We start from the raw sequence: 57,671 nt of genomic DNA on the forward strand, positions 1-57,671 counted from the left end.
AACTGGCGAGGGAGCAGAGGAAATGGTGGAAGATTTTCCAAATATAGGCAAAGCAATCATCCATGAACATGAAGAATTAGCAGAGAAATTTGCTTTAGTACTTTACGTAACCGGAGGTTTTGCTTTAATTTCATTAATAGCCTCTGTAAAAAAGTTCCGACCGGCCAAAATATTTTCATTTATTACGCTTGTTTTAGCATTGGTAGGTGGAATTATGGCTATAAATGTTGGGACTTCGGGAGGAGAAATTCGTCATACTGAAATTAGAGAAAATAATGCTGTTTCGGCTCCGGTGAATGGGAATCCATCTGCTGAAAAAATATATGATAAAGAAGACAAATAATATTCATTTAACAAAAATTAGTATTAATGTTAAAATAAAAATTGCTTTGTAAATAATTTATCTCTTATATTTGCAAAAGAATTAAAATAAATTATCCAAAAATGTTTACAAATCAATTGCATCATCATCATTTTCATTATTGCTCTCAAGCGATGTGTTAATGATATGTGTGTAAATCATCATATTCTAAAAACCCGTTTGAGTACATCAAACGGGTTTTTTATTACCCATCATTTGTACTCAATCAAAATATTTTAAACAAAAAAAAAAACAAAACAAAATGAGTACATTAAAAATTGCAATTCAAAAATCAGGACGTTTAAACGAAGACAGCATTCAAATTCTAAAAGATGCTGGTATTTCAATAGATAACGGTATCGACCAATTAAAAGCCGAAGCGTCAAATTTTCCTTTAGAGGTTTTATATTTAAGAAATTCAGATATTCCTCAATATTTGATAGATGGAGTTGTAGATATTGCGATTGTTGGCGATAATTTATTAGTTGAAAAAGGAAACAGTATTGAAGTAATTCAAAAATTAGGTTTTTCAAAATGTAAAGTTTCCGTTGCTGTACCAAAAGCATTTAATTACAAATCCGTTCAAGATTTAGACGGTATGCGTATTGCAACTTCTTATCCTAAAACAGTGCTAGATTTTTTTAGTTCTAAAGGGGTGACAGTCGATATACACCAGATATCAGGTTCGGTTGAAATTGCTCCAAATATAGGTTTGGCCGATGCGATTGTTGACATTGTTTCGAGCGGGAGTACTTTGTTTAAAAATAATCTAAAAGAAGTTGAAGTTATATTTAAAAGTGAAGCGGTTTTGGCTGTTTCTCCGAAAGTAAGTCCTGAATCCCAAAAAATAATTGATACGTTAAAATTCAGAATCGAATCCGTTTTAAGAGCACGAAAATCGAAGTATATCCTGATGAATGTTCCAAATGACAAAATTGATGCTGTTGGAAAAATTCTTCCGGTATTAAGAAGTTTAACCGTTTTGCCTTTGGCACAAGAGGGATGGAGTAGCGTTCACTCTGTTATCGACAAGGACAGTTTTTGGGATGTAATTGATCAATTGAAAGAAGCTGGAGCTGAAGGGATTTTAATTTGTCCAATTGAGAAAATGGTACTTTAAGAATTTTAAATTATAAGTTATGAATTATGAGTTTAAAAACGTAATAATTCTATTATTTAATCTTTGAATAAAATTATAAATGAATAAAATATACAATCCAAAACCAGAAACGTGGTCCTCAATTTTAGAGCGACCTACCAAAACTGTGGATGACATTGAAGCCACTGTAAAAGAAATTTTTAATGAAGTTCAAAAGAAAGGAGACACAGCTGTCGCGAAATATACGTCACTTTTTGATGGTGCCAAAATCGATTCTATTGAAGTTACTAAAGCTGAAATTGACCAAGCAATCGCATCAATTTCTACCGACTTAAAAGAAGCGATTGCTCTCGCAAAATCAAATATTAAAAAATTCCATATTGCTCAAAAAACGGAAAGAGTAACTGTAGAAACAATCGAAGGAGTAAAGTGCTGGCAGGAAAAAAGACCAATTCAAAAGATAGGATTGTATATTCCGGGAGGAACTGCACCTTTATTTTCCACAGTTTTGATGTTGGCTGTTCCTGCGGAAATTGCTGGATGTAATGAAATTGTTTTGTGTTCGCCACCGGATAAAAACGGAAATATAAATCCAGCTATTTTGTATGCTGCAAATTTATGTGGTGTGACTAAAATATTAAAAGTAGGAGGAATTCAGGCTATTGCCGGAATGACTTTTGGGACAGAAACAATTCCGAAAGTGTATAAAATTTTTGGACCGGGAAATCAATTTGTGACCGTGGCTAAACAATTAGCAACACAATTTGGCGTAGCAATCGATATGCCGGCAGGTCCATCAGAATTATTAATTATTGCTGACGATACTGCAATTCCGGCGTTTGTAGCTTCGGATTTATTGTCACAGGCTGAACATGGAGCAGACAGTCAGGTAATTTTAGTTTCTACTTCCAAAAAATTAATTGATGCTGTCGAGGCTGAAATCCAAATCCAAATGGAAACATTGCCAAGAAAAGCCATTGCTGAAAAAGCGATTGCCAATTCTAAATTAATTTTTGTCGAAAATGATAAAATTGCTTTGGATTTAATCAACGAATACGGACCGGAACACTTTATTATTTGTTCAGAATTTGATGATTTTTACAGCAATGGTGTTCAAAATGCGGGTTCTGTATTCATAGGAAATTATACCCCTGAAAGTGCCGGTGATTATGCTTCAGGAACGAATCATACTCTGCCTACAAACGGTTACGCCAAGAATTATAGCGGCGTAAATTTGGATAGTTTTACGAAAACGATGACTTTTCAAAAAATAACTGAAAAAGGAATACAAAATATAGGTAAAGCTATTGAAATCATGGCAGAAGCGGAAGGACTGCAAGCACACAAAAATGCAGTTACATTACGATTAAAAGCGATTCAAGATGGAAAATAATTTCGATATAAATAATTTAGTCAGAGAAAACGTTAAACGAATGAAACCGTATTCTACGGCTCGTGATGAATTTAAGGATTTCGACATTGCAGATATGATTTTTCTGGATGCCAATGAAAATCCGTTTGAAAATGGTGTAAACCGTTATCCGGATCCGCAACAAATAAGTGTAAAAGAGGTTTTGGTAAAACAAAAATCTGTTAAAACGGATCAAATTTTATTAGGGAACGGAAGCGATGAAGTGTTGGATTTGTTATTTCGGGCTTTTTGTGAACCAAAAAAAGATAATGTAATTACTTTGCCACCAACTTACGGAATGTATGGCGTTTTGGCTAATATCAATGCAGTTGAAAATCGAGAAGTTTTGCTTTCGGATGATTTCCAACCTCAAATTGAAAAAATTATAGAAGCTGTCGATGAACAAACTAAAATTATCTTCTTGTGTTCGCCAAATAATCCAAGCGGGAATTCCTTTTCGGATGAAAGTGTCGCATATCTTTTGCAAAACTTCAAAGGTCTGGTTGTAATTGATGAAGCTTATATTGATTTTTCGAAGAAAGATAGCTGGAGTAATGAATTAGATGAATATCCAAACTTAATTATCACCCAAACATTATCAAAAGCGTATGGTCTGGCCGGCATTAGATTGGGAGTTTGTTATGCGTCTGCGGAAATAATTTCGGTCTTAAACAAAATAAAACCACCGTATAATGTCAATGAACTGACTCAAAAAAGAGCAATCGAACGATTAGGTGATACAGAAAAAATAAAAGCTGAGATTGAATCAATAATAGCACAACGAGAAAAATTACTTAAGGAATTACTTGATGTGAACTTTGTCGAAAAAATTTATCCTACAGAAGCCAATTTTATTTTGGTAAAAGTGGATGATGCTAACAAAAGGTATGATGAATTGATTGCGAAAGGTATTGTAATTCGGAACCGTACAACCCAACCGCTATGTGACAATTGTTTGCGTTTTACTGTTGGAACTGCACAAGAAAACATGAAATTAATAGTAGCTTTGAAAGAAATGAATTAACCTGAACTGATATAAAATGAAAAAATTAATTTTTACCTTCATTGTTACTTTGTTTTTTGCTTCGCTTGCTTCTGCGCAGGACACTACCAACGTTGCAACTGGCAAAATTTATTTTTTGCGTTCTACAGATTTTCAGGGTTCAGCAGTTGCTTTTAAAACTTTTGTAAATGGTGCTTTTGTGTGCAAATTGAATAATAAAAATTACTCCGTACATGAAGTTGCTGTAGGAAAGCATAATTATTTTGTTAAAGGTGGCAGAAAGAAGCCAGGCGAAAGTGCTGAAAAATTTGTAATTTAAGTTGAGCCAGGTAAAATAACTTATGTGCAACTTGTATTTGAAACCGGGATATTGATAAACAATGTATACTGTGAAGAAGTAACTGAAAATACAGCTAAACATAAGATGGTCGAGATGACCGAGGATAGCAAATGTTTTCAATATTTAAAATAGAGAGTGGTTGCTTAGCGTGAGGGATAGCAGTGGAGCTCTTTTTAGAGCAGAGGAACGAGGCTGTAAAAAAGCGGGAACGTATAGCCCGACCCACAGGGACACGCCCAAAAAGATTTGATTATTCATACAAGAACAAAATAATAGACAAATAGCTAATTTAAAATAGCATAGCGCATCGTAATTAAATGAAGAAAATACTTTTTATAGACCGTGACGGAACAATGGTTTTGGAACCAAATGATTATCAGTTAGACAGTTTCGAAAAATTAGAATTTTATCCAAACGCCTTTCAATATTTAGCTAAAATAGCTCAAGAATTGGATTTCGAATTGGTAATGGTTACCAATCAAGATGGTTTGGGAACGGATTCTCATCCCGAAATCAACTTTTGGCCAGTTCATAATTTTATTATGAAATCGTTTGAAAATGAAGGAGTTGTTTTCAAAGAAGTGTTTATTGACAAAACTTTTCCATACCAAAATGCACCGACTCGCAAACCTGCAACTGGAATGTTGACACAATATATTGACAATCCGGAATATGATTTAGCAAATTCATTCGTAATTGGAGACAGAATAACAGATGTTGAATTAGCAAAAAACTTAGGTTCAAAAGCGATTTTTATTGATACAAATGAAGCTTTGGGAGGAGATGAGATTTCTTCAAAAAGAGGAGAATTGGACTTCGTTATTGCTTTGCAAACTACCGATTGGAAAGTAATTTATGAGTTTTTGAAATTAGAGGAACGTTCCGCCTCCATCGAAAGGAAAACGAACGAAACGGATATTTATATCAAGTTAAACCTTGACGGAACCGGAAAAAGTAAAATTGAAACCGGCATTGCTTTCTTTGACCACATGCTTGACCAAATCGCACGTCACGGACAAATGGACTTAGAAGTTCTTGTAAAAGGAGATTTAGAAGTCGATGAACATCATACGATTGAAGATACAGCAATTGCATTGGGCGAAGTTTTTGCAAAAGCATTGGGAAATAAATTAGGAATAGAACGTTACGGTTTTTGTTTGCCAATGGACGACTGTTTAGCACAAGTGGCAATTGATTTTGGAGGCAGAAACTGGCTGGTTTGGGAAACCGAATTCAAACGGGAGATGGTTGGTAAAATGCCTACGGAAATGTTTTATCATTTCTTCAAATCATTCTCGGATGGCGCCAAAGCCAACATTAATATCAAAGCAGAAGGTACAAATGAGCATCACAAGATTGAAGCCATCTTTAAAGCTTTTGCAAAAGCGATAAAAGTGGCAGTAAAACGTGACACGGAAAAGATGATTTTGCCTTCGACAAAAGGAATGCTTTAAAAAATTATGAATTATAAATTATGAATTATTGGGCGTTACGTCTAAAATAAAACTTGATTTATTAATGGTTGAAAAAGATGAAAATTGTAATCATAAATTACGGAGTAGGAAATATTCAAAGCATAAAATTTGCTATTGAAAGATTAGGTTTTGAGGCTGTCTTGAGTAATGATTGGAAAGAAATTAAGGCTGCGGACCGGGTGATATTTCCCGGTGTTGGCGAAGCTAGTTTTGCGATGAAAATGCTTATTGACAGTGGTCTTGATGTATTAATCCCAACTTTAAAACAACCCGTTTTAGGGATTTGTCTGGGCATGCAATTGATGTGCAACAAATCGGAGGAAGGAAACACAACGGGTTTAGGTATTTTTGATGTTGATGTGATTAAATTTACGCCAAAAGTAAAAGTACCTCAAATGGGCTGGAATCAAATTTACAACTTGAAATCACTTTTATTCAAAGAAATTAATGAAAACGAACACATGTATTTAGTACATAGTTTTTATGTGCCAATTTGTCTCGAAGCCATTGCAACAACTAATTATGAAGTTGAGTATGCATCAGCTCTTCAAAAAAATAATTTCTACGGAACACAATTTCACCCAGAGAAAAGTGGTGACGTTGGAGAACAAATTTTGGGTAATTTTTTAAAATTATAAATTAGGTTATGTCTTTATGACTTTTGACTTTTACACTTTAAGACTTAAATAAATGAGAATAATACCTGCAATAGATATCATAGACGGAAAATGTGTTCGCTTGTCAAAAGGCGATTACAATACCAAAATTATATACAATGAAAATCCGCTTGAAGTGGCCAAATCATTTGAAGCACACGGAATCGAATATTTGCACTTGGTTGATTTAGATGGAGCGAAGTCAAGCCAAATTGTCAATTATAAGATATTGGAACAAATTGCTTCTCAAACCAAACTGAAAATTGATTTTGGTGGTGGATTAAAATCGGATTCCGACATAAAAATCGCTTTTGAAAGTGGTGCGAATCAAATTACTGGTGGAAGCATTGCCGTTAAAAATAGAGAACTATTCGAAAAATGGATTGCGCAATATGGTTCGGATAAAATTATTTTGGGGGCAGATGCTAATAATGAAAAGGTAGCAGTTTCTGGTTGGTTAGAAGATTCGAATGAAGATTTAATTCCGTTTATACAAGAGTATCAAAATAAAGGAATTGAATATGTTATTTGTACGGATATCGCCAAAGACGGTATGCTTGAAGGACCTTCTTTTGAATTATACGATAAAATTTTGGGGGAATCCAACGGCATAAAATTGATTGCTTCAGGAGGAATCTCAACTTTTGATGAATTGCCAAGGCTAGCCGAATTAGGTTGTGAAGGAACAATAATCGGAAAAGCAATTTATGAAGGACGAATTTCGTTGAAACAATTGGAACAGTTTATAATTAGTAAATAGTCAAATTCAGAGCATAAATTATGATAACTTGTTACGTAAAATATATTATTGACCCTTTTCAATTGGATATTTTTGAAGAGTATGGTAAAAGATGGATTAAATTAGTTAACCGTTTTGGTGGACAGCATCATGGTTATTTTTTGCCGTCTGAAGGAGCAAATAACGTTGCATTTGCAATGTTTTCGTTTGCTAGTTTATCCGAATATGAAAATTACAGAAGACTAATTTTAGAAGATCAAGAATGTATCGAAACGTTCAAAATTGCAGAAGATTCAAGATGTATTTTAAGTTATGAACGAACTTTTTTGCGCCCAGTATTTGAATAATAAGACTTTTAACAACAAACAGATATGCTTACAAAAAGAATTATACCCTGTCTTGATATAAAAAACGGAAGAACCGTAAAAGGTGTTAATTTTGTGGACTTACGTGACGCAGGAGATCCGGTAGAATTAGCCAAAATATATTCGGATGAAGGCGCGGACGAATTAGTCTTTCTGGATATTTCTGCAACAGAAGAAAGAAGAAAAACCTTGATTGAATTAGTACGGAAGGTTGCTTCAACGATTAATATTCCTTTTACCGTTGGTGGTGGAATTTCTTCTATTTTGGATGTAGAAATATTGCTTCAAAACGGAGCTGATAAGGTTTCCATCAATTCATCAGCGGTTAAAAATCCGCAATTGATTAATGATTTGGCACAGAAATTTGGAAGCCAGTGTATTGTTGTCGCTATTGATGCCAAACAGATAGATGGAGAATGGATTGTGCATTTAATGGGAGGGAAAATACCAACTGAATTGAATTTATTTGATTGGGCCAAAGAAGTGGAGCAAAGAGGCGCAGGCGAAATTCTGTTTACCTCAATGGACAATGACGGAACTAAAAATGGCTTTGCAAATGAAGCTTTGGCCAAACTTTCTAAATTGGTTAATATTCCAATAATTGCTTCTGGTGGCGCAGGAAACATTCAACATTTTAAAGACACTTTTCTGGTCGGAAAAGCCGATGCAGCATTGGCGGCAAGCGTATTTCATTTTAAAGAAATTGAAATCAAAACATTAAAAAAAGCGCTTAAAAACAATAATATCGAAGTACGAATTTAATTTTTTTTTGACTTTAATACATTAGACTAAAAATATGAACATAGATTTCTCAAAAAATACTGACGGATTAATTCCTGCTATCATTCAAGACAGTGAAACCAAAACGGTTTTGATGTTGGGTTTCATGAATGCTGAAGCATACCAAAAAACAGTTGACACTCAAAAAGTAACATTTTACAGTCGAACTAAACAGAGACTTTGGACAAAAGGGGAGGAAAGTGGAAATTTTCTGAATTTGATTAACATCAAAAACGATTGCGATAATGATACGTTATTGATACAAGTAAAACCAGAAGGACCAACGTGTCACAACGGAACTGATACGTGTTGGGCTGACGAAAATAAATCCGATTATGGGTTTCTGACGGCGTTAGAAGATACTATTCAACTTCGAAAAGAAAATGCGGATTCCGAAAAAAGTTATGTGGCTTCGTTGTTTAAATTGGGAATGAACAAAATTGCACAGAAAGTAGGCGAGGAAGCGATTGAAGTGGTTATAGAGGCCAAAGATGATAACGATGATTTGTTTTTAAGCGAAAGTGCTGATTTGCTTTTTCATTATCTTATTTTATTGCAAGCCAAAGGTTTTAAATTAGATGATGTTGTTGCTGTTTTGAAAAGTCGCCAGAAGAAAAAATAGTTTATTTAATTTTCATTTAGAAAACTCAATAGGAAATTCATTTGCTATTGGGTTTTTTTTTCTTTTATTTCCAATGGCAATCCACTATATTTACTATAATTTATAATAAAAGAAGCGCATGCACGCACTGAATACAGATAATACCACCTTTAATCCAGATGTAAACGATTCCATAATTAATACAGGACTACACATAATTCTGACAACTGACGAAGATGATTCTCGACCGGTTTATATTTCAGGAAATTTTAATAATTGGCGCACACAGGACAAAGAATTTGTAATGCAAAAGATTGGAAATGGTTCGTATCATTACAAATTCCCTCATGACTTTGATTATCCTAAGGTGCTTTTGTATAAATTTACAAAAGGGGATTGGAGTGAAGTTGAAATTGACAGTCATGGAAATCGTACCGAAAATCGTTCAGCATTAGCGTATACTGGCGTACAAAATGAACATGTTGCCAGATGGAGGAAAAACTGGTTGCCTTACAAACAATCGTATTTGCCACAAGTTCAGTTGATATCAGATGAATTTAAAATCCCGCAACTTAATAAAATCAGGAAAATTTGGGCACTTTTACCACATGATTACGATAATTCTAGTGAGAGTTATCCGGTAATGTATTTGCAGGATGCCCAAAATTTATTCAATGAAACAGCCGAATTTGGAAACTGGGAAATTGACAAAAAACTGGCAGTCATGTCCGAGTATAAAATTGGAAAAATTATAATTATTGCTGTTGAACACGCTGAGGAAGATCGTATAAAAGAATATAATGTAGGAAAAACAGTTTTAGGAAAAGGACAAGGAAAGAAATACATCCGTTTTGTGACTGATACGCTAAAACCTTATGTAGACAGTAATTTTAGAACCAAAAAAGAACGTGAATTCACAGGAATAGGAGGAAGTTCGATGGGCGGATTAATCAGTATTTTTAGTGGTCTCAGAAATCCCGAAACATTTGGTAAACTGATGATTTTTTCACCATCACTTTGGGTGGTTCCGGAATTGAAAATTGATGCAAGGAAAGTAAATACGACCGATACTAAAATTTATTTATATGCTGGCGGTGATGAAAGTAAAACGATGATTGAGCACGTCAAAAAGTTTCAGGATGATTTAATTTCCAGCCACTTTATAGAAGATAGATCCCAAATTAATTTAAGTATTAACAGGCAGGGAAAACACAGCGAAACATATTGGAGTGATGAATTTCCAAAAGCAATTGAGTGGTTATTTTTTAATACAAAAGATTCGTAGAGACACAATTTATTGCAACTCAATTTTAAGAATAAAGCATTCACAGTAACATTAAATTTAATCAAAAAGCTTTAAAAATTAAAGAAAATGACAACAAGAACAGTAACAAATTTAGATAGTTTTTCAGGTACAATTTTGATTCCGGTTTTTGAAACCTATTCAAAAAGTATTGTTCCCATTGCATTTAATGGATTGGAAATTGCTTCTAACGTTTTTTTTGGAAAAAAAGACACACATTACTTAGCCGAAAAAAATGACAATACTTATGTCTTTATTGGTTTGGGAAAAACAATTGATTACAAATCTTTAAAGACTACTTTTAGACGTATTTCATCGAAACAAAAAGAAAATTTCAGTTCGAATGTTGCTTTAGTTATACCGGAACAATGTATTGAAGAACAGATTGAAGCGATGGTGTCCGGTTTGCTTCTGGGAACGTATAATTTGGGTCATTTTAAATCTGAAAAAGAAATACATCCTTTTTTAAATCCTGAATTCACATTGACTTTGGTAAGTGAGAATGATTATTTGGCTGCAGCCAAAAAAGGAATTAAAATTGCAAAAGCACAATTGAGTACTTTTAATTTGGTCGATTTGCCACCAAATACAATCAATCCGAAATACTTAGCGAATTGGGCCAAAGAAACGGGAGAAAAATACGGATTTGATGTAGAAGTTCTCGGGTCTGAAGCTTCAAAAATAGTTGGTCTCGGCGCATTTTTAGCAGTTGGAAAAGGAAGTGAAAATGAACCACAGTTTATTATCATGAATTACACTCCCGTAGCTGAAGTTAAGCAGATGAAACACGTTGGACTTGTTGGAAAAGGAATCACATTTGATACTGGTGGAATAAATATAAAAACAGCCGGAATGGTTCACATGAAATGTGATATGGCCGGTGGTGGCGCAGTTTTTGGCGCGATGCAACTGATCGCTGATTTACAATTACCTGTAAAAGTAACTGCAATTGTTCCTTGTGCTGAAAATGCAGTGGATGGCAAATCATTTTTACCAAGCGACGTAATTCACAGTTACAGCGGGCATTCTATAGAAATTATTGATACGGATGCTGAAGGGCGACTTATTTTAGCAGATGGATTATCGTATTTAATTAAAAATTTCAAACCAGAATATATTGTTGATATTGCTACACTTACCGGAAGCAGCGTGGCTACTCTTGGTTATGAATGTGGTGCTTTGTTTACCAATAATGAAGAAATGGCGAAGAAATTGCAACAAAACGGAGATGCAATTGGAGAACGTTTATGGCCTTTACCACTTTGGGATGTATATAAATCAGATATTGAAAGTGATATTGCCGATGTGAAAAATTATAGCGGAAAAGCAGTTGCGGGAGCCATAAGTGCTGCCAAATTTTTAGAATATTTTACTCAGGAACACAAATCTTGGGCGCATCTGGATGTTGCAGGAGTGGCATTTGGAGATGATGAATTTGCTAAAAGTAAGCACGCAACAGCCTTTGGTGTTCATTTATTGACTAAATTCATTGAAAATTTATAACCAATGGAAAACTCTAAAACCTTTCTTTGCATTTCAAATTATTTCAAAGGTGCCGATTTTTTAATTAATTTAAAAAAGTTAGGCAACAAAGTCTATTTAGTGACGAGTGAAAAACTGAAGGATAAACCGTGGCCCCATCAACATATTGATGAGATTTTCTATATGGAAGGTCAGGACGTCGATTGGAATTTAGAACATCTTTTGTTAGGTGTTGGGAATTTCATGAAGTCCACAAAAATTGATGCCATTGTAGCTCTGGATGATTATGACGTGGAAAAAGCAACATATCTAAGGGAAAATCTCCGTATCGACGGAATGGGACAAACCACAGGACGTTATTTTAGAGATAAACTCGCCATGCGTATGAGAGCCAAAAGCTGTGGCATACCCATTCCTGCTTTTTGTTCGTTATTTAACGATCATGACATTAATACTTTTGCTGAAACTATTGAAGCTCCATGGGTTTTAAAACCTCGTTCCGAAGCTTCGGTAACAGGAATTATAAAAATACATGACAAAGAGAGTTTGTGGATTCATATTAATGAAATGGGGAATAATAGATTTAAATATTTATTGGAACAATTCAAACCGGGCGATGTGTATCATTGCGATAGTTTAATTTCGGACAGTAAAGTGATCTTTAGTTTGACTTCAAAATATTTATCCACACCAATGGAAATTTCTCAGGATGGTGGTGTTTTCCGTTCGGCAAATATTAAATACAATTCAGAAGATGATATCGCGATAAAAAAGTTAAATGAACAAGTGATGAAAGGCTTTGGTTTGAAATATGGAGCCGCTCATACTGAATTTATTAAAAGTAATGAAGATGGTCAAATTTATTTTCTGGAAACATCTTCACGCGTGGGAGGAGCACATTTAGCAGAGATGGTTGCCGAAGCTTCCAATATTAATTTATGGAAGGAGTGGGCAGCAATTGAAAACGGATTAGTAAAAGCGGATAAATATGTTTTGCCAAAAGTAAAAAAAGGGTATGCCGGAATCGTTCTGACGTTGTCAAAATTCCAGCACCCTAATTTATCATCTTTTTCAGATCCTGAAGTTTGCTTTAAAGTGCCATTGGAATATCATGCAGGATTAATTGTAAAATCAGATAATCAGCAGCGTGTTTTAGAACTTTTAGAAGATTATGGCAATCGTTTAGCCAATGATTTCACAGCTGTGGTAGAACAAATAAAAATAACAAATTTGCATTAAATGCTTTTGCCGAATTAAAAATAGCGATTGTTTCAATAGAAATAGTCGCTTTTTTATTTAAAGTTTAGTTAAAGTACAACGACACAGTTTTTTATATCTTCGTTGGAATTTTAATATTAAATAATTACTTCCATTTCTACATCAAATGAAAAAAATAATATTTCTTTTTAGTTTTTTAGGATTTATAAGTTGTAAATCGTTTGATCAAATAAGTCAAATTGAAACTCAAAAACCGATTCAAAATGAATATTTTACTGTTGCTTTCGGTTCCTGCGACGACCAAAAAATTAAAAATGAACTTTGGCCAGCGATAGATGAAAATCATCCTTCTGTTTGGATTTGGGGAGGCGATAATGTGTATTCCGATACATCAGACATGCATTTTCTTAAAAATAATTATGATATTCAGAAACAAGATTCTGATTATCTCAAATTTATTAAAGACAAAATCGTTTTAGGAACGTGGGACGATCACGATTTTGGTGTGAATGACGGCGGGGAAGAATATCCTTTTAAAAGAAAAAGTCAACAGTTATTATTAGATTTTTTAGGAACTTCAAAAAAGGCTCCGGAACGAAAAAGAGACGGAATTTATACTGCAAAAACCATTGTTGTTGATGGAAATAAAGTCAAAATAATTGTATTGGATTCTCGTTTTTTTAGAACAGCACTTACAAAAGCGACCGATTCAAAAAAGCGTTTTCAACCCAATAAATATGGTGAAGGAACAGTATTGGGAAAGGCACAATGGAATTGGCTAAAGAAAGAACTTAGAAATTCCGATGCTCAATTTAACGTCATAGTAAGCAGTATTCAGTTTTTATCCGATAAACATGGTTTTGAAGCCTGGGGAAATTTCCCTCATGAAATAGAAAAATTAGAGCAATTAATAATTTCCACCAAAGCTCAAGGTACTTTTATAATATCGGGAGATCGTCATATTGCTACATTTTCTGCCAAAAATGTTGCTAAATTAGCGTATCCGTTAATAGATTTTACCTCGAGTGGATTGACACATACTTATACTACTTTTTCTGGTGAAGAAAATCCTTATGTCAAAGGAGAAGTGATAAAAGATATCAATTTTGGATTATTAAAATTTGACTTTAAAAACAATAAGGTAATTATGGAAATTAGAGGAAAACAAAATAAATTGCTTCAAGAATATGTTCAGATATATCCCGGAAAATAAATTTAAGGAATTTTATTTCTATAATTTGAAGGCTATTTTTGTCCAAAATAAATTCATTATGAAAAAACAGTGCAGTCTTATTTTTATCTCATTTCTCATCTTTAATGGTGTAAATGCGCAAGGCCTTCTAGATACAAAAGAAGAAATATTTACTAGACAAGATACGATACGTGGCAGTATTACCAAAGAAAGAGCTTGGTGGGATGTAAAAAACTACCATCTTGATATTAAAGTAAATCCCGCAGACAGCACTATTTCTGGTTCGAATACCATAAAATATCAGGTATTACAGGAATACAACAATATGCAAATTGATTTACAGAATCCCATGGAAATTTTTAAAGTTATTCAAGATGGAAAATCTTTAAAATACAGAAGAGAAGGAAATGCATTTTTTATTGAATTACTTGCTCTCCAAACAAAAGGTGCAATAAAAGAACTAACCATACATTATGGAGGAAAACCAAAAGTTGCGGTAAATCCGCCATGGGATGGAGGAATCACTTGGAAAAAAGACAATAATGGTATGCCTTTTATTGCTTCTTCATGTCAAGGATTAGGAGCGAGTGTTTGGTGGCCAAACAAAGATCACATGTATGACGAAGTGGAAAATATGCTGATTAGCGTAAATGTTCCTAAAAATTTGACAAATGTATCGAATGGACGTCTGACTAGTGTTAAACAACTAAAAGACGGGACAAAAACTTATAATTGGTATGTGTCAAATCCAATTAATAATTATGGCGTAAACATAAATATAGGAGATTATGTTTCATTTTCAGAAAAATATAAAGGAGAAAAAGGGATTTTGGATTGCACGTATTATGTTTTGAGAGACAATTTGGCGAAAGCCAAAAAACAATTTCAAGATGTTCCAAGGATGCTAAAGGCTTTTGAGCACTGGTTTGGGCCGTATCCTTTTTATGAAGACAGTTACAAACTTGTTGAAGCTCCATATTTAGGAATGGAACATCAAAGTTCAGTAACTTATGGAAACAAATTTCAAAATGGTTATTTAGGTCGTGATTTGAGCGGAACGGGTTGGGGATTAAAATTCGATTTTATTATAATTCACGAATCTGGACATGAGTGGTTTGCCAATAATATCACGTATAAAGATATTGCTGATATGTGGATTCACGAAAGTTTTACGAACTATTCTGAAAGTCTTTTTGTCGAATATTATTATGGAAAAGAAGCAGGATTTGAGTACGTGAGAGGAACCAGAAAAAATATCCAAAATGACAAACCAATAATCGGAAATTACGATGTAAATAATGAAGGTTCAGGCGATATGTATCCTAAAGGCGCCAATATGATTCACACGATACGCCAATTAGTAAATGATGATGAAAAATGGAGAGGGATTTTAAGAGGTTTGAACAGTACTTTTTATCACCAAACGGTAACTACAAAACAAATTGAGAATTATATGAGTCAAAAAGTCGGACTCGATTTATCAACTGTTTTTAATCAGTACTTACGAGACACCAGAATTCCTACACTGGAATATTTTTTCAAGGATAATCAACTGGTGTATCGCTGGACAAATTGTGTAGCTGGTTTTAATATGCCCGTCAAAGTAACTCTAAACGGAAAAGAAGAATTGTTGCAACCGGAAATAAAATGGAAGAGTCTTCCAGCAAATACTGAAAATTCAAAATTGGAAACAGACAAAAATTTTTATGTCGCCAGTTTTGATATAACAGAGTAAATCCAGAAATTAAGGCCTAAATTTTATGAAGGTATCTTTTTTTTTAAATAAAGAATGAAAACTTTTATGATTTTTACAGTAAATATAAAACCGCAGAATTGAGTGATTTGGGAAAAAAATTATTGGGAGCAGAGAAGTGGTAATAAAAAAGGGATACTAACATATCCCTTTTTTAAATTTATTTTTCGTTAAAACTATTTAGATCAAGTTTTTCCTAATGTATTTAAAACTTGTTGCAGCAGACTCTATTGGATTTGGTTTGTAATTTGATTCGTGTTCCAAAAAGAAACGTTTCATCCCAGCAAGTTTAGCTTGAGCAAAAATCGATTTAAAATCTATAGTTCCAGTTCCTATTTCTGCATTCCAATCTGGATTAACTTTATCCATATCTTTTACATGCCACATAGAGAAACGTCCGGGATATTTTTGGAATAATTGCAGTGGATCATTTCCAGAGCGAACTACCCAATATAAATCCATTTCAAAATCAACTAAGTTTTCATCAGTTTCATTTAATAAAATCTCATATCCATTGGTTGAACCAAATTTAGTAAATTCAAAATCATGATTGTGATATGCTAATTTCAAACCTCCTTCTTTACAAAGTTCTCCTACTTTATTAATTTGTAAGGCTAATTTTTTATAGGCATCACCAGTAGTTCCGCGCAATTCTGAAACGATATATGGCACCGTCACATATTCACTTCCTAACTGATTTGCGGTTTCTACATAATATTTTACAAGATCAGTGGAACCATCTTTAATCATCGAATTGAAATCGAAATGATTACTCGTTGCTTTTAAACCGTTATCATCCAATATCGATTTAAAATCACGTACTGAAGTTCCAAAAAAGCCTTTATCTACCGAATAACCAAAAGTTTCCACTTCGCAAAATCCAGCTTTACCAACTTGAGCTAAAACACCTTTAACATCTTTTGGTAACGTGTCACGCAAGGTCCATAGTTGAATTCCGATATTTCTACTTTTTGAGTCAAAAGCAAATGTAGGAACAAGTGCTAATGCGCCTAGAGCCAAACCAGTATTAATTAAAAATTCTCTTCTCTTTATCATGAGTTGTTTTTTAGATTGGTTAAATATCACAAATAGTAATAGCTTGTTGTAGTGCGGCTAATTTGTCCGGGTTTTTTGGTACAAATTCTTGTCCTACATAACCTTTAAAACCAGTTTTTGCAATTGCTTTCATAATTGCGGAGTAATTTAATTCTTGTGTATCATCAATTTCATTTCGTCCCGGAACGCCGGCCGTATGATAATGTGCAATATATTGATGATTGTCCCTTATGTTTCTAATCACATCACCTTCATCGATTTGCATGTGATAAATATCATAAAGAAGTTTAAAGTTTTCTGAATTCAAGCGTTTTGCTAATGCTACTCCCCAGGATGTTCTGTCACATTGGTAATCTTTATGATCAATTTTGCTGTTTAGCAATTCCATTACTAAAATCACATTATGCTTTTCAGCCAATGTAATTAGTTTTTGCAAACCGATAACACAATTGTTCCATCCTTCTTCATCAGTTATTCCTCGACGGCTTCCGCTAAAGCAAATTAGGTTTTTATAACCTGCTTTTGCTACCATCGGAATCATTTCAGTGTAGTTTTTTAATAGCGTTTCGTGGAATTTAATATCATTAAAACCATCTACTAAATTAATCTCTGCACCGTTGCACATTGTAGAAACAAGATCATATTTCTTCAATGTTGGCCAATCTTTAGGACCTACTAAATCAATCCCGGTAATTCCCATCTTTTTAGATTCGATGCAAAGAGTATCTAAATCTATGTCATTAAAACACCACCGAGAAACGGAGTGATTTATATTTCCTTTTAATTTACCCAATTGTATTGCTGTTTCTTTTTTTGGCATAGCCAAAGCAGAAAATCCAGAAGGAATTCCCATCGCAACTGTTCCGGCTACTATTCCTTTTATGGCAGATCTTCTATTTAAATTAGTACTCATTTTTAATTTTTATACAGCAGAAGTGGATTCTTCTCCTTTGTTTTTTTCATTAAATAAAAGTGCAAAAAGTAAGAACACTGCCATAGCAATTCCAGCAGGAATAATCCATACCATCTGCCAGTTTACAGCACCGTCTGCCAGCTTATAATTATCTGTAATATAACCTGCAACAGCAAAACCTATTAGCATACCAACTCCATAAGTAGCTAATGTAATGAGACCCTGAGCAGCACTTTTATATTTTTCTCCCGCTTTTGAATTGGTGTAAATTTGACCCGATACAAAAAAGAAATCATAACAAATACCGTGAAGCGCAATACCTATAATTAACATGAAACTTAAGTCTCCACCATTGCCGTAAGCAAATAAAACGTATCGAATTGCCCAAGCTAACATCCCGATTAAAATCGTTTTTTTGAAACCAAAACGCGTAAAGAACACAGGAATCAATAACAAGAATAAGGCTTCCGATATTTGTCCAATTGCCATTTTCCCCGTCGGATTTTCAACACCTGCTTCAGTTAAAAAGAGATTAGCATTTTGATAATAAAAAGCAAGAGGAATACAAATTAGAATAGATGACACAAAAAATATTGCAAAGTTTTTATCTTTTAATAATTTTAAAGCATCAAGACCTATAATGTCTCCAATTTTTATTTTTTCATCATTAACTTTTGGTGGTGTTTTTGGCAATGAAAAGCTAAATAAACCTAATATAAAAGCAGCAATACCAGCTAGTAAAAAAGTATTTTTAAGTAAACCTGAACTTATTCCTGCGGCAGAATCCCAATGAAATAAATAACTGATTGACAGTCCCGCAATGATCCAGCCAATAGTTCCCCAAACTCTAATGTTAGAAAACTCTTTTTCCGGATCTTTCATTTGATTGAAAGAAACTGAGTTGACTAAAGCCAACGTTGGCATGTATAAAATCATGTAACTTAAAACATAAGTGTAGAACATTCCAACTTCTTCCGATTGATACATTTGATACATTAAAAAGGCACCTGTGAGATGAAGAATTCCCAAAATCTTTTCTGCATTAAAATACCGGTCAGCTATTAAACCTATGATGAAAGGTGCAACAATGGCGCCCCAGGATTGCGTAGAAAAAATAGCGGCAGTTTCTGAACCCGATGCTTTTAAGTTATTTCCCAGAAATGTTCCAAGGGTTACAAACCATGCGCCCCAGATAAAAAATTCTAGGAACATCATTATGGATAATTTTATTCGGATGGTGCTATTCATTGGTTGGTTAATTTTTATTTTGGTTTGGTTAGTTTTAGTTTTTTTTAATACTTTTTATTCAATTACATTCCGGCCTCGCATCCGGTTGTAATTTTCATAGTATTCCATTCTTTAATCATGATGTTTCTGAACCAGACATTGTCACCGTGATCTTGCAAAGCAATTTTTCCTTTTTTGAAAGCTGCAAAACCAGGCCAAGTAGCAAATTTACTGCCGGCAACTAAATTTTTGAAATTAGCATCCCAAAGTGTTGTTTCAACAACTTTTACACCATTAACTAACATTGTAAGTTTTCCGAATTTACATACAATATCAACAGAATTCCATTCTCCAACAGGCTTTACTGGTTCTGAAGTGCTTTTTACTAAATCATACAAATCACCAGCTCTGTGTTTTTCAATTTTACCGTCAGGGTGACCTTCATTATCTAACACTTGCATTTCAAGACCTGTTTCATAGGTATTTTTAAATTTTGTCAAATCCTCGTAAACGAAGAAAATAATACCACTGTTCGCATTTGCTGCTACTTTCCATTCTAATTTCAAATGAAAATTCTCGTATTCAACATCGGTTACAAGATCGCCTCCTTGACCATTCTGGGCAGCAGTAGGATCAAAATGCAATATGCCATTTTCAACTTTCCAACCTGAACCAGCTGTTTTTTTTCCGTAAGAATGCCATCCTGCTGTGGATTGTCCATCAAAAATTGATTTAAATCCTTTGGCTATTGGTGCTTGTTGTGCATTTGCGGTTTGAATCATTAGTATAACAATTAATAAGGTACAAATATTTTTAATCATTTTTAAGTTTTTGAATTAATAATTAATCTTGTTTATAAAGTTAAAGCTTTCCAACCTTGGCGATAGTCTCGCTTCACAAATTGATTAACTTCGTCAAAATTGGTTATTCTCATGGCATCATTATCCCATAGTAATTTTGCTGAACGGCCCGGATACACTTCTTCTCCAAGCTCTTCTCTCATTACATCATAACCTCTGATAGCAAGATTTGCCATCAATAATGCTTCTGTTAAAGGACCTGCAATTTCAAAAGGAGAACTTAACTCTTTTTTTCCATAACCTGCAATTGCTGCTTCAATCCATTGCTTGTAATGTCCTTCGGAACCATCGATTACTCTTGCATATTTTTGAGCAACTTGTAAATTTTCATTTTTGCTTAGAGGAAGCAAACGCGGATTTAAACCATAAGTATCACACATCATTTTTCCTTTTGTACCTGTGAACAATGTTCCATTTCCGCCATCGCCAAAAATTTCATTCGAACCTAATTCAGAAGGTCTTTCAGGTTGGATTCCTCCATCCATCCAATGTACTGCGATGTCACCATTAGTTTTTTCAGTTTTTGGAAAAGTTAATGTAACGTGACTAGAAGGTGGACAACTCTCAGGAAAATATCCTCTTTGAAATTCATCTACGTATACAGAACCTACACTACATTGTACATCTTTGGCATATTTTAAGTTTAATACACTAAAAGGAGCTTCTAGCAGGTGACAACCCATATCTCCTAAGGCACCAGTACCATAATCCCACCATCCTCGCCAGTTGAAGGGCACTAATTTATTTACATACTCTTTGTAAGGAGCGGTTCCCAACCACAAATCCCAATTTAATTCACTTGGAATATCGGCTTTATTGGCAGACCACGGAATACCTTGAGGCCAAACCGGGCGGTCTGTCCATGCATGTATCGTATGAACATCACCAATTAAACCTGCATCATACCATTCTTTCATTATTCGGGTACCATCATTTGAGGCACCTTGATTTCCCATTTGCGTAACCACCTTATATTTTTTGGCAGCTTGAGTCAAAATACGAGCTTCGTAAATATCATGTGCCATAGGTTTTTGAACATATACATGTTTGCTTAATTGCATAGCAGCAAGCGCTTGTATAGCATGGTTATGGTCCGGAGTAGAAACTGAAACTGCATCGAAATTTTTATGTTCTTTGTCTAACATTTCGCGCCAATCCGTGTAAAATTTAGCTTTAGGAAATGCATTTACACTTGCAGCGGCTCTTCTGGTATCAACATCACATAAAAAAGAAATATCAGCTTTTCCACTGCTGGCGAACATAGCGATATCAGATTTACCTTTTCCGCCAACGCCAATACTGGCTATTGATAAACGATCGCTTGGTGCAACGAATCCTCTTCCTAAAACATGACGGGGAACAATCATAAAAGCTGCGGCAGCTATAGCAGTTGTTTTTATAAAATCACGACGGTTATTTGTGATTTTATCTTCTTCTTTTTGTTTCATTTATTTTTAATCTAGTTTGGTTAATAGCAATAGAATAGTGTCACATCATAACTTTATATTCTGCATAATAACGTTATACAGAATATATAAAAGCGTCTTTTGATTTATTTTTTTAAGGATAAAATATACTTTGCCATCGAATTTGCATCATTCTTTTTAAGCGAAGCATGCGCAGACATAGGTATTGTTCCCCAAACTCCTGAACCACCTTTTATTATTTTACCAGATAAATAAGTAATATTTTTATCGTTCGAAGGATATTTTTTTGCAATATCTAAGTAGGAGGGGCCTATTAGTTTCTTGTCTAGTTTATGACACCCAACACAATCCGATTTAGCGATTAATTTTTCACCATCAGATGTTTGAAAAATCGCTGTTGTTTTTTTAGTAGCTTTAATATATTTTGTATCTAAATTATCATTAGAAAATGAGGTTAAGCTAATTAAAGCAACCCCAAAAAGCAAATATTTTAATTTCATTTTCATTTATATTTAAGTTTTATAATCCTAAGTTTTTTTTGTTAAAAGCTTTATTTGTTTCCACAGCAGCAAAATCATCAAATGCTTTGTCGGTAACTTTTATGATATGGTTTTTTATAAATGCAGCGCCTTCTCTAGCGCCATCCTCTTGATTTTTAATGCAACATTCCCATTCCATAACAGCCCAGCCTTTGTAATCATATTGTGCCAGTTTGCTAAAAATAGTTTTAAAATCAATTTGACCATCTCCAGGGGAGCGATAACGGCCCGCACGATTTACCCAACTTTGATATCCTCCAAAAGTTCCTTGTTTTCCTGTAGGATTAAACTCGGCATCCTTTACGTGAAACGCTTTTATTCGTTCATGATAAAAATCAATGTATTGAATGTAATCTAACTGTTGTAAGACAAAATGGGACGGGTCATACAACAAACACGCTCTGGAATGATTATTTACGGCTTTTAAAAACATTTCATAGGTTTCCCCATCAAACAAATCTTCGCCAGGATGAATTTCATAACAAAGATCAACCCCATTTTCGTCAAATTCGTTTAAAATTGGTAACCAACGTTTGGCTAATTCAGCAAAACCATCTTCAACTAAGCCGGGTGGCCTTTGAGGCCAAGGATGAAAATATTGCCAAAGTAAAGAACCACTAAAGGTGGCATGAGCATTTAAACCTAAATTTTGGGATGCCTTAGCTGCATATTTTAATTGTTGGACAGCCCATTCTTGTCTCGCTTTTGAATTTCCATGAACGTTTACCGGAGCAAAAGCATCAAAAAAATCATCATAAGCGGGGTGAACGGCTACTAACTGTCCTTGCAGATGCGTAGACAATTCTGTAATTTCCAGTCCATAAGTAGCGATGGTACCTTTAAGTTCATCTGCATAGGTTTTGCTTTCGGCGGCTTTTTGTAAATCAATGAAACGGGTATCTAATGTTGGCATTTGAATACCTTTAAAACCTAAATCAGCGGCCCACTTACAAATCCCATCTAAAGAATTAAAAGGCGCTTCATCACTTATAAATTGGGCTAAAAATACTGCTGGACCTTGTATTGTTGTCATATTATGTTTGTCTAAACTTTTGTGAATTCCTAATTAATTACAAAACGTAAGGAGTCCATTTTTTATCAGATTGTGATGATGCTACTACGTTATCAATAAATGCCATTCCTCTTACTCCATCTTCAACAGAAGGAAAGTCTAACATTTCAGCAGTAGGTGTTGTACCATCTAATTTGCAGTTGAGGGTTAAAGCAAAGTTGCGATAAATATTAGCAAATGCTTCTAAATAACCTTCGGGATGTCCTCCTGGAGTTCTACAATTGTGTGTTGCAAATGAAGATAAATGTGCATAGTTAGATCCCGCTCTTAAAACCTGAGTTGGTTCATCTAGCCACCTAACTGTTAAAGTATTGGGATCGTGTTGAAACCATTCGATTCCACCTTTTTCGCCATAGATTCTTATTCTTAATGCATTTTCTTCTCCGGCAGCTACTTGCGAAGCCATTAAAACTCCTTTTGCTCCATTGTCAAACTTTAGTAATACAGCTCCATCATCATCCATTACGCGACCTTCAACGAGGGTGTCCAATTCTGCACATACGTCTGTAATTTTTGCACCGGTAATATATTCGGCTAAATGTGCTGCATGAGTTCCAATGTCACCCATTACTGAACTTTTTCCGGATTTAGTAGGATCCGTTCTCCAAGCTGCTTGCGCATTACCCTCTCTTTCAGAAAGTTTACTCAACCAACCTTGCGGATATTCAACCCAAACTTTTCTAATTTTTCCTAATTTTCCTTCATTAACCATTGCTTTGGCTTGCTTGACCATTGGGTAGCCGGAGTAGGTATGTGTTAAACAAAGAATTAATCCTGTTTCTTCTACTTTTTGCTGCAATAGTTTTGCCTCTTCCAACGAAAAAGTCATTGGTTTTTCAATTACTACATTAAAACCATGATCCAAAGCCATCATCGCAGGAGCAAAATGAGCAAAGTTTGGTGTAACAATAGTAACAAAATCGATTCTTTCGTCAGCAGGTAAAGCCGCTTCCGCTTTAATCATTTCGTCAAACGTTAAATATGTTCTTGATTCCGGAAGAAACAAGGCTTTACCAGAGGCTATTGCGGTTTCTGGTTTTATACTTAATGCACCACACTTTAATTCAATTAATCCATCCATATTGGCGGCTAAACGGTGAATTGCACCAATAAAGGCATCTTGGCCACCACCAACCATTCCCATTCTTAATTTTCTCATCCTGATGAACCTAAATATTTCCTTTTTTTAATTCTTTTACTGCGTAATCGCAAGCACGTGCCGTTAAAGCCATAAATGTTAATGATGGATTTTGACAAGCGATGGAAGGCATACAAGACCCATCCGTAACGAATACATTACTCACTTCGTGCATTTGATTCCATTTATTTAAAACTGAATCCTTCGGGTCATTACCCATTCTGGCAGTACCCATTTCGTGGATAGCCATTCCAGGATAATAATCATTATCATAGGTTTGTATATTTTTAATTCCTGAAGCTTCCAGCATTTCTGCGGCATCATTCATCATATCTTCCCTCATTTTAGCTTCGTTATCTTTAATTTCGCAGTCAATTGCTAAAACAGGTTGTCCCCATTTATCTTTTTTAGTATGGTCGATATATACTTTATTTTCGTAATACGGTAGCATTTCTCCAAAACCACCTAATCCCATACTCCAAGAATCAGCTGGTAATGACATGGTAGATTTGAAATTTTCACCAAAAGCCAATTCGGCAACTTCTTTATGCCACGATCCTCTACTGGCACCACCTTGATATCCAAAACCTCTTAAATAATCTCGTTTATCATTTCCTACATTTTGGTATCTTGGAATATAAATACCATTAGCTCTTCTTCCGTACGTGTATTTATCTTCAAAACCTTCAGCTGTTCCTTCTGCACCACAACGGAAATGATGATCCATAAGATTATGGCCTAATTGTCCGCTGGCATTACCCATTCCATTCGGATGCGCTTCTGAAGTTGAATTTAATAAAAGGAATGTTGATCCTAAAGTGGATGCGTTCACAAAAACAATTTTAGCATAAAACTCCATGGTTTCATTTGTTTCTGCATCAATAACCATAACACCTTTTGCTTTTTTAGTGTCTTTATCATAAATAATATGATTCACAATAGAGTAGGGTCTCACGGTCAATCTATTGGTTGCCATTGCAGCAGGTAGTGTAGAAGATTGGGTGCTAAAATATGCACCAAATGGACAGCCTCGACTGCATAAATTTCTGTACTGACAGCTGCCACGCCCTTTGTGGGGTACAGTTAAGTTAGCAGTACGACCAATTGTAAGAATACGGGTTTTATTATAATGTTTTTCTAATCTTTCTTTAACTGATTTTTCAACACAATTTAAATCCATTGGAGGCAAAAATTTACCATCCGGTAATAGGGGCCAATTTTCTGCTTGACCACTTATTCCTACGAATTTCTCTACATAATCATACCACTTGGTAAGGTCTTTATATCGAATAGGCCAGTCATTTCCATGACCATCTTTGGCATTATCTTCAAAATTATGGTCACTAAAACGGTAACTTTGACGGCCCCACATTAAAGATTTTCCACCCACATGAAATCCTCTGTACCAATCAAAACGTTTGTCTTCTGTATAGGGACATTCCAAGTCATTCACCCACCATTTTTCGGTAGCTTCATTGTATGGATAATCTCTTGTTTGAACAGGATGGGTTCTTTTTTGTTCTTCGGTAAGCTTGCCTGCGCGTTCAAATTCCCATGGTGCTTTCATGGCCGATTCATAATCTTTGATGTGCTCAATATTCATTCCGCGTTCTAACATCAAAACTTTTAATCCTTTTTCGGTAAGTTCTTTTGCAGCCCATCCACCACTAATTCCAGATCCTACAACAATAGCATCATACGTATTTTCCTCTTTCAAATTGGTATTTATATTCACGGGTATTATTTTTTATTTAATAAAATAGTTTCTAACAGTAGGTTCTAATAAGACTAGTTGGTTGCCCAAGCTTTTTGTCCGGGTTTGTAGTCTGCACTACCATCGTAGCGTCCCGGAACTGGAAGATATTCACGAGCCTGTGTGCAGCCTATTTCTGAAGAATAATACCCTAAAATTGTTAAATCTCTTGCAATCAAAAAGAAAGAAGGTGCTTTATTGGTAGCAATTGCCTCATCCCTTAATGAGGTCAATAGTTTTTGACGTTCTTCAACGGACATTGACAAAAAGTCTTTATTGAATTCTTTAGAACATTTATATTGCATTGCTTTTAATCCTGAGGCAAAAATTTCTTGCATATTTGCAGGATAACAATCTCTAATAATCATTGGAATAAAAGCACCGAGTCCTGCAGCTTTTGCTCCGGGCGAAGATGCTGTTGTCGGGATGATGATATCGGCGAATTCAGCCAAAATCTCTTCATCCGTAGCAGAAAAAGACACCTGATTTTTTTCTTTTTCGGGTAAAGTAAAACTTTCAAACAAAACGCCCATTGTAGTTGCTGAGATTGCGCCTCCCATCAAAAACGCAACGTTTTTAAGTGCTTCTCTTCTATTCATTTGTTAATTATTAAAGTTGTTGATTATTCTTAAATTATTATAACCTTACAATAATAAAGAAAAAAAAAACACCTTAATTTTATTTATGTTAAATTATTGAATAATTCCATATTTTTCAAATTATTAAGGGAAACACTTTAAAAAATTCATAAAAGTGTCGCTGGAATCTAAGATTTTAAATAAAAAATTATATTTCTTAAAGAAAAAAGGAAGAAAAACCGCTCTTAAAAATGAAATTAATATAATATTAGCGAGTATTTTACTATAAGATATTGTTGAACATTCGTTAAAATAATTTTCAATGCGTTAAAATGACATTATCGGTTAAAATAAGCATGTAAAGAGTTAGAAATTTTTTTGCTAGATAATTAGTAAAAAAGGCTTCGATGATAAAAAATGAAAAGATAATTAAAAACTTTAATCAATGTTAAAAAATGGAAATATTAAGATTCAATTTAAGTTTATCTTTCAAATAAACCAAGCGTACCACCAACCCAATCTTTGTCCTTGTTGAATTTTACGCCAATCATTTCACCTCGACTCAAACGGACCAAGTTGCAGCATAGAGTAGGAGCGATATCGTCTTTTTTCCAAACACAAAGTACACGTACTTCGGCTTTTACTTTTCCGTCTGGAGATTGCACAATTGGAATGTAATTTACCTTTTTTTGAAGAATATAAAGTTCTTTTTCAACAACTGATTCAATATCCTCCTTGGTTACATGGAAAATAACTCCTGTTCCTGAAAATGAAAAAAGCGGTTTTAAAACATAGTTTTCTAAATCCTGAGGTATTTCTTTTAGGTCACTTAGTAAAGTTGTGTCTATAAAATATTTCCCTTTCAATAAAGGTAAAATAAATTTACTGATTCTAAAAAACCAATTGGGATGACCCGCCCATTCCACATCTAAATCATCTGAGAAACTAAAATTAAGTTGTAAATCGGTTCTCAGATTTAATTCATCAAAAATAACCCGATTATAAATTCTTTTTATAAGAATTTCATCGCCTGCTAAATTTTTATAGAACAGTTGTTTGCCTTTTTTTATCAACTCCGTCACGCAAACAATTGGGATTCCAATATCTCTTTTGCAGTAATAAAAATCAATTTTGGTGTTTTGTTTTTCGGGTTCAATTTCAAGAAGAATAACATTTTCTTTTGGATGATTGTTGCAAATTGCTTCTTCTAAAATATCCAAATATTTCAGTTGTGTAATGTCAGTTATAAATGGAGTCAGTTCCTTAAGAATCGGATAGTGATTCTTGAACTTTTCATACACATTCAACTGATAATTGTACAAAGAAGGAAATCCTTGCACTTCAATCAGTTTAGGAATAATTTTTCCTTCTTCTTCACAAATGCCAAAATCGATCGCTAGAAAAGTAGAATGGTCGTCCTCATTTGGTACTTTTAAGTTTAATTCTAATGATTTGTTGGTAAGTAACTTAAAGTCTTCTTTTTGAATAAAAGCTACAACTTCATTACAACCTTCAATCAATTGGGACTGCAACTCTTTTGAAATAAAAAAAGGGGTTTCCGCCAACCTGAAAGTAGGTAGGTAATTAAAATCGGAAGCAATATCATCTTTGAATTCCTGATATTTTTTTTCTGTAAATTGAGCATTAAATAACTCCCGATATTTTGAAATCATTTGCAAGGATTGTATTAATTAGAAAGCATTTTTTTTGTTTTCATCAAATCGTTAATTGCTATTCTGAGGAAATTTGGTATCAAGGTTTCATTAGTTCTGTAAATTTTATCATCATCTAATAAATCTTCCAGCATGTTTCTGAATTTCTTTTTCCCTTTCATTTTCTTGATTTTTTCCTTCGCTACTTTGTTTCTCATGTGAGCAACAAAGCTTATCGGATCCGCTTCAGGATGAAATTGAGTACCTACAAAGTAGTCTGTAAATCGAACCGCCATAATCGCGCGTTCGTATTGCACGTGATCCCTGATTTTTTCTAATGAAATAATCTTAGCTCCTTTTTTAGCAAAAATACTAAGTTTTGGTTGTACCACTTGATAATCCCTGGAATCAATGGCATAAAAAGGATCCGCCAAACCTTCAAATAAAGAATCTGTTTGGCCTTCTTTCGTTTTGTGCATGGTCATCACACCAAAAGAAGTATCATTTCTTTTGGTTATTGTGGCCAATCCAAAATGCAAACAAGCCATCTGAAACGAGTGACAAATAAACAAAACATGTTTTTTAACAGCGTTCTCCATATTCCATTTGTTCAAAGAATCAATAAATTCATAATATTTGACATCCCAATCTCCATCTCCAATTAATGGATTTCCTGGTCCTCCGGTTGAAATATAAATGTCGAATTTTTTTATTTCCGGCAAGTGACATTTTCCGCGAACATCAAATATTTCAAAACCGACGACGGGATTAAACCGATTGACAATATCAATAATACATCGCATTCCCTGATTAGGTTCTCCGTTGTACATATCCAAAAGCGCTATTTTTATGATTTTATTCGACATAATTGTTTTTAAAAATAATGCGCAAAGATAATTTATATTTTATAATCCATTGGTAAATTGACCAGTTATAAAGTCCACCACTTTAGAAAGATCGCCAGTTTCTTCGAAAACAGCCAATTGTTTGTCCGCTCCAGTTCCGTTTTTCAAAATTTCATGAACATAATTAATATCGTCACGACTGCCTAATTCATCTACAACATCATCAATGAAATCAAGCAATTCCAAAATAAGCATTTTAGTTTCAACTTCTTTTTGCATACCAAAATCAATCATATTATTCTCAATCCCGTAACGTGCTGCCCGGAATTTATTTTCTTTTATCAAAGCCAGTCTATAAACATTAAAACTAGTATTGTTCATATTCAATTTGTAGAGTTTGGCCACAATTGCCTGAATGATGGCAACTATACAAATAGTTTCATCGACGGTCAAGCACATGTCACAAATCCTGAATTCTATTGTGTTATAAAACGGATGCAAGCGTAAATCCCACCAAATTTTCTTTGGATTATCAATGCAATTTGTTTTTATCAAAGTATCTAAATAGTTCTCGTACGAACTTACTGAATCAAAATATTCCGGCAAACCTGTTCTGGGGAACTTATCAAAAACTTTGGTTCTAAATGATTTATAACCTGTTTTTCTTCCTTCCCAAAAAGGTGAATTTGTCGAAAGTGCAAAGATGTGAGGGAGAAAATAGGTAGCCTGATTCATCAATTGCAAACCGATTTCACGATTTTCAATTCCTACATGGCAATGCATTCCAAAAATCAAATTAGAACGCGCAGCATCTTGCAGTTCATTAACAATATCGTGGTATCGCGGATCATCAGTTATCGGTTGATCCTGCCATTTTGAAAAAGGATGTGTTCCGGCACCACCAACAATAAGGTTTTGTTTCTCCGCTAATTCAACGATTTTAGAGCGTAAAAACCGAATCTCATTTTTGGCATCATTAACGCTATGACAAATATTAGTTCCTACTTCCACCACAGATTGGTGCATTTCGGCCTTCACCTGCTCGTTTAAAATTATTTTGGCACCATCCACAATTTTTGACAAATGCGACCGTAAATCTCTTGTATCAGGGTCAATTATTTGATATTCTTCTTCAACACCTAGTGTAAAAACTGGTAATTTTTTCATTATTTTATTTTTTTAGGAGCTAATTACTTCGTCAGTTCGCTTCGCTCGTGTCCCGCTTTCCGTTACAATCTTTACAGGCCTTAAAAGCAGGCCCACAAAGGATTTACACTTTAATCGGTGCTAGGGTATTTTGTAATTTATAAAATTTTATTTCCCAGCAACAGCATCTTTAATAAAAGTTCCCCATGTCAAGTTCATTTTTCCTGATTTTTGCTTTTTTGCGGCAGCAATAGCCATTTTCGAAGCCTCTTCAACCACCCATTCAAAGTTTTCAGCACCAACCGAAGTTAATTCGGCGTCAGGTGCGGGATTTCCAAAATCAATGGCGTAAGGAATACCGTCACGAACGGCAAATTCTACTGTATTAAAATCATATCCCAATCCTTTGCAAAGTCGTAAAGTATAATCTTTTATGGTTGCTAATAATTTTTTATCCACAAGCGGTCCATCGATTACATAGCGTAAATGATGCGGATTTCTTGGTTCATATTGCATTATTCGCACCGCTTTGCAACCCAAACAATAAACTCTGAAATATTCCGTAAAAACAATTTCTTCTTGAAGCATCATCACCAATTGTCCAGTTTCCTGATGCTTTTCCCAGAATTCCTCAATATTTTCCAATCGATACACATTTTTCCAGCCACCTCCAGCATACGGTTTCATGTATGCAGGAAATCCAATATAGTCAAAGATTCCTTCCCAGTCCATTGGATATTTTAGGTTTCGGAATGATTTTCCGGTCGTGTCCGTAGGATGTTCAGCCGAAGGAAGAATTACGGTTTTAGGTAAAGGTACGCCGAGCGTATCTGCCAAGGAGTTATTGAAAAATTTATCATCGGCGCTCCACCAAAACGGATTGTTAATTACATTTGTTCCTGTTAAAGCCGCATTTTTTAAATAGGCACGATAAAAAGGGACATCTTGCGAAATTCGGTCAATAATTACTGCGTATTCTCCGTCTTGATTTTGAACTACTTTATCAATAGCCACTGCCTCAGCAATAATTCCTTTTTCGTTTTTTGAATTGACACGATCAATAAATGCTTGAGGAAAGGTGTCTTCCATTCCAAATAAAATTCCAATTTTTTTCATTTTGATGTGTTTATAATTTTAAAAAAATTTAATTCTTGATAAATAATGCGGGAACATTTCCTTCCAAATCGGCCAGTCGTGTTTTTGTTCCTGACGAATATCTAACCAATGATGTAGGTGTCTGTCGCCTAAAACTTTGCTTAATTTTAGATTGGCATCGAAACAAATGTCCCAATTAGAAGTTCCTAAAACGATGTCAATATTCCATAATTCATAATCATCTAGACCGTATAAATAATCTTCTGGACTGTTGTAAAATACATCTTCGTTGTGAAAACCATCCAAAAAACTCTTAATATTAAAAGCGCCACTCATAGAAAAAAGATGACTTACATAAGCTGGATGACGAAAAGCAAAATTTGCAGCATGATAGCCGCCAAAACTGCAGCCAGCCATAGCTACTTTGCCTGAGGGAGTGTTGTTCTTTGCCTTTTCAACAATTTCGTGACAAATCATTCTATCGTATTTTACGTGATTTTCGATACGGTGAATAGGATGTATATTTTTATTGTAAAAACTATCTTTGTCAATACTATCCGGGCAAAATATTTGAATTAACCCTTGCTCAAGGTACCATTTTGCAGATTCTATCAATCCCATATCTTTGTTTTCATGGTAACTTCCCATAGAAGTTGGAAATAAGATTACAGGATATCCAGCATGTCCAAAAACCAACATTTCAATATCTCTATTTAAATTGGGGGAATACCATTTGAAATATTCTTCCTTCATAAAATTATTTTTAACAATTATAATGAAAAAAATCATACAGATGGCAGATAAAAATGGACTTAACTAATATTTATTATAAAAAAGATTAGAATTATTAAATTAGAAATAAATGGTAATAATTAGATTAATAAGGAGGTGATTTTTAAATTATAAACAACAAATCAAGTTGTTTTAACATAATGTGTTTTCAAAATCTTACGTCCTTCTATTTTACATGACCATTTAATAATCAGTAAAATCAAAATGTTGGAATGGATTAATGAATTTTTGAATAAGGGAAGCAAAAAATTTACTGTTTTTTTAAATTTAAAAAAGTTGAACTTGGCTTTTCAATCTTTCCACAAGCATACTCATCATTCTTTTGTTGGTATTGGAGGTGTTTTGTATGTAAATGGCATATTCATCAGCAGTGAATAATCCGATAACCATTCCCTTTAAAACATTTCGAAACTTGATGTCCTTACGGATTACATTTTCTATGACTGATTGTTTTTTGTCAAGAGAATGATTGTAAAAATCAGCTTTATTTTTATTTATGTAATTGATAAAGGAAGCTACAAATAAATCATTTTGTAGCTTTAAAATTGGTCGAAGTACTTCATTTTGAAATGATTCTTCAGTTGTAGATTGGGTGGTTACGGAACCAATAGTTTGTCCTCTAAATTCTTTTAAAAAAGTATCACGCTCGTTCATATTTTTTTTCTAAAATTAAAAAAAATACGCATAAAAAAGGTAAAATTTTAGTTTTTTAAAAAGATTTATACATTTCATAACACAAAGTGGAGGGAACGAAGATCAGAGAAAATAAAATTTAAACAACGATTAAACTTTTAATTCATTTTCGGTGGCAGTTTCAAAAATTTCTAAGTCAAAATAACGCACTGATGCGATGATATGATCAAATATATCCGACATGATGTATTCGTAATTTTCAAAACGTTTGTCATGCGAAAAGGCGTAGACTTCAAGCGGAACTCCATGTGAGGTCGATTGCAATTGGCGACAAAGCATCAACATCTCTTGATTTAAGCCGGGATAATTAAATAAATATTCGGTTATGTATTTTCGAAACAAGCCTAAATTGGTCAAATTCCGTCCATTTATAGCAATAGATTTATCAACTTTATTACTGGAGTTATATTCGTCTATTTCTAATTTTCGAGTGTCAATATAATCTGAAATAAGGTGTATTTTTTTTAAATCACTTAATTCTGTTTCTTCCAGAAATCGAATACTGCTAGTTTTAATAAGAATGTGTCTTTTGATCCGTCTCCCATCAGAATTCAACATTCCGCGCCAGTTTTGAAACGAATCGGAACTTAAACTGTAGGTAGGAATAGTGGTCGTAGTGTTGTCGAAATTTCGAACTTTCACTGTTGCCAGATTAATTTCTATTACATCTCCATCGGCACCAAATTTATCCATCGTAATCCAGTCGCCAATTCGAACCATATCATTGATTGAGACTTGAACGCTCGAAACAAAACCTAAAATAGTATCTCTGAAAATCAAGATAATTACCGCAGAAACCGCTCCCAAAATGGTTAACAACTCTTTTTGATTGATATCGAATAATTTGGAAATAATAACCGTAATCCCAACAGTCCATAGCACAATCATTATAACCTGAATGAAACTGTCAATTGGTTTATCGCTGTACCTTGGTTTTAGTTTTAAATAATCTCGTAAAGCATTAAAAATGGTTCGGATGATCCATAAAACCAACATTACAATATAAATTCCGACCAATTTTCCAAAAAGGCCTTCCCAATACACGTATTTGTCTAAAATAATTGGTACCGATTTATATATAAACAGCAGCGGAATTAAGTGCGCAATGTACTTGGCAGTTTTGTTTGTTACCAATAGATCATCAAATCTGGTTTTAGTTTTTTGGGCAATAACTGCCATAATGGTGACCAGAATAAGTCTAAAAACAACATAAATCGCGTATGCCAAGACACATAATATAACGATATTGAGCACTAGGCTTAAATAGGAAGCTAAACTGCTTCCTAATCCCCATTTTCGAAATACAGGATAAAGAAAATTGAATATTTTTTCTATGTATTTATACATTTTGCAAATATTTTTTATCGACGTAAAAAGTTCCAAAAGGAACTAAGGAACCCAAACATATAATTCCGAATTTTTTCCAATCCCAATTCTGTTCAAATTTCAGCATTATCGCTAAAATGATATAACTTACAAATAAAATTCCGTGAGCCATTCCTATTGGAAATAATAATGCCTTGTAAAAAGCAACATTTGTAGGTTTCACAACTAACATATTGGTAAATAAAGCCAAATAAGAAACTCCTTCAAGTAGTGCGATAATTTTAAAAATCTTTAGCATAAAAATAAATTTGAGGATAAAAGTAAAAAATTAGGTTAGGATAAAAAGTGCTTCTACTTTTATTTGTGTCAAAATTAGTTATTATCATTGATTTTCGGCGCATTGATTCTAAAAGTAAATTACTTTTGTAATCTTAAACTTTGGTAATGAGCAAACGCGATTTAAAAAAATACTTAGCTGAATTGAATAAAGAGCAACTCGAAGAGCAAATTCTCGAATTGTATGAAAAATTCAGTCCGGTAAAAGTCTATTATAATTTTGTTTTCAATCCAAAAGAAGAAACGCTTTTGCAGGAATGCAAACTCAAAATTTCAAATGAATATTTTCCTTTCAAAAAGGCGGGAAGACGCAGCAAACCTAAAATGAGACGCTCCGTTGCTCAAAAATATATCAAGCATTTTATCCTTTTAGGTGTTGATCCCTTTATAATTGCCGATGTAATGCTTTACAATATCGAAATTGCACAAACCTTTGCATCTGAAAATGTTATAAAACATGATTTGTTTTTCAAAAGTATGTTCAATTCTTTTGAGCAAGCCGTTATTTTCTTAATTGCAAACGGAATACTAAATGATTTTAAAACAAGAATAGCAGTCATTCATAACGAAACCATTATGCAAAAATGGTATAACGAACCAGAGTTCAATGCTATTATTGAGCGATTTGAGTACTAAAAGGTTGCATAATTCAATTTTATTTAATCAATCCTATTTTTTTTAATTAAAATTGATAACTAAACTGTTTTTTAGGTGTATTTTTGCAAAAATCCAACAATAAGCAATGTCGCAAAACACTTTAGAAATAGAAATCGAAGACAAAAAAGAACTTTATGCGTACCAAAAAGGCGACATTGACGCCATATTTGAGCGTATAGATAATGCACCTCCACAACACCATTTGTTATACCAATTGCCTACTGGCGGAGGGAAAACAGTAGTTTTTTCAGAAATAGTGCGACGTTACTTATCACAACACGATAAAAAAGTAGTTGTGTTGACACACCGCATTGAGTTGTGTAAGCAAACTTCAAAAATGTTGAAAGGTTTTGATGTGAAAAACAAAATTATCAACAGTAAAGTAAAAGAACTTCCGGACCAAAACGATTATTCTTGTTTTGTTGCAATGGTCGAAACTTTGAAAAACCGTATTAATGATGAAAAATTGCATTTAGATAATGTAGGATTGGTAATTATCGATGAGGCGCATTACAACTCCTTCCGAAAATTATTAAGCTCTTTCAAAAATGCATTCATATTAGGAGTTACAGCAACGCCTTTAAGTTCGAATATCAAGTTGCCAATGCATGAGAGCTACGATGAATTAATCGTAGGAGACACCATTAGTTCGTTGATTGAAAATGGATTTTTAGCAAAAGCAATCACGTACAGCTATGATGTGGGTTTGACCTCATTAAAAGTAGGTATCAATGGGGATTACACCGTAAAATCATCAGATGATTTATATACGAATATGGCCATGCAGGAAAAATTATTGCATGCTTACACGGAGAAATCTTTGGGTAAGAAAACCTTAATTTTTAATAATGGAATCAATACATCCTTATATGTATATGAAACTTTTAGAGAAGCCGGTTATGCGATTCGCCACTTGGATAACACCAGCAATAACGAAGAAAGAAAAGATATTTTACATTGGTTTAAGCATACGCCGGATGCGATTCTGACATCAGTTGGAATTCTTACGACCGGTTTTGATGAGCCTACTGTAGAAACTATCATATTAAATAGAGCGACAAAATCATTGACACTATACTATCAAATGATTGGTCGCGGTTCCAGAAAATTACCTAATAAAGATACTTTTAGCGTTATCGATTTGGGGAATAATGCAGCACGATTTGGATTGTGGAGTGAGCCGGTAAATTGGCAACACATCTTTAAATCACCGGAGTTTTATCTGGAAAATTTACGTGATGACACTGAAATCGAATTGTATTTTAAATACAGCATGCCGCCTGAAATACGAGCTAAATTTAGCAAAACAGAAGTGGTAACTTTTGATATCGATGAAGAACACAAACTCATCATCAAACAAAATTTACGTTCAAAAGAAGTATTGGAAAAATCATTGGAACAGCACGCTGCTATGTGTGTTAATAATTCTGAAACCTTACAAGAGGCGAAAGCATTAGGAAAATTGCTAGATGATGATATCGACTGCCGCATCAAGCGCTATTCTAAATGTTTGAGTCAATGCAGTAAAAATTACCGTGAGTGGCTTGTTGACGATTACAAATTAAAACTGGTATTGTTAACTGGTAAAAAATATCGTGAGAAAATCATGAACGAACCGGATGAAGATTAATATTTCTTTTTCTAGGAGCTAATCCCGCTATTCGTTGCAATCTTTTATTTTTTAATGAAAAAATAAAAGGATTTTCACTGCTATCGGGGCTAAAAATTACGTTTACAAAATAACTTTTTTATAAAATTATAAAATCCAAAAAAATGCCAAAACAATTCTCTGATTTAGGAATTTCAGCACCAATATTAAAAGCGATTACCGAATTGAAAATTGTTGTACCCACAGAGATTCAGCAAAAAACAATTCCGTTACTTTTATCAAATACTTCAGATTTGGTTGGACTTGCTAAAACCGGTACAGGAAAAACGGCTGCTTTTGGATTGCCCATTTTACAATTAATTGATACTGATCTACCAGTTGTACAAGCTGTGATTTTAGTTCCAACTCGGGAATTAGGACACCAGATTTTTAGAAACTTAGAAGATTTTTCAAAATATTTACCACAAGTTTCTATTGCAGCAACTTGTGGAGGAATTCCAATCAAACCACAAATAGAACGACTTTCAACTCCTACACACATTGTTGTGGCGACACCGGGACGTTTAATAGATTTGATTCAGCGCAAAGCAATAAATTTAAAAGAAACCAAATTCCTGGTGCTTGATGAAGCCGATGAAATGGTGACTATTCTAAAAGAAAGCTTAGATGAGATTGTGGCGGAGTTACCTGCAATTCATCATACTTTTTTATTCTCGGCGACCATGCCCGGAACTATCAAACAGTTAATTCAGAATTATTTAAATAAAAATGTGGTGCACGTTAGCGCCAACATGGAAACAATAGGAAATCAAGGAATTGATCATGAATATATTGTTGTTGATCCCATTGAGAAACTGGATGTTTTGATGCATTTCTTGAATTCTAAAGAAGGAGAGCGCGGAATTATCTTTTGCAAAACAAAAGCCGCTGTCAATAAATTAGCAAAAAATCTGGCAATAAATAGATTTTCATCAGGAGCATTGCACGGAAGTTTGTCTCAGGGAATTAGAGACAGAATTATGGAGCAATTCCGTGAAGGACATATCAACATATTGGTAGCGACAGATTTAGCGGCAAGAGGAATTGACGTAAAAGAAATCTCTTATGTGGTCAATTACCATTTACCTGACGTTTATGAAGCATACGTGCACCGTAGCGGAAGAACGGCAAGAGCAGGAGCAAAGGGCCTTTCTCTAACGGTTTTGCAACAAGAAGAAGTAGGGGAAATTGCTGATTTCGAAAAAGAATTGGGAATAAAATTTACACAATTCAAAAAACCAACTGTTGCCAGTATCGAAGAAAATAATACGTTATTGTGGGCAAAGCAAATCTTCAAAACTAAACCCAATCATGATGTTGCTGCAGAATTAAAAGAAAAAATAAAAATTGTTTTTCATCATTTGACTAAAGATGAATTGATTGAAAAATTATTGGCTAATTATATGCTGCAAAACAAAAATGAACCTTTAGAAAAACCCGTTAAAAAACTTAAAAAGAATTAAATATTTCAAGTTTATTTACTGTTTAATTTATTACAGCATTCATAAATAGTGTATATTTAGGGATGCTTTTTTAATTTATAGACTATAAAAACACGATATGGAAATTATAATAATCGGCGGTGGATTTGCAGGATTAAATCTTGCTAAAGAACTTTTAAATGAAAAAGGAATCAACGTAACACTCGTAGACAAAAATAATTACAATTTCTTTGCACCACTGATATATCAGGTCGCTACCGCTTTTTTAGAACCTTCAAGTATAAGTTACCCTTTTAGGAAATTTTTCTCGGGTAAAAAAAATCTACAATTTCGTTTAGGAAATTTACTTAAAATAAACCCTTCAGAAAATAAAATCATTCTCAACAATGGAGAATTAAAATACGATTACTTGGTTTTTGCCACTGGTGCCGAAACGAGTTATTTTGGAATGGAAAACGTAAAGAAAAATGCTATTCCAATGAAAACGCTGAATGACGCAATCGTTATGCGTAATACACTCTTGAAGAATTTAGAAAAAGCTGCCATTTGTAAAGACATTCGTGAACGCAGAAAATTATTAACCATTGTAGTTGCTGGTGGTGGCCCAACTGGTGTTGAAGTTTCCGGTATGCTCGCCGAGATGAGAAAAAATATTTTGCTGAAAGAATATTCAGAATTAAGTACAACTGCAAGTAATATTTATCTTGTTGATGGCGCAAATGCCGTACTTTCTCCAATGAGTAAAGCTTCTCAGGAAGATACGCTTGAAGCGCTGACAAAATTAGGTGTTGTCGTGAAATTAAATACCACAGTGGTGGATTATATAGATGACACAGTATATTTTGCTAATGGCGAAACGATTCAAACGACAAATTTAATATGGGCCGCGGGAGTTTCTGCAAAAGTTTTCGAAGGAATTCCAATAGAAAGTTATGGTCGCGGAAAAAGAATGGCTACTGATGCTTATAATAAAGTAAATAGTACTGAAAACATCTATGCAATTGGAGATACTTGCATCCAACTTACAGATGCAGATTTCCCAAATGGTCATCCACAAGTGGCACAAGTTGCGATTCAACAAGGAATAAATTTGGCTAAGAACTTTAAACTAATGAGTCAAAAAAAAACATTAAAACCCTTCAAATATAATGATAAAGGATCAATGGCTATCATTGGAAAAAATAAGGCTGTGGTTGATTTACCACATCCTAAAATGCATTTCAAAGGATTTTTTGCTTGGATAATATGGCTATTTATTCATCTCATTTCGTTGATAACTTATCGCAATAGAGTGAAAACATTTTTTAATTGGATGATTGCCTATTTTGCAAAAGACCAATCTTTGCGAATGATTATCAGACCTGATAAAAAAGTTAAATAGAAGCAAAATAATACTAAAGCTAAAATTAATGAACTATTGCAATTCCTTCATCATGAGAAGCTGCAATAGTTTTTTTTATATTTCGTTTTCCAAGAATTAAAATAATTAAGGCTAAAATTGTTGAAACGGCCATAATTATAACCATTGGCAACATCGAATTTTTTACAAAAACACCCACTGCAAAAGATGCTAAGGCTCCTAATCCTAACTGAATGGCCCCCATTAATGCCGACGCACTTCCCGCATTTCTTGAAAAAGGAGCAAGCGTAAGTCCTGCTGTATTAGGATTTGAAATTCCTAAACAGGCTAAGAATAAAAATAGCATCGCAATAGTTTGATACAAATTTAAAAGATCATTCATTGCCAAAACTAGGAATAAAATGCTAATGAAAGATTGAGAAATTAATGCCCCTAAAATCATTTGTTCACTCGTGAATTTTCTTAACAAAAATGAATTTAATTGACTGGCACCAATAAAACTCAAGGACATAAAAGCAAATATCCAACCATATGTTTTACCATCAACTTTAAAAATGTCCATAAATAAAATAGGGGAGGCCGCTACATAAGTAAACAATCCTGAGAAAGCTATTGCTCCTGCAAATGCATAGGTATAAAACTGAGGCTCTTTTAGAATAATGATAAAATTAGTAATAATTGGTTTTGGTTTTAATGAAATTGAAGTATCTGGTTTAAAAGTATTTGGCAAGCCGATTTGCGCGGCCAAAAGAATCAAAATACCCATACACATTAATATAAAAAATACGGTATGCCAGCCATAATCTTCGGTAACGTAACCACCAATAGTTGGCGCTAGCATTGGCGAAAGTCCAACAACCAACATCAATAATGAAAATACTTTTGGAATATCTTTTACAGGAAATAAATCTCGAACCATAGAAACCGATGCTACGGTTGCAGCACAGCTGCCGACAGCCTGAATGAATCGTAAACCAATAAAAGTATTTATATCAGTAACGAAAACGCAACCTAGAGAAGCTAAAATGTAAACGATTAGTCCGATAAAAAGAGGTTTTTTTCGACCAAAACGATCTAATAAAGGTCCATAAAGCAATTGTCCTGCGGAAATTCCAATAAAATAACTGGACAAAGTCATGGAAACATTAGCTACGGATGTGTTCAAATCCTTGGCAATTCCGGCAAAACCAGGCAAATACATATCAATCGAAAATGGTCCAAGTGCAGTTAGTGAACCTAAAATTAGAATTAATTGGAAATATTTAGTTTTTGTCATTATGAGATCAATCATCAAATTTTTTTAATTTTTGCAAAGGTAAATATTTAAAGGGCGATTCAAATGGTAGATTTAATAAATTTGATTTATCGCAAAAACTGAAAACATAAATAAAAGCACTTAATTCTTTATCAATAACATAATTCCGGACAAAAACAAAAGTCCTAACATAATTCGCTTTAAGATAAATTCATTTAATTTTAAATACACCTTATTACCCAATAATAAAGCTACTATGAAAAAAGGTAAAACAAAAATTGCATTATAAAATTGATTCAATGACAAAATACCTTCAAAGGCAAGAATAGGAATTCGCATTAATGTTATTAAACCCAAAACACCAAACATGGTGGCACGTAAAGTCTTTACATTCGAGGTTTCACTTTTTATAATTATTAAATACAAAGGCCCTCCAGTTGAAAAAAGACCTGAAAAAAAACCTCCTAAAAAACCAAAAAAATATTTCATTTTTAAGATTAAATGGATTTCTTTTTTTTCTTTTAAACTATTTAATGCATACAAAATTATAAACAAACCCAATGCTTTTTTTAAAAATATAGGTTGAGCATATACTAAAACAATAATTCCAATTATTAGTCCAAAAAATGATGATGGGGCCAATTTTATTAGAAGTTGTTTGTCAATGTATTTCCATTCTTTATAAATATAAATAGGAGTTGAAATAAAATAAAAAATAGATAAATAACCAATTGCATCCGACAATGGCATCACAAAGAGTAAAAAAGGTAAGGCAATTAAAGCACCGGCGAATCCGGTAATGGTTTGAACAAAAAAGCCAAGAAAAATACCAATAGTAAGAAGTAATAACATCATATCCATAATGCAAAATTAGATCAACGATTAGTTAAACTAAAATTTATTAAACGGATTTAATGTCCGTTTACAATAATTTAAATTTAATTTAGCCAATTTAAAAGCTTTATTTATGGTCGATGCACTTGATTTAAAAATAATAGAAAGTCTTAAAGTTAATTCTAGAACTTCATTTGTAGATATTGGCAAACATATAGGGCTTTCACCTTCGTCAGTTAGAGAACGTATTCAAAAACTAGAAGATAGCGGTGTTATCGAAGGTTATAAGATTCAACTAAACAATAAAAAACTTGGCTTTGGCTTAGAAGTTTTTATAATGTTTAAATTATTTAGCACAAAACTCTACATTTTTTGTGAAGATTTAAATCAATTTCCGGAAATATATGAAGCTTATAGAATTACTGGTACACATAATATTTTTATGAAAGTAGTTTTAATTGATCAACTGCATCTGCAACAATTTATAGACCGACTTTTAGTTTATGGCGAGCCCACAACACATTTGATTTTATCAAATTTAAAAGATTTGTAGTTTTTCGGTAGCGTTGCGTTAATAACTTATTTAATATTTATATGAAATAAAATGATCTATAATTTATATTATGTAAAATAGAATTTATCACCTTAAAGATTTTATTTTCCCCAACTTTAATTTGCTTCTTATATTATTTGCAATCAAAATATAACATGAATCAAAAACCTAATAAGTGTCAACTTCTAAAATTATTAAATATTTTAATTTAAAAAAATATGATACATGCCAATTTTAAAGGATTAATATTTAAAAATTAACTATCTCGTAAAAACCAAATTATTGCCTTCCGATAAGTTTTGATCAAATTGATAACCATCGTAATTGAAACCTTTTAAATCCTCTATGGTTTTAACATCGGTATCAATAATGTATCTCACCATCATTCCCCTAGCCTTTTTGGCAAAAAAACTGATGATTTTTAGTTTTCCGTTTTTGTAATCTTTAAATTCTGGTGTGATTACAGGAACTTTTAACGCCTTGACATCTATTGCTGAAAAATATTCATTACTGGCTAAATTGATAAACAATTCGTCTTCTTTAAGCTCTTTATTTAAAGCCTTTGTAACGGCCGGTTTCCAAAATTCATACAAGTTTTTGCTTTCGCCAATTGGTAATTTGGTTCCCATTTCCAGTCGATACGCCTGAATCAAATCCAACGGTTTCAGTAATCCATACAAACCAGATAGTATTCTCAAACGATCCTGTAAAGCTTCTATTTTTTTTTCTGGAATCGAATAAGCACCTAATCCAACGTAAACATCTCCATCAAAAGTATATATTGCCGGACGTGCATTTAAAGTCGTAAATGGTGTTTTCCATTCTTGATTTCGCTTCCAATTCAAATCAGCAAGTTTATCTGAAATACTCATTAAATCCGATAAATCAGCAGGCTTTTTCTCTTTTAAAACTTTTTGAATCTGTCTCGATTCTTTTAAGAACAAAGGTCCGGTGTGCAATTGAGTGGGTAACTGTTTGTCAAAATTTAACGACTTGGCTGGCGATATTACAATTTTCATACACAATACTCTTTCGAGCTCTTTTTATTAATTGAACCAAAAGTACTAATTGAAATCAAGAAATCAAGAATCTTTAAATTGATTTGTTTAATAGTGCAATAGATATTGAAAATTGTTCGCCAATTTAATTATTTTTGAGTTGTAAAATACCAATAAATAATTATGAACACGATTGAAATTAGGAAGTCAACAGTATCAGATTTGGAAACAATTCAAAATATAAGCATCCATACTTTTAAAGAGACTTTTGCCGCTGTAAATACGCCTGAAAACATTGCCAATTATGTAAAAGAAAATTTCAATTCGGAACAATTAAAAAATGAATTAAACAATGATAATTCTCAGTTTTATGTAGCCTATTCAAATGCAGAAGCAGTGGGATATCTGAAAATAAACTTTGGCGATGCCCAAACGGAATCTATAAACGAAAATGCTTTAGAAGTGCAACGGATTTATGTTCTGCAAAAATTTCATGGAAAAAATATCGGACAGCTTTTGCTTGACAAGGTAAAAAAAATCGCAAAAAGTTCTGGCGTTGATTCTGTTTGGCTCGGTGTGTGGGAAGAAAATCACAGAGCACTCCGATTTTATACTAAAAATGGGTTTGTTGTATTTGATAAACACGTTTTTATAATGGGTAACGACGAGCAAACCGATTTATTGATGCAATTTGGATTACAGTAAACAATAATCAAATTTTAAATTGTCACTTAAATAAGCAATTCTAAATCCCTATTTGGCTTATTTTTGTATCAAATATTATCAAAAACTATGAAAGAGGATGTAATTATTGTGGGAGCGGGATTAGCGGGATTAGCTGCGGCTGTTCATTTGCATCGTCAAGATCGAAAAGTTCTCCTTTTGGAGGCTAGTGATCGCGCGGGCGGAAGAATAAAAACCGATTCACATGAAGGCTTTCTTTTCGACAGAGGTTTCCAAGTCCTTTTGACGGCATATCCTGAGACAAGAGCTCTACTTAATTATAATGATTTACAACTAAAAAAAATGTTACCCGGAGCAACCGTGCTTTATGACGGAGGCAGTTTTGAAATTGCAGATCCATTCCGAAGACCATCTGCTGCACTTGCAACACTTTTTGCGCCCGTTGGCACTCTAAAAGACAAAATCAATACTCTTTGGTTAAAAAATAAACTGCAAAAATTAACGATTGACGAAATTTTCGAACAACCTGAACAAACGACTCGCAAGCAACTGGCGGATTATGGTTTTAGCCCAAAAATGATTCAACGCTTTTACGCTCCTTTTCTTTCCGGTATCTTTTTGGAAAATGAATTGAAAACTTCCCGTAGAATGTTCGATTTTGTAATGAAAATGTTTTCAGATGGTGATGTCGCGGTTCCTGCTTTAGGAATGGAAGAAATACCCAAACAATTAGTCGCCATGCTTCCAGAAGGCTGTATTCAATGCCATACCAAAGTGACAGCTATTGATGGAAATAAGGTAACTATTGAAGATGGAACTGTTTTTGAAGCCAACCAAATCCTTTTGGCTACGACCGCTAATGCCTTGACCCAAAAATACTTTCCGCAGCAAAAAATGACTTCGCATCAGGTAACCAATATTTATTTTGAAGCCATTGAAGCGCCTACTAAAAAAGCAGTCGTTATTTTAAATGCTTCAACTCAGAAAAAATGGGTGAATAATTTGACTGTAATCTCAAATGTTTCCAGAGCGTATGCGCCAAAAGGGAAAGTGCTTATTTCCGTTTCCTACAATGGAATCCCAACTGTTGATGACGCGACTTTAACTGAAAACATGAAGCAAGAGTTGAAACAATGGTACGGTGAAAAAGTAAATTCGTGGAAAATGCTAAAGGCGTATCGCATTGAATATGCATTGCCAACTCAAGAAAGTGTACGAAATGAAATCGCTGTCTCTGAAATAAAAATCTCGGATACGCTATTTATTTGCGGAGACAACTTGCTAAATGGTTCTATCAATGCCGCTCTACAAACGGGACGATTAGCTGCCGAAGCGATGAAAATATAGTTTGTTATTTTAGGATAAAAGTCTGCCAAGTTATAGCATTCAACTAATTCGCCACGAATTACACCAATCACCACGAATTAATTTGCGGGGATTTGTGAGATTCTTGGTATAGTTTTTTAATTATTATTCAATCCATGAACTGATACAATTAGGAGTACCAGAACTAAAATTTTATTAAGCTTATTGAAATTAAAGTTGATCAATCACTAATTTATACGTTGGATCTTCCATAATATTTACGTCAATGATGGCTTCTGCATTTTTAAGTAACGTTATACAATCGGCACTCAAATGGCGTAAATGTACTTTTTTACCTTGCTTGTGATAACGATGTGTAATAACATTTAATGCTTCAATTGCTGACATATCAGAAACTCGACTTTCCTTAAAATCGATGATAACTTCATTTGGATCATTTAACACGTCAAACTTTTCAGTAAAAGCAGTCGTAGATGCAAAAAATAAAGGCCCGTATATTTCATAATGCTTCACCCCGTTTTCATCAATAAATTTTCTTGCGCGAATGCGTTTAGCACTTTCCCACGAAAAAACCAAAGCTGAAATAATTACGCCTATCAAAACAGCCAAAGCAAGATTATGCAATAAAACAGTAATTAAAGCAACTAAAATCACAAGAAAAACATCGTTTTTGGGCATTTTATTAAATATTTTCAAACTCGCCCATTCAAAAGTTCCTATGGCAACCATAATCATCACGCCAACCAAAGCAGCCATAGGTAATAGTTCAATTACCGGAGCACCAAATAAAATAATTATTAGAATTGTTATTGAAGCGACAATACCAGACAAACGGGCTCTAGATCCTGCTGATAAGTTAACCAATGTTTGTGCTATCATTGGGCAACCTCCCATTCCAAAGAAAAAGCCATTCAAAATATTAGAACTCCCTTGCGCAATACATTCTCTATTTCCATTACCACGAGTCTCAGTGATTTCATCGACTAAATTTAAGGTCAGTAAACCTTCGGTCAATCCGACTGCAGCCATAATTAAGGCATAAGGAAAAATTATTTTTAAAGTCTCTAATGTAAGTGGAATATTCGGAATGTGAAATGGAGGAAAACCACCACTTACAGAGGCAATATCTTTCACGGTTTTTGTTTCTATTCCTAATAAAAAAACCAACAAGAATACAACTACAATAGCTACTAACGATGATGGGATTGCTTTTGTTAATTTTGGCAGAAATACAACAATTCCAATAGTTAAAGCAACCAAACCTGCCATAATCAGCATTGGAGTTCCTGTAAGCCATGTGATTTCTCCATTGACCACCATTTTAAATTGTTCCAATTGAGACATAAATATAATGATTGCCAATCCATTGACAAAACCAAACATTACGGGATGAGGCACTAATCTGATAAATTTGCCTAATTTAAAAACGCCCACTAAAATTTGTAAAATACCTGCTAAAGCAACCGCTGCAAAAACATATTCTAGACCATTTGACTTCATTAAGGCAATTAAAACAATTACCGTTGCTCCTGCTCCTCCTGATATCATTCCGGGTCTGCCTCCAAATACTGCCGTAATAAAACCAGCTATAAAAGAAGCGTACAGTCCCATTAACGGTGGAAAACCTGCGAGAATAGCAAATGATAGGGATTCCGGAATCATCGTCATAGCAACTGTCAAACCAGCTAAAATTTCTGTTTTGTAATTTACCTTTTGTGATAAATCAAATAAATTAAATACTTTTTTCATAAAAAAATTCAAATAGGATGTGTGATTCAATTTCAGTTGCTGAAATCACATCTAAAAAAATTAATAAAATGCTTTAGGAATTATCTTTAAATTTAAAAAATCTAAAAAAATAGTCGTGGTAACGGTACTAAAATAAATACTACTATTGCTCATAAAATGTATTGATTAGACATTTCCATATGTAGAAAGCGTCTTCAAAAAATTGAATGCAAATTTTTAAGTGATATCCTTCAATTTAAAGACTATAAATCAAGGCGGCGTAACGGAGATAAAATGAATACTGTTTTCCATAAATAAGGTGCAAAAATAAAACTTTTTTATTGCTATACCAAATAGAAAACGAAATTGCTTAATTTTGGCATAATTTAGGACTTTTTTTTAAAAAAGTACTTTAACATTATCGATCCAAAAAAAAAATATGAAATTACTTTATACTTTATTCTTCGCTCTTCTTTTAAACTCTACTTACTCGCAATCAACGAATGACTATTTTGAAAAGATCAGAAACAATGAAGCAGCACTAACTGCTTTCTTCTCGCAAATGCCAAAAGGAGGCGATTTACATCATCATTTTTCGGGTTCTATTTACGCTGAGCCTTTATTGGAACGCGCTATTACGGACGATTTTTATCTTAATACAGAAACGATGGACGTGTTAAAAGAAAAACCAGGAACCGGAAACTGGCAATTATTTTCGACATTGAAAAGCAACGGTACATTGGACGCTTACAAACAAAAAATCATGCAAAAATGGTCTGTAAAAGATTATAATCATGTGGATTACCCATCAGATAAGCTGTTTTTCGAATCGTTTATGAAGTTTGAACCGGCTATCAAAGGGAATTTTGGACAAGGATTATTGGAACTTAAAAACAGAGCCATTTCAGAAAATGTCAGTTATATTGAAACACAATTATCAACGATTCCAACTGCAATGAACACTGATGATTTGACAGAATTTAATTCCCGATTGCGAAAATTAGCATTATTAAAAGACGAAAATGCTATTCTAAAATCATTGGATTCTGTTTACAGTTCTGTATTAAAAAAAGATGCTAATTCCTACGCTGCAGCATTTAATACTAATTTTGTAGCAAGGCTTCACGAAGACCTTAAAATTGATGATAAGCAATTTACGATGCGCTATCAAAATTTTGTACTGCGTTTTATGGAACCCGTAGACTTATTCAAAAATTTGGTAATTGCATTCATTTCGGCAGATGAAAGTCCGCTGATGACAGGAGTTAACATTGTTTCTCCGGAAGACGGCGCAACTTCAATGAAAGATTATTGGTTGCACATGGTGATGTTTAAATATTGCCATTCCCGTTATCCAAATGTAAAATACTCAATGCATGCCGGCGAACTGACTCTTGGTTTAGTACAACCGGAAGATTTGACTTGGCACATAGCCGCTGCCGTTTATACGGCAGAAGCCAATCGCATCGGTCACGGAGTCGATATGGCTTATGAGAAAGATTCGTATGATTTATTGCGTTATATGGCGAAGAAAACCATTCCTATTGAAATTAATTTAGTGAGTAATGAATTCATTTTAAAAGTAAAAGAAAGTCGTCATCCATTGTCATTATATAAAGAATTTGGCGTACCAATAATAATTAGTACCGATGACGCAGGAATATTAAGAACCAATATGACCGAGCAATATGTTTTATTAGCCAAAAGATACAAAAACGTTTCCTATACGGATATTAAACAATATGTGTACAATAGCATCAATTACAGTTTTATAAAAGAAAATGTCGTAAAAAAGCAATTAATAAAAGATTTAGACTCGAGATTTAAAGCTTTTGAGGCTAATTTTCCTTTGAAATAAATTGTATTCCTTTTACATAATTAGCTTTATGAAAACAAAAAATCCGCTTGAAAGCGGATTTTTGGGTAAATATAATCTCCTGAATTGCCATTATTTCGGGTTTAAGATCAACTCAATTCTTTTGATGGTATCTTCATAATGGTATTTTGTTTCTGCATTTACAGCTCTCGTTTTAGCAACTGCCAAAGTGATTCTCAAAGCATTCAACTCACCTCTCACTAATCCTCTCAAATCTGATTGCGCAACATTATAATAGTCAGAAGCACTACCGGACTTGATTTCTTCTTTCATAAGATAAGCCATTCTTTCGATGTACGCCCGTTGCAAATTTCTTCTGTAAATAGTCACGTTCGATGGCAAATTAGCCTCTTTCCAAATTCCTTTACGCATATCACCTAATAAATCCAAGGCTTTGTAATTTGCCGTTCCCATTATCTCGGCATCCATCAATCGACCAATACGTTCAAAACTCAACACACTATTTAAATGTCTGGATTGTACATTTCGGAAACGCTCGGTGTAACCAGCGTAATCAATGTTTTTTAATGTATTTACATTCACCAACCACGTTGGAGAAGCAAAAGCATTAGTTTGCAACCACTGCATCGCTTCTTGCTGTTTTGCTTTTGGTACAATATCATAAATACTTCCCTTTTGGATTGGCTTTTTTGTAGCTTCATAAACACCTCCAACATTGGTCACTACATGTCCAACATATCTGCTCCAAACATCCAGCATTTCTTTGTACAGCTCATCTAAATCTTCGTAATTATTAGTTACATCACTGGTCCATTCCGGTAAATGTGCCGCTACGTATTGCAAATTTTTGAGGCCATAAGTACCCGCTTTCATAGAATTATTTCCAATATCTTCGGTTTGTGATGTTGGATCAAAATTACTGCTTTGTTTCCCGAATTTGTAAATAGGATTTTCCGCTTTTTCCATAATCCATTTGTCCAATGTGGGTACTTCTGCTTCAGGAGAAGTCACATTTGGAATGAATCTGTATCCCCAATTCGTAGCATAATGATCGTAAGGTCCCATCTGGCGAATGAAACGCACGTTTTTATCTCCGGGTTGAGCGATATAATTAAAACGGGCATAATCCATCAAACTTGCTGCGATTCCGTTTTTCTGAGTAAAGGCTCCATCTCTATAATTTTCAGTATCATAAGCGCAACTTGCACCCATATTGTGAGGAAAACCTAAAGCATGTCCCACTTCATGCGCGATAACCATACGCATCATTTCACCCATTTCTTCATCGCTTGTGTTTAATGTTCTCGCCGTAGGATTTGCTGCTCCAGTTTCTAACAAATAACGGTTTCGGTACGATCGCAAATGGTTGTGGTACCAAATTACGTCACTTTCGATAATTTCTCCTGTTCTAGGATCCGAAACACTTGGTCCAACCGCGTTACGAGTCGTACTCGCCACGTAACGAATCACGGAATACCGAATATCTTCCGGGCTAAAGTCAGGATCTTGTTCTTTCGTTGGGGGATCTTTCGCGATAATCGCATTTTTAAAACCAGCCGTTTCAAAAGGCTTTTGCCAATCTTCAATTCCTTGTTTGATGTACTTTCGCAATTTTTCAGGCGTGGCAGGATCTAAATAATAAACAATTGGTTTTATGGGTTCCACGAGTTCGCCTTTTGCGTAAGCGACAGGATCTTTTGGCTCCAATTTCCAACGGCGGATATAGCTTTTACTGTCGGATTTTAATTCATTACTTCCATAATCAATTTGATTCATCGTAAACCACCCCACTCTCGGATCGGCCAATCGGGGTTGCATTGGTTTTTCAGGTAATAAAATCATCGATTGATTCATTTGGATACTGATTGTTTCTGAATCTGCCTGAACCGGCGGTTTTGACGCGTTGTAGGTGAAATCCTGAATTACTTCAATGTTCATGGGGAAACTTTTCATTGTATTGATAAAACTTCGGGTTTCATCCAGTCCTTTTACCTTATAAGTTTCTCTCATTTCACCTGACAAACCACTAATTGATTTTACATCGGTGCCATAAAATTTGGATACATCAATCACCGTATTTGCAGAATCTTTGCTGAATGCTACGATATCAAAAGCGAATAATGTAGGCTCATAATTATTGGATTTCACTGAAATACTGATGGGTAAACTGTCATTGGCAACAGCGCTGAACGACTTTAATTTGATAAGGATTTTATCTTGAAAACGTTGCCAAACAATCAGTTGCTCATTGGTTTCGGAACCAGCGTTTACGTATCCGCCGCCTAAATTTGAAGGCAATTTAGACAACCGACTTACCAAAAGCATGTCTTTATCTAAATATTTATTTGGGATTTCGAAGAAATATTTTTTATCTACTTTATGAACCGTAAATAAGCCTTCGTCTGAAACGGCATCTTTAGTAATTACCTTACTGTATTCCTTGATGGTGGCTTCCGGTTTCTTTTCCGATGGCGGAACTACAGCGGCGTTTTTATCTCTTTTTCTTTTGGATTGTGCAAATTGGTTGGTTGGCACAAGCATTGTTGCTACAATTGCTGTTAAAATGAAAAATTTCTTCATTTACTGGATATTTAATGGTTAATCAATATCAAAAATATATTTTAGCTCAAGCAAATTAAATAATATTCATTGGTTTAACTTTTAATTAACAAACGTTCCAGACTTTTTAGGAGGTTTTAACGGCAGTTCGTTTTTAGCTTCATTTTATTAGAATTCTTTTTTTATTACATTTGGAAATACGTTTTTTTTTGAATTTATACGATCTATTGCGGTCAGCATTTAAATTTTATTGAAACTGGTAATGCTTTTGGAGACGACTTCCCTTTTATTTAGAAACTTTAAAACACTAAAAATCAAATTATGATTCAAAATAATATCGTTAAAAAAACCTTTTTTTTAGTAGCTTTCATACTAGTCTCATGGAATGGTTTCTCGCAAAAGAACATTTCAAAAATTGCTTTTGGATCGTGTTCGAACCAAAATAATCCATTACTCATTTTTGATGTTGTGGTAAAACACCAACCAGATTTATTTGTATTTCTGGGCGACAACGTTTACGGAGATACGGACAATATGAACACACTGCAAGCCAAATACGATCGATTGGCGGCTAACGCTACTTTTCAAAATTTGAAAAAAAATGTACCCATCATTGCTACCTGGGACGATCACGATTACGGTCAAAATGATGCGGGTCGGCATTATCCCAAAAAGGAGGAATCAAAAGAACTATTCTTAAAGTTTTTTGATGAACCTGCAGGTTCCGAAAGAAGAAAACACGACGGGATATACACGTCCAATATGTATGAAAATAAAGGTAAAAAAGTACAGATAATCCTGTTGGATAACCGCACTTTCAGGGATGATTACAAGAAATACAATGGAGAAGTTAAGGATGATAAACGGTATTTCTACTCTTTGGATTACACGCCTTTACAAAACCCAGACTCCACTTATTTAGGAACTGCACAATGGAACTGGCTGGAAGCAGAACTACAAAAACCTGCTGATATCCGACTGATTGGTTCAGGGTCTCAGTTTGGAATTGAATACAATGGCTACGAAGGTTGGGCTAATTTTCCGCTGGAGCAAAAAAGATTCTTAAATCTCATCAAGAAAACGAAAGCAAACGGCGTTTTGTTTTTAACCGGAGATGTGCATTATGCTGAAATTTCTAAACTTACGGCACCCGGATTGTATCCTATTTACGATTTTACCTCCAGCGGACTCTCCTCAACCTGGCATTTTGCGACACCCAACAAAAACAGAATTGAAGGTCCAATTATGGAAAACCATTTTGGGTTATTAACAATCGATTGGAAAAACAAAATACCAAAAATAAAGATGGAAATTTGGGATGTCAACGACAACCAACGTGCGGAATACACGATTGGGCTGGATGAAATTAGTTTTAAAAAGTAGTATTTTTGCGGGAATTATTAGATTATATTTAAGAAATACAAATTGAATAGAGTTTATAATTGAGGTAGTAAATTATTATGAAAGAAAACAGAAACATCTCATCGAATTATATCTTACTGAAAAGAATAATGATATTAAGAAAAGAATAGAAAATTTCGAATCGATTACCAATTCATTATTTGTTTTGACACAAAGTCTATTTGACAATAAAGAAACTGTATAATATCATCAACTAGAAATTGAAGGGAAATATTTTCGTTTTGGAATAACCAATCATAGTTTGATTACTTTAATAAGAGGAAATCATTTTACATTAATTAACAATGAAGCCACCATTATTGATGTATTTTCTACGAATAGTATAACTAGAATGCAAATCGAATCATTTTTAATAATAATAAAATAGATTTTAGATTACTATTTTATTAAAATAATAAAATTACAAAACACGTATTGCTTTCACAAATCTACGCTTATAGCCGGGCTTTGTTAGACTTGTAACAACCACTTTCATTTCACGACCTGAGGTGGAGTGAATAAAATCACTTTCCATTCCTTTTGGATTTGATACGATGCCAATATGCCCAATAACATTTCTGGTAGGACTCAAAAACAATAGAATATCACCTTTTTTTACATCGGCAATCGGGATTTCTTTACCAAAATTATTAAACTGTGAAGAGCTGCGTGGAACCTGAATTTTAAAATGATTGTAGACAAAGTAAACAAATCCGGAACAATCAAAACCATTCTTGCTGCAGCCAGCTGTAACATAAGGTGTTCCTAATAATCCCATTCCGAAATTCACAATCTTATCTCCCAAATAGCCATTATTGTCAATTGGATCTACTAGTGAGTTTTTGACAATGGTTTCACTTCTTTGAGATGAAAATCCACCCGCTTTTGATGAACCATACGCGAAACTTTCTAAAACAAGTAGCGATAAACCAATGAACAATGTCAATTTTATGGTGTTTTTATTTTTAAATTTCATATTGAAAAAATTAAATTAACCCATTGTGTATCGTTATTTGAAGTAAAATAAATGGATTATCTGTGTCAAATATAATGAAAAAAGTTTTAGAGTTTTATAAGTTTTAAGTTCTTTGAATATTGATTGTCGATCCTATAATACATTTGGAAAGCCGTATAAAATGTCTAATTTATAGGATTTCGCATTAAATATTAGTGCTAATTTTAAGTAATTAATAGAAAGAATTATTACATGCTAATAAATAACGTTAAAATCAAATTTTTTTATTTTTATCACACGTATTAATAGTAGCCGTTAGATTTATATTTATTTTTTTTATGAATGATGTAATTGAAGTATCAAAAAAAAAATAATATGTCACGCTTTATTCAATGTTAAAATTATGTTAAACAAAAACCAAACAGTTGTTTAAATTAAACGCTTGTTTAGTTTTGTTTCTTGAAAAAATTTGATTCCATTGAAAAGTATTTTTAACGACAAACAAATTCAGATCCTCGAAGTTGCCGAAATACTTTTTGCAGAGGAAGGATTTGATGGTACTTCCATTAGAAACATAGCTAAAGTGGCAAAAATCAATATTGCCATGGTTTCATATTACTTTGGTTCTAAAGAACGTTTGTTGGAATCGCTTATTATATACAGAACTTCCGACCTCAAAAACCAATTAGAGAATCTCTTAAAAGAAGATCTGGAACCCATTGAAAAAATCAACAAACTAATTGAACTTTACATCAATAGAATCAACAGTAACAGAGGTATCTACAGAATTTTACATTTCGAATTCACTTCCAAAAAACGAGAACAAAATTTACAGGCTTTTTCTGAATTAAAAAAAGGAAATCTAAAATCCCTTGAAACTATTATTGAAGAAGGTCAGAGAACAGGCATTTTCAGAAAAGATGTAATTATTCCGCTCATTACACCAACCATTTTGGGTACTTTCTTTCATTTTTACATGAACAAACCATTCTTCGAAAATTTATTGAACTTGAAAACGGAGGATTTATATAACAATTATATTAAAACCAATTTGACCAAGCACATACAACAAACTATAAAAGCACTTCTGATATATGAAAGTTAGTCAATTCATGCTCTTTGGGATTTTCTTTATTGGAATTTCATCAATAGAAGCACAAGAAAAAACAAGTTTAACATTGAACGAAGCCATTAATTTGGCTTGGACTAAAAGCAATGAAGTTACGCTGGCCAATACGAAAGTAAAAGCCAAAAAGTACGAATTGCAATCTACAAAAAACAACCAATATCCTGATTTGAAACTCTCCGGACAATACCAAAGATTGGCAAATGCATCGGTAGATTTTAAACTGAATCAAAATAACAGCGACCAGCAGCTTCCCATTGTCAATCAATTAATGGTGGGCCAATTGAATGCCAGTGTTCCTGTTTTCTCTGGTTTTAAAATCCAAAACAGCATCAAAGCATATCAGAATCTTTACGAAGCTGAAATGGCTACTGCTGCTCAAACAAAGGAGGAAATTGCTTTGCGGGTGATTGAATATTATGCCAGTTTATACAAAGCACAAAAAACAATTGAGCTGCTGAAAGAAAACCAAAAAAGCGCCAAGCAACGTGTTAAAGATTTTGTAGAACTCGAAAAAAACGGAATCATTCCTAGAAATGATCTGTTAAAATCTAAATTACAAGCTTCGAAAATACAATTATCGTTAGATGAAACGAATAATAATTTAAAAGTAATCAACTTTTATTTGGTTACACTTTTAAAATTAAATCCAGACACCAAACTGGAAATTCGGGAAGATGATTTTGCTGATTTCCAAATGATAAATATCCCAATTAATGAATTGCCGGCATTAGAAAATCGTAAGGATTTAGAAGCTATTCGGTATCAGGGAAAAGCAAGTGAAGCGAATATAAAAATAGCAAAAGGGTCGTATTATCCGGCAATTGCAATCATTGGTGGATATACCGCATTAAACCTAAGCAATGTCATCACTGTTCAAAATGCGATGAATATCGGTGTTGGAATTTCTTATGATTTAAGTGCTATTCTGAAAAATGGAACCTTGGTCCGACTTGCAGAAAATAAGTTTTTAGAAGTACAAAATTCTGAAGCTCTTTTAACGGATTATATTAAAGTTCAAGTTCAAAAAGCGATTGAAGATTACGATTTAGCTTTAAAGCAAACCACTGTTTACGAGGAAGCACAAGACCAAGCGAGTGAAAATTACCGAATTGTAAAAGACAAGTATGACAATGGACTTTCGGACACTAATGATCTGCTCGAAGCTGATGTGGAACAACTAAATTCAAAAATCAGTAAAGCTTTGGCGAAAGCCAATACCATCCAAAAATACTACGAGTTACTCTCCGTAACTGGTCAATTATCACAATCATTCAATCTAGCTCAAAAATAATCATACTACCATGCAAAAGAAAAAAAAGAATTCAAAATTTATTATTATCCTAGTGGCCTTGGTAGTGTTAGGTGGTACTTACGGAACTTATAAATATAGGCATTCCTTGGCTCATGAAGAAACAGACGATGCGCAAATTGAAAAAAACATGAATCCTATAATTCCTAGAGTTTCGGGATATGTGGATAAAGTATATATCAAAGACAATGATTTTGTAAAGAAAGGCGACACGCTTTTTACAATTGACAAAAGAGATTATCAGTTAAAAATTGAAGAAGCTAATGCTGCAATGGTTGGTGCTGAAGGCAGTTTTGAAGTTTCTAAAGCGGATATTGGAAGTGCTTTGGCTAACATTTCAGTTTCTGATGCCAATGTGCAATCAGCGGGCGGAAATATCGAATCGGCAAAAATAAGATTGGGTCGCATTACGAGTGATTACAACCGATATGAGAATTTATTCAAAAGCCATTCGATTACAAAACAACAATATGAGCAATCTTTAGCCGCAAAACTTGAAGCAGAAAGCCAAATACGTGTTTTACAACAACAACAGCGAGCAACGGCTTTTCAAAAATCAGTTATTGTAGCTAAATCGAAAGTTTCAGACAAACAAACGGAAGTGGCTGCTGCGAATATCAAAAGAGCTCAAGCAATATTAGATGCCGCAAAATTAAATTTGAGTTACACTGCTGTAACTGCTGCAATTGATGGTCAGGTTTCAAAAATCGACATTCAACCGGGACAATTAGTACAACCGGGACAATCTTTATTTTACATCATCAATAACAAGGAGGCATGGGTAATTGCTAATTTTAAAGAAACGCAATTGAACAAAATGGTAATCGGACAAAAAGTTACCATAAAAGTAGATGCGTATCCGGGTTATGATTTTAAAGGTTCAATTACTTCGTTTTCTCCTGCTACAGGTTCTCGTTTTTCATTACTTCCTCCTGATAATGCTACAGGAAACTTTGTAAAAACAATTCAGAGATTACCGGTTAAAATAAGTTTAAGCACAACAAACGATCCTGAAAAAATAAAATTACTTCGCGCGGGAATGAATGTGGATGTCGACGTACATTTAAAATAAATCAAAACTTTGGCAGGTTCTAAAATGTCAAAAACGGCAATAGTTTTAAGAAAATGATAGTTTACACTTTAGTTTAAAATGGTACAAACGGGAGAAGACGATTTAGTAGAATATGGCTTTAGGAGAGTCATCATTACCATTACAGCCGTTCTTTGTGCTATGCTTGAAATTGTAGATACTACAATTGTAAATGTGGCATTGAACAATATGCGAGGCAGTCTTGGTGCGTCACTTACTGATGTGGCTTGGGTAATTACCGCTTATGCCATTGCGAATGTAATTGTTATTCCCATGACCAGTTGGTTATCACAACAATTTGGGCGTAGGAATTATTTTGCGGTTTCCATAATTATATTTACGGTTGCTTCCTTTTTATGTGGGAACGCCAATAATATTTGGGAATTAGTCACTTTTAGATTTATTCAAGGATTGGGTGGTGGCGCTTTATTAGTGACAGCACAAACCATAATTACCGAGAGTTATCCTGTTGCCAAAAGAGGAATGGCGCAAGCTATTTACGGAATGGGAGTTATTGTAGGACCAACGCTTGGCCCGCCTTTGGGAGGTTATATTGTGGATCATTTTTCATGGCCTTATATTTTTTACATCAACATTCCTATCGGGATTATCGCGACATTACTGACTTTGTCTTTTGTAAAAAGCCCTAAATATGGAGATAAACTTAAAGCCAGTCAAGT

53 protein-coding genes (2 of these 53 running past the window's edge) are annotated in these 57,671 nt (G+C 33.9%); 29 read left to right on the forward strand and 24 right to left on the reverse strand.

Annotation, left to right across the window (positions count from 1 at the left end; genetic code table 11):
• From ACP7AT_RS07460 to ACP7AT_RS07535, 16 genes are all read left to right on the forward strand, one after another.
• Window positions 1–343, forward strand: the 3' portion of a protein-coding gene (locus ACP7AT_RS07460) for a hypothetical protein (protein WP_426063713.1). Its footprint begins 167 nt before the window's first position; the window shows 343 of its 510 coding nt (coding positions 168–510); its start codon lies beyond the left edge, outside the window; it ends in the stop codon at window positions 341–343.
• Window positions 344–623: 280 nt separating this feature from the next.
• Window positions 624–1,481 (forward strand): ATP phosphoribosyltransferase, encoded by an 858-nt coding sequence (gene hisG, locus ACP7AT_RS07465; protein WP_426063714.1) that lies wholly within the window; start codon window positions 624–626, stop codon window positions 1,479–1,481.
• A gap of 79 nt (window positions 1,482–1,560) precedes the next feature.
• Window positions 1,561–2,853 (forward strand): histidinol dehydrogenase, encoded by a 1,293-nt coding sequence (gene hisD, locus ACP7AT_RS07470; RefSeq protein ID WP_426063715.1) that lies wholly within the window; start codon window positions 1,561–1,563, stop codon window positions 2,851–2,853.
• Window positions 2,843–3,895: a histidinol-phosphate transaminase gene (gene hisC / locus ACP7AT_RS07475; RefSeq protein WP_426063716.1), complete on the forward strand. Its 1,053-nt coding sequence runs from the start codon at window positions 2,843–2,845 to the stop codon at window positions 3,893–3,895. Before hisD ends, hisC begins: the two co-directional genes overlap by 11 nt.
• 16 nt (window positions 3,896–3,911) lie before the next feature.
• On the forward strand, window positions 3,912–4,193 hold the full coding sequence (locus ACP7AT_RS07480) for a hypothetical protein (protein ID WP_426063717.1): 282 nt from the start codon (window positions 3,912–3,914) through the stop codon (window positions 4,191–4,193).
• A 338-nt stretch (window positions 4,194–4,531) separates the two neighbouring features.
• Window positions 4,532–5,668: a bifunctional histidinol-phosphatase/imidazoleglycerol-phosphate dehydratase HisB gene (gene hisB / locus ACP7AT_RS07485; RefSeq protein WP_426063718.1), complete on the forward strand. Its 1,137-nt coding sequence runs from the start codon at window positions 4,532–4,534 to the stop codon at window positions 5,666–5,668.
• Window positions 5,669–5,745: 77 nt separating this feature from the next.
• Complete coding sequence (hisH, locus tag ACP7AT_RS07490) at window positions 5,746–6,327, forward strand: imidazole glycerol phosphate synthase subunit HisH (RefSeq protein WP_426063719.1); 582 nt, start codon at window positions 5,746–5,748, stop codon at window positions 6,325–6,327.
• A gap of 52 nt (window positions 6,328–6,379) precedes the next feature.
• Window positions 6,380–7,105, forward strand: coding sequence for a 1-(5-phosphoribosyl)-5-[(5-phosphoribosylamino)methylideneamino]imidazole-4-carboxamide isomerase (gene hisA, locus ACP7AT_RS07495; RefSeq protein ID WP_426063720.1), 726 nt, complete (start codon window positions 6,380–6,382; stop codon window positions 7,103–7,105).
• A 20-nt stretch (window positions 7,106–7,125) separates the two neighbouring features.
• On the forward strand, window positions 7,126–7,431 hold the full coding sequence (locus ACP7AT_RS07500) for an NIPSNAP family protein (RefSeq protein WP_426063721.1): 306 nt from the start codon (window positions 7,126–7,128) through the stop codon (window positions 7,429–7,431).
• 24 nt (window positions 7,432–7,455) lie between these two features.
• Complete coding sequence (gene hisF / locus ACP7AT_RS07505; RefSeq protein WP_426063722.1) at window positions 7,456–8,211, forward strand: imidazole glycerol phosphate synthase subunit HisF; 756 nt, start codon at window positions 7,456–7,458, stop codon at window positions 8,209–8,211.
• A 34-nt stretch (window positions 8,212–8,245) separates the two neighbouring features.
• Window positions 8,246–8,851, forward strand: coding sequence for a bifunctional phosphoribosyl-AMP cyclohydrolase/phosphoribosyl-ATP diphosphatase HisIE (gene hisIE, locus ACP7AT_RS07510; RefSeq protein WP_426063723.1), 606 nt, complete (start codon window positions 8,246–8,248; stop codon window positions 8,849–8,851).
• 118 nt (window positions 8,852–8,969) lie between these two features.
• Complete coding sequence (locus ACP7AT_RS07515; RefSeq protein WP_426063724.1) at window positions 8,970–10,115, forward strand: alpha/beta hydrolase; 1,146 nt, start codon at window positions 8,970–8,972, stop codon at window positions 10,113–10,115.
• Window positions 10,116–10,202: 87 nt separating this feature from the next.
• Window positions 10,203–11,636, forward strand: coding sequence for a leucyl aminopeptidase family protein (locus tag ACP7AT_RS07520; RefSeq protein WP_426063725.1), 1,434 nt, complete (start codon window positions 10,203–10,205; stop codon window positions 11,634–11,636).
• Between the two features lie 3 nt (window positions 11,637–11,639).
• Entirely contained in the window at window positions 11,640–12,854 is a 1,215-nt protein-coding gene (locus tag ACP7AT_RS07525; RefSeq protein WP_426063726.1) for an ATP-grasp domain-containing protein, read from the forward strand.
• 145 nt (window positions 12,855–12,999) lie between these two features.
• Window positions 13,000–14,046, forward strand: a complete 1,047-nt coding sequence (locus ACP7AT_RS07530) for an alkaline phosphatase D family protein (RefSeq protein WP_426063727.1) — start codon at window positions 13,000–13,002, stop codon at window positions 14,044–14,046.
• A gap of 58 nt (window positions 14,047–14,104) precedes the next feature.
• Complete coding sequence (locus tag ACP7AT_RS07535) at window positions 14,105–15,760, forward strand: M1 family metallopeptidase (RefSeq protein ID WP_426063728.1); 1,656 nt, start codon at window positions 14,105–14,107, stop codon at window positions 15,758–15,760.
• Window positions 15,761–15,958: 198 nt separating this feature from the next.
• Here ACP7AT_RS07535 and ACP7AT_RS07540 read toward each other — a convergent pair whose 3' ends face one another.
• The 18 genes from ACP7AT_RS07540 to ACP7AT_RS07625 all read right to left on the reverse strand — a co-directional run bounded on the left by ACP7AT_RS07540 (window position 15,959) and on the right by ACP7AT_RS07625 (window position 34,188).
• Window positions 15,959–16,834, reverse strand: coding sequence for a sugar phosphate isomerase/epimerase family protein (locus tag ACP7AT_RS07540; protein ID WP_426063729.1), 876 nt, complete (start codon window positions 16,832–16,834; stop codon window positions 15,959–15,961).
• 19 nt (window positions 16,835–16,853) lie between these two features.
• The gene (locus ACP7AT_RS07545) at window positions 16,854–17,747 is read right to left on the reverse strand and encodes a hydroxypyruvate isomerase family protein (protein WP_426063730.1); all 894 of its coding nucleotides are present in this window, start codon (window positions 17,745–17,747) and stop codon (window positions 16,854–16,856) included.
• A gap of 9 nt (window positions 17,748–17,756) precedes the next feature.
• The gene (locus tag ACP7AT_RS07550; RefSeq protein ID WP_426063731.1) at window positions 17,757–18,995 is read right to left on the reverse strand and encodes a nucleoside permease; all 1,239 of its coding nucleotides are present in this window, start codon (window positions 18,993–18,995) and stop codon (window positions 17,757–17,759) included.
• 62 nt (window positions 18,996–19,057) lie between these two features.
• Window positions 19,058–19,795 (reverse strand): 3-keto-disaccharide hydrolase, encoded by a 738-nt coding sequence (locus ACP7AT_RS07555; protein WP_426063732.1) that lies wholly within the window; start codon window positions 19,793–19,795, stop codon window positions 19,058–19,060.
• A gap of 32 nt (window positions 19,796–19,827) precedes the next feature.
• Entirely contained in the window at window positions 19,828–21,282 is a 1,455-nt protein-coding gene (locus ACP7AT_RS07560) for a Gfo/Idh/MocA family protein (protein WP_426063733.1), read from the reverse strand.
• Between the two features lie 104 nt (window positions 21,283–21,386).
• A complete protein-coding gene (locus ACP7AT_RS07565; RefSeq protein ID WP_426063734.1) occupies window positions 21,387–21,767 on the reverse strand; it encodes a c-type cytochrome in 381 nt (126 codons plus the stop codon).
• Window positions 21,768–21,780: 13 nt separating this feature from the next.
• Window positions 21,781–22,833 (reverse strand): sugar phosphate isomerase/epimerase family protein, encoded by a 1,053-nt coding sequence (locus ACP7AT_RS07570; RefSeq protein ID WP_426063735.1) that lies wholly within the window; start codon window positions 22,831–22,833, stop codon window positions 21,781–21,783.
• Window positions 22,834–22,870: 37 nt separating this feature from the next.
• Window positions 22,871–24,031 carry a Gfo/Idh/MocA family protein gene (locus tag ACP7AT_RS07575; protein ID WP_426063736.1) on the reverse strand — a complete coding sequence of 387 codons (1,161 nt, stop codon included), beginning with the start codon at window positions 24,029–24,031 and terminating at the stop codon, window positions 22,871–22,873.
• Between the two features lie 10 nt (window positions 24,032–24,041).
• Entirely contained in the window at window positions 24,042–25,745 is a 1,704-nt protein-coding gene (locus tag ACP7AT_RS07580; protein ID WP_426063737.1) for a GMC oxidoreductase, read from the reverse strand.
• A gap of 53 nt (window positions 25,746–25,798) precedes the next feature.
• Window positions 25,799–26,362: a gluconate 2-dehydrogenase subunit 3 family protein gene (locus tag ACP7AT_RS07585; protein ID WP_426063738.1), complete on the reverse strand. Its 564-nt coding sequence runs from the start codon at window positions 26,360–26,362 to the stop codon at window positions 25,799–25,801.
• Window positions 26,363–26,823: 461 nt separating this feature from the next.
• The gene (locus ACP7AT_RS07590; RefSeq protein ID WP_426063739.1) at window positions 26,824–28,014 is read right to left on the reverse strand and encodes a hypothetical protein; all 1,191 of its coding nucleotides are present in this window, start codon (window positions 28,012–28,014) and stop codon (window positions 26,824–26,826) included.
• A gap of 14 nt (window positions 28,015–28,028) precedes the next feature.
• Window positions 28,029–28,859: a type 1 glutamine amidotransferase gene (locus tag ACP7AT_RS07595; protein WP_426063740.1), complete on the reverse strand. Its 831-nt coding sequence runs from the start codon at window positions 28,857–28,859 to the stop codon at window positions 28,029–28,031.
• 39 nt (window positions 28,860–28,898) lie between these two features.
• Window positions 28,899–30,005, reverse strand: coding sequence for a carboxylate-amine ligase (locus ACP7AT_RS07600; RefSeq protein ID WP_426063741.1), 1,107 nt, complete (start codon window positions 30,003–30,005; stop codon window positions 28,899–28,901).
• A 147-nt stretch (window positions 30,006–30,152) separates the two neighbouring features.
• Entirely contained in the window at window positions 30,153–31,100 is a 948-nt protein-coding gene (locus ACP7AT_RS07605; RefSeq protein ID WP_426063742.1) for an ATP-grasp domain-containing protein, read from the reverse strand.
• A gap of 18 nt (window positions 31,101–31,118) precedes the next feature.
• Entirely contained in the window at window positions 31,119–31,832 is a 714-nt protein-coding gene (locus ACP7AT_RS07610) for an esterase (RefSeq protein ID WP_426063743.1), read from the reverse strand.
• 306 nt (window positions 31,833–32,138) lie between these two features.
• Window positions 32,139–32,525, reverse strand: coding sequence for a glyoxalase (locus ACP7AT_RS07615; protein WP_426063744.1), 387 nt, complete (start codon window positions 32,523–32,525; stop codon window positions 32,139–32,141).
• A gap of 129 nt (window positions 32,526–32,654) precedes the next feature.
• Entirely contained in the window at window positions 32,655–33,911 is a 1,257-nt protein-coding gene (locus ACP7AT_RS07620) for a mechanosensitive ion channel family protein (RefSeq protein WP_426063745.1), read from the reverse strand.
• Window positions 33,904–34,188 carry a DUF3817 domain-containing protein gene (locus tag ACP7AT_RS07625; protein ID WP_426063746.1) on the reverse strand — a complete coding sequence of 95 codons (285 nt, stop codon included), beginning with the start codon at window positions 34,186–34,188 and terminating at the stop codon, window positions 33,904–33,906. Before ACP7AT_RS07625 ends, ACP7AT_RS07620 begins: the two co-directional genes overlap by 8 nt.
• A gap of 146 nt (window positions 34,189–34,334) precedes the next feature.
• Here ACP7AT_RS07625 and ACP7AT_RS07630 point away from each other — a divergent pair, with 146 nt between their 5' ends.
• From ACP7AT_RS07630 to ACP7AT_RS07645, 4 genes are all read left to right on the forward strand, one after another.
• Window positions 34,335–34,862 (forward strand): DUF6155 family protein, encoded by a 528-nt coding sequence (locus ACP7AT_RS07630; RefSeq protein ID WP_426063747.1) that lies wholly within the window; start codon window positions 34,335–34,337, stop codon window positions 34,860–34,862.
• Window positions 34,863–34,968: 106 nt separating this feature from the next.
• Window positions 34,969–36,513 carry a DEAD/DEAH box helicase gene (locus ACP7AT_RS07635; RefSeq protein ID WP_426063748.1) on the forward strand — a complete coding sequence of 515 codons (1,545 nt, stop codon included), beginning with the start codon at window positions 34,969–34,971 and terminating at the stop codon, window positions 36,511–36,513.
• Between the two features lie 143 nt (window positions 36,514–36,656).
• Window positions 36,657–37,994 carry a DEAD/DEAH box helicase gene (locus ACP7AT_RS07640; RefSeq protein ID WP_426063749.1) on the forward strand — a complete coding sequence of 446 codons (1,338 nt, stop codon included), beginning with the start codon at window positions 36,657–36,659 and terminating at the stop codon, window positions 37,992–37,994.
• Window positions 37,995–38,091: 97 nt separating this feature from the next.
• On the forward strand, window positions 38,092–39,354 hold the full coding sequence (locus tag ACP7AT_RS07645; RefSeq protein WP_426063750.1) for an NAD(P)/FAD-dependent oxidoreductase: 1,263 nt from the start codon (window positions 38,092–38,094) through the stop codon (window positions 39,352–39,354).
• Between the two features lie 25 nt (window positions 39,355–39,379).
• Here the strand turns inward: ACP7AT_RS07645 and ACP7AT_RS07650 are convergent, their stop codons facing one another.
• The gene (locus tag ACP7AT_RS07650) at window positions 39,380–40,609 is read right to left on the reverse strand and encodes a multidrug effflux MFS transporter (protein WP_426063833.1); all 1,230 of its coding nucleotides are present in this window, start codon (window positions 40,607–40,609) and stop codon (window positions 39,380–39,382) included.
• Window positions 40,610–40,729: 120 nt separating this feature from the next.
• Window positions 40,730–41,443, reverse strand: a complete 714-nt coding sequence (locus ACP7AT_RS07655) for a TSUP family transporter (protein WP_426063751.1) — start codon at window positions 41,441–41,443, stop codon at window positions 40,730–40,732.
• A gap of 112 nt (window positions 41,444–41,555) precedes the next feature.
• Between ACP7AT_RS07655 and ACP7AT_RS07660 the strand changes: the two genes are divergently transcribed.
• Window positions 41,556–41,975: an Lrp/AsnC family transcriptional regulator gene (locus tag ACP7AT_RS07660; RefSeq protein ID WP_426063752.1), complete on the forward strand. Its 420-nt coding sequence runs from the start codon at window positions 41,556–41,558 to the stop codon at window positions 41,973–41,975.
• 260 nt (window positions 41,976–42,235) lie between these two features.
• Here ACP7AT_RS07660 and yaaA read toward each other — a convergent pair whose 3' ends face one another.
• Window positions 42,236–42,994, reverse strand: coding sequence for a peroxide stress protein YaaA (yaaA, locus tag ACP7AT_RS07665; RefSeq protein ID WP_426063753.1), 759 nt, complete (start codon window positions 42,992–42,994; stop codon window positions 42,236–42,238).
• Between the two features lie 162 nt (window positions 42,995–43,156).
• Here yaaA and ACP7AT_RS07670 point away from each other — a divergent pair, with 162 nt between their 5' ends.
• Both ACP7AT_RS07670 and ACP7AT_RS07675 read left to right on the forward strand, forming a co-directional pair.
• Entirely contained in the window at window positions 43,157–43,678 is a 522-nt protein-coding gene (locus tag ACP7AT_RS07670; RefSeq protein WP_426063754.1) for a GNAT family N-acetyltransferase, read from the forward strand.
• A gap of 63 nt (window positions 43,679–43,741) precedes the next feature.
• Window positions 43,742–45,004: an NAD(P)/FAD-dependent oxidoreductase gene (locus ACP7AT_RS07675; RefSeq protein WP_426063755.1), complete on the forward strand. Its 1,263-nt coding sequence runs from the start codon at window positions 43,742–43,744 to the stop codon at window positions 45,002–45,004.
• Between the two features lie 189 nt (window positions 45,005–45,193).
• On the opposite strand, the gene ACP7AT_RS07680 is transcribed toward ACP7AT_RS07675, so the two are convergent.
• Complete coding sequence (locus tag ACP7AT_RS07680; protein WP_426063756.1) at window positions 45,194–46,732, reverse strand: SulP family inorganic anion transporter; 1,539 nt, start codon at window positions 46,730–46,732, stop codon at window positions 45,194–45,196.
• Window positions 46,733–47,150: 418 nt separating this feature from the next.
• Between ACP7AT_RS07680 and ACP7AT_RS07685 the strand changes: the two genes are divergently transcribed.
• On the forward strand, window positions 47,151–48,569 hold the full coding sequence (locus ACP7AT_RS07685; protein ID WP_426063757.1) for an adenosine deaminase: 1,419 nt from the start codon (window positions 47,151–47,153) through the stop codon (window positions 48,567–48,569).
• 90 nt (window positions 48,570–48,659) lie between these two features.
• On the opposite strand, the gene ACP7AT_RS07690 is transcribed toward ACP7AT_RS07685, so the two are convergent.
• Window positions 48,660–51,128 (reverse strand): zinc-dependent metalloprotease, encoded by a 2,469-nt coding sequence (locus ACP7AT_RS07690; protein WP_426063758.1) that lies wholly within the window; start codon window positions 51,126–51,128, stop codon window positions 48,660–48,662.
• Between the two features lie 300 nt (window positions 51,129–51,428).
• Between ACP7AT_RS07690 and ACP7AT_RS07695 the strand changes: the two genes are divergently transcribed.
• Window positions 51,429–52,490 carry an alkaline phosphatase D family protein gene (locus ACP7AT_RS07695; protein WP_426063759.1) on the forward strand — a complete coding sequence of 354 codons (1,062 nt, stop codon included), beginning with the start codon at window positions 51,429–51,431 and terminating at the stop codon, window positions 52,488–52,490.
• 439 nt (window positions 52,491–52,929) lie between these two features.
• Here the strand turns inward: ACP7AT_RS07695 and ACP7AT_RS07700 are convergent, their stop codons facing one another.
• Complete coding sequence (locus tag ACP7AT_RS07700) at window positions 52,930–53,484, reverse strand: C40 family peptidase (RefSeq protein WP_426063760.1); 555 nt, start codon at window positions 53,482–53,484, stop codon at window positions 52,930–52,932.
• Window positions 53,485–53,941: 457 nt separating this feature from the next.
• On the opposite strand from ACP7AT_RS07700, the gene ACP7AT_RS07705 reads away from it, so the two are divergent.
• The 4 genes from ACP7AT_RS07705 to ACP7AT_RS07720 all read left to right on the forward strand — a co-directional run.
• Complete coding sequence (locus tag ACP7AT_RS07705; protein ID WP_426063761.1) at window positions 53,942–54,568, forward strand: TetR/AcrR family transcriptional regulator; 627 nt, start codon at window positions 53,942–53,944, stop codon at window positions 54,566–54,568.
• The gene (locus ACP7AT_RS07710; RefSeq protein ID WP_426063762.1) at window positions 54,558–55,883 is read left to right on the forward strand and encodes a TolC family protein; all 1,326 of its coding nucleotides are present in this window, start codon (window positions 54,558–54,560) and stop codon (window positions 55,881–55,883) included. Before ACP7AT_RS07705 ends, ACP7AT_RS07710 begins: the two co-directional genes overlap by 11 nt.
• Window positions 55,884–55,893: 10 nt before the next feature.
• Window positions 55,894–56,973 carry an HlyD family secretion protein gene (locus ACP7AT_RS07715; RefSeq protein ID WP_426063763.1) on the forward strand — a complete coding sequence of 360 codons (1,080 nt, stop codon included), beginning with the start codon at window positions 55,894–55,896 and terminating at the stop codon, window positions 56,971–56,973.
• Window positions 56,974–57,051: 78 nt separating this feature from the next.
• Window positions 57,052–57,671: the 5' portion of a DHA2 family efflux MFS transporter permease subunit gene (locus tag ACP7AT_RS07720; RefSeq protein WP_426063764.1), read on the forward strand. The gene runs 964 nt beyond the window's last position; 620 of the gene's 1,584 nt are visible here — the first part of the coding sequence; it begins with the start codon at window positions 57,052–57,054; its stop codon lies beyond the right edge, outside the window.

This window comes from Flavobacterium sp. DSP2-3-1 (genome assembly GCF_049896865.1).
In the GTDB taxonomy this organism is placed as follows: Bacteria; Bacteroidota; Bacteroidia; order Flavobacteriales; family Flavobacteriaceae; genus Flavobacterium.

Bases quoted from the DNA above. Each gene is read 5' to 3' on its own strand.
- ACP7AT_RS07710 (WP_426063762.1), top strand. From the start codon at position 54,558: ATGAAAGTTAGTCAATTCATGCTCTTTGGGATTTTCTTTATTGGAATT.
- ACP7AT_RS07500 (WP_426063721.1), top strand. From the start codon at position 7,126: ATGATAACTTGTTACGTAAAATATATTATTGACCCTTTTCAATTGGAT.
- ACP7AT_RS07530 (WP_426063727.1), top strand. From the start codon at position 13,000: ATGAAAAAAATAATATTTCTTTTTAGTTTTTTAGGATTTATAAGTTGT.
- ACP7AT_RS07700 (WP_426063760.1), bottom strand. From the start codon at position 53,484: ATGAAATTTAAAAATAAAAACACCATAAAATTGACATTGTTCATTGGT.
- ACP7AT_RS07715 (WP_426063763.1), top strand. From the start codon at position 55,894: ATGCAAAAGAAAAAAAAGAATTCAAAATTTATTATTATCCTAGTGGCC.
- hisB (WP_426063718.1), top strand. From the start codon at position 4,532: ATGAAGAAAATACTTTTTATAGACCGTGACGGAACAATGGTTTTGGAA.
- ACP7AT_RS07640 (WP_426063749.1), top strand. From the start codon at position 36,657: ATGCCAAAACAATTCTCTGATTTAGGAATTTCAGCACCAATATTAAAA.
- ACP7AT_RS07690 (WP_426063758.1), bottom strand. From the start codon at position 51,128: ATGAAGAAATTTTTCATTTTAACAGCAATTGTAGCAACAATGCTTGTG.
- ACP7AT_RS07550 (WP_426063731.1), bottom strand. From the start codon at position 18,995: ATGAATAGCACCATCCGAATAAAATTATCCATAATGATGTTCCTAGAA.
- ACP7AT_RS07565 (WP_426063734.1), bottom strand. From the start codon at position 21,767: ATGAAAATGAAATTAAAATATTTGCTTTTTGGGGTTGCTTTAATTAGC.
- hisD (WP_426063715.1), top strand. From the start codon at position 1,561: ATGAATAAAATATACAATCCAAAACCAGAAACGTGGTCCTCAATTTTA.
- ACP7AT_RS07480 (WP_426063717.1), top strand. From the start codon at position 3,912: ATGAAAAAATTAATTTTTACCTTCATTGTTACTTTGTTTTTTGCTTCG.
- ACP7AT_RS07620 (WP_426063745.1), bottom strand. From the start codon at position 33,911: ATGTATAAATACATAGAAAAAATATTCAATTTTCTTTATCCTGTATTT.
- ACP7AT_RS07625 (WP_426063746.1), bottom strand. From the start codon at position 34,188: ATGCTAAAGATTTTTAAAATTATCGCACTACTTGAAGGAGTTTCTTAT.
- ACP7AT_RS07545 (WP_426063730.1), bottom strand. From the start codon at position 17,747: ATGAGTACTAATTTAAATAGAAGATCTGCCATAAAAGGAATAGTAGCC.
- ACP7AT_RS07520 (WP_426063725.1), top strand. From the start codon at position 10,203: ATGACAACAAGAACAGTAACAAATTTAGATAGTTTTTCAGGTACAATT.
- ACP7AT_RS07650 (WP_426063833.1), bottom strand. From the start codon at position 40,609: ATGACAAAAACTAAATATTTCCAATTAATTCTAATTTTAGGTTCACTA.
- ACP7AT_RS07695 (WP_426063759.1), top strand. From the start codon at position 51,429: ATGATTCAAAATAATATCGTTAAAAAAACCTTTTTTTTAGTAGCTTTC.
- ACP7AT_RS07645 (WP_426063750.1), top strand. From the start codon at position 38,092: ATGGAAATTATAATAATCGGCGGTGGATTTGCAGGATTAAATCTTGCT.
- hisH (WP_426063719.1), top strand. From the start codon at position 5,746: ATGAAAATTGTAATCATAAATTACGGAGTAGGAAATATTCAAAGCATA.
- ACP7AT_RS07560 (WP_426063733.1), bottom strand. From the start codon at position 21,282: ATGAAACAAAAAGAAGAAGATAAAATCACAAATAACCGTCGTGATTTT.
- ACP7AT_RS07590 (WP_426063739.1), bottom strand. From the start codon at position 28,014: ATGATTTCAAAATATCGGGAGTTATTTAATGCTCAATTTACAGAAAAA.
- hisG (WP_426063714.1), top strand. From the start codon at position 624: ATGAGTACATTAAAAATTGCAATTCAAAAATCAGGACGTTTAAACGAA.
- ACP7AT_RS07685 (WP_426063757.1), top strand. From the start codon at position 47,151: ATGAAATTACTTTATACTTTATTCTTCGCTCTTCTTTTAAACTCTACT.
- ACP7AT_RS07555 (WP_426063732.1), bottom strand. From the start codon at position 19,795: ATGATTAAAAATATTTGTACCTTATTAATTGTTATACTAATGATTCAA.
- ACP7AT_RS07585 (WP_426063738.1), bottom strand. From the start codon at position 26,362: ATGAATAGAAGAGAAGCACTTAAAAACGTTGCGTTTTTGATGGGAGGC.
- ACP7AT_RS07660 (WP_426063752.1), top strand. From the start codon at position 41,556: ATGGTCGATGCACTTGATTTAAAAATAATAGAAAGTCTTAAAGTTAAT.
- ACP7AT_RS07605 (WP_426063742.1), bottom strand. From the start codon at position 31,100: ATGAAAAAAATTGGAATTTTATTTGGAATGGAAGACACCTTTCCTCAA.
- yaaA (WP_426063753.1), bottom strand. From the start codon at position 42,994: ATGAAAATTGTAATATCGCCAGCCAAGTCGTTAAATTTTGACAAACAG.
- ACP7AT_RS07680 (WP_426063756.1), bottom strand. From the start codon at position 46,732: ATGAAAAAAGTATTTAATTTATTTGATTTATCACAAAAGGTAAATTAC.
- ACP7AT_RS07630 (WP_426063747.1), top strand. From the start codon at position 34,335: ATGAGCAAACGCGATTTAAAAAAATACTTAGCTGAATTGAATAAAGAG.
- ACP7AT_RS07515 (WP_426063724.1), top strand. From the start codon at position 8,970: ATGCACGCACTGAATACAGATAATACCACCTTTAATCCAGATGTAAAC.
- ACP7AT_RS07595 (WP_426063740.1), bottom strand. From the start codon at position 28,859: ATGTCGAATAAAATCATAAAAATAGCGCTTTTGGATATGTACAACGGA.
- ACP7AT_RS07670 (WP_426063754.1), top strand. From the start codon at position 43,157: ATGAACACGATTGAAATTAGGAAGTCAACAGTATCAGATTTGGAAACA.
- ACP7AT_RS07615 (WP_426063744.1), bottom strand. From the start codon at position 32,525: ATGAACGAGCGTGATACTTTTTTAAAAGAATTTAGAGGACAAACTATT.
- ACP7AT_RS07600 (WP_426063741.1), bottom strand. From the start codon at position 30,005: ATGAAAAAATTACCAGTTTTTACACTAGGTGTTGAAGAAGAATATCAA.
- ACP7AT_RS07535 (WP_426063728.1), top strand. From the start codon at position 14,105: ATGAAAAAACAGTGCAGTCTTATTTTTATCTCATTTCTCATCTTTAAT.
- ACP7AT_RS07570 (WP_426063735.1), bottom strand. From the start codon at position 22,833: ATGACAACAATACAAGGTCCAGCAGTATTTTTAGCCCAATTTATAAGT.
- ACP7AT_RS07575 (WP_426063736.1), bottom strand. From the start codon at position 24,031: ATGAGAAAATTAAGAATGGGAATGGTTGGTGGTGGCCAAGATGCCTTT.
- ACP7AT_RS07525 (WP_426063726.1), top strand. From the start codon at position 11,640: ATGGAAAACTCTAAAACCTTTCTTTGCATTTCAAATTATTTCAAAGGT.
- hisF (WP_426063722.1), top strand. From the start codon at position 7,456: ATGCTTACAAAAAGAATTATACCCTGTCTTGATATAAAAAACGGAAGA.
- ACP7AT_RS07610 (WP_426063743.1), bottom strand. From the start codon at position 31,832: ATGAAGGAAGAATATTTCAAATGGTATTCCCCCAATTTAAATAGAGAT.
- hisC (WP_426063716.1), top strand. From the start codon at position 2,843: ATGGAAAATAATTTCGATATAAATAATTTAGTCAGAGAAAACGTTAAA.
- hisIE (WP_426063723.1), top strand. From the start codon at position 8,246: ATGAACATAGATTTCTCAAAAAATACTGACGGATTAATTCCTGCTATC.
- ACP7AT_RS07540 (WP_426063729.1), bottom strand. From the start codon at position 16,834: ATGATAAAGAGAAGAGAATTTTTAATTAATACTGGTTTGGCTCTAGGC.
- ACP7AT_RS07655 (WP_426063751.1), bottom strand. From the start codon at position 41,443: ATGATGTTATTACTTCTTACTATTGGTATTTTTCTTGGCTTTTTTGTT.
- hisA (WP_426063720.1), top strand. From the start codon at position 6,380: ATGAGAATAATACCTGCAATAGATATCATAGACGGAAAATGTGTTCGC.
- ACP7AT_RS07635 (WP_426063748.1), top strand. From the start codon at position 34,969: ATGTCGCAAAACACTTTAGAAATAGAAATCGAAGACAAAAAAGAACTT.